Here is a 56,380-nt window from a genome sequence, read left to right on the forward strand (position 1 = left end):
TGCAACGCCGCCGCCCTCGCCCGGACCGAGAGCCGTGGCATGCATGTGCGTGAGGATTTTCCACGGACCGATCCGCGCCTGGCCTGTCGCCAGATCGTGGGCGGGCTCGATCGGATCCGGATCCGGCCCGATGGCGCGCGCCAGGAAAAAACCGGGGGGAAGACAATCGGATGATCGAAGACATTCTTTCGGAACGCTGCACCGGCTGCAACGCATGCGTCGTCGCCTGTCCCGACCATGTGCTGGATCCGGGCGTGGCCGATGGGCCGCCGGTCATCGCCCGTGTCGAGCAGTGCCAGACCTGCTTCCTCTGCGAACTCCATTGCGCGCATGACGCCATCTATGTCGCGGTGGAAGGTCCCGGGGCCGGGACCACGCTCCATCATCCTGAGGCGCTGATCGGGCGTCTTCGCCACGATTACGGCTGGGACGGCAGCACCAGCGACCCCTTGCGCGACTTCTGGCAACTGGGGCCGCTGTTGCGAGAGGGGCTGGAGATATCGGCTGCACGCCATGCTCGCCGGCAGACGCGCGCGCTGAAGGAGGCAGGAACAGGACAGGAGGGAGACGACGCCGCCGGTTATCCCCCAGCGAAGGCGGTGACGGACGACCCGACGGCATGATGCGCGCACCCGGATCAGGCTGGCACAGTCGACGGCAATGGCCCCCATCACCCTGGTCGTCGGTAACCGGCGCGGGCTGATCGATTCCCGCCTCAAGACGACCGGCCGGCAGCAGAGCCTTTCATACCGGATCCAACGGGCTTCTCGCGGCTGGCGCACCGCCGATCGGCACGTGACGATAAAGGCCATCGTTGAAGACGAGCCGAGAAGATGTCGCCAGACAAAGCAGACTCTTCGGCATACACGATTGTTCCAACCCGGTCGCGCCACGACAAGCACGACCGCTCACCAGGTGCAGCACGATCATCCTGACAGCGCGATCTTCGCCCCTGGCCGGCGATGCGTTCCGACATCTCCGGTAACTGCCATTTTCCGGCAGATGACAGTCATATATGGCGTTGTCCGTCGTAACGGCAGTTGCCGATCGCCTTCTTGATTCAACGGCTTGTTTCGCAATGCGGTACCATCGTCCGCGCGAGTGTCGTTGACATATTAATAACCACAAACATTCGTGTAATTTTTTCTCGCATGACATTTTCACTCATGCGCACGATATTTTCCCGACAACGCGCTTCACGCATGTTCACGTAAATCCAGACGGTACCCACCATCATGACGCCAGGTAACGCGGGGCAGTGTCCGATCAAGGCGCCGCTGAGGCCGTGTAACGCGGCCGCTACGAGCGTGCACAGCTTGATGTTGACGGGCGATGCGCCCGAGTATTTCGATCCGGGACACAATATTCGATGACAGAAGACACAAGACAGGCAACAATCAGGCGAGTGAACGGGGCGACGTCCGCGTTCGTGGCTGGCCTGATTGCGTCCGCGTCCGCCCATGCCGAAAATCTCCCCACCCGCAAGATACCGGCCCCTCATGCCGGCCAGTCAGCGCGTCCGGCACCGCATCCCGCCACCTCGCAACCGCCATCCGCCAGGTCTGCGGTGCCTGCGGCAAACGTCGTTCCAGCGCCTGAGACGATCAGCGTCCGCGCCAGCGCGCGCACGCCGCGCCTGGCCGCCGCGGTTCCATTGGGTGCCTTGGGTGCGCGCTCGGAACTCGACACGCCCTTTGCCATCAGTTCCGTCTCGGCGGCGAAGATGGAGCAGCTTCAGGCCGCCGATATCAACGACGTGTTTCGCTCGGAACCCGGCGTGCAGGAAAACTCCAATGGCGGATCCACCGCGTCGGGCGCCAGCTTCCGCGTGCGCGGCCTCAGCCTGGACTGGAGTAACGGGTACAAGATCGACGGCATGGCGATCCCATATTGGTATATCGACCTGCCGATGGCGAATTTCGAACGCCTGCAACTGACCAAGGGCGCGTCCGCCTTCATGTACGGGTTCGGTTCGCCCGGGGGCGTTCTGGATTTCCAGCTCAAGAAACCGGTCGAGGAACGCAAGCTGACGCTCGAGGCGGGCTATCGTACCGATGCGGTGTTCCGCCAGATGCTCGACACCGGCGGGTCTTTTGATCGCGCGCATCGCTTCACCTATCGCCTCGTATTCGGCAACGAGGTGGGCAATCAGTATAACAGCAGCTTCATGCGCAACACATCGGTATCGTTTTCGACGCGCGCGCAGATTACCGATAATTTCTCCTGGCATTTCGACGCATTCTACGATGCCAGCCTGCAGAAGGACATGGTCAACGGCGTCGCCGTCAGTTCAAGCGCCATCGGCCCGAACTTCAATTATCTTGCGCCGATCAGCGGACGAGCACCATTCGGCGCACCCGGCTCCTGGAAAACGAACGACGTCAAGGTGTTCCGCACCGGATTTGACTGGAATTTCGCGCCTGGCTGGCGCGCCGGCATCGCCTATGGCTATACCCACCTCGACGAACGCTTTCCATCGAACCAGGTGACGTTCACGAGTACGAATGGCGACTATTTCTCCCGCGCGTTCGAACAGGATCGCGTTCTGGGTTATCATCAGGTCGACGCCTCGACCGAGGGACATTTCCAGACTGGCCCGCTCAAACATGACGTGCTGATCGGGATCACATGGGAACGGCAGGATTTCGCCGCCGATGCGACAGCCGGCCTGCTGGGTCCGACCGAATACGGAAACATCCATTCCGATCGGCCATCCATCACGGATGCGACGAATTTCACTCCGCATCTGTATCATTATCTCGACAATGTGCAGGTGGCGCCTTTCTGGACAGACACGATCAGCTGGCGCAAATGGTCGCTGCTCGCCGGCGCTCGCTATACGGACTACCAGGAAAACGATTTTTCGACCTCAGGCGCACAGACCGCTGCCCGCCGGAATAATCCCGTAACCCCGATCGTCTCGTTGTCCTACAAGGTCGATCCCGGCATCAACGCCTATTTCTCCTATGTCGAGGCAATGCAGACCGGCGGCATCGGCGGTCCCACCAACGTCAACTACATGCAGGTCTTCGGCCCGATCCGCAGCCAGGAGTACGAGCTCGGGCTGAAGGTGCAAAGACGGATATGGAGCGGCACCGTGGCGTTGTACCGGCTCGACACCGGGTCCGCCTATACCAACGCGCAGAATTACTACACGCAGGACGGCATTTCCCGTTATCAGGGCGTGGAGGCCGCCGGCGGGGTGCGCGTGACGCGCGACCTCACGCTCAACGGCAGCATCACCTACCTCAATGCCTATTATGTATCGGGGCCGGCATCGGTCGTGGACCACAAGCTCGAGGCGGTCGCGCCGTTCCAGGCTTCGTTCGGCGCGGATTACGCGATCCCGCTGGTGCATGGGCTGAGCGTGAACGGCGGATTCAACTATGTCGGGCCAAGCTGGCTCGACGCCGCGAATACATTCCACCTGCAATCCTATCTGGTGGGTGATCTGGGCGCATCCTATGTCACGCAGGTCGACAGGCATAAGCTGACCTTCCGCGCGACAGTCAAGAATATCGGCAATGAACGCTACTGGGTCAGCCGGGGCAGCTACAACCTGTTCCCCGGCGCGCCACGGACCGTCGTTCTGTCGATGCGTTTCGACCTCTGACTTCAACAGCGAGGAAAAAACCAATGTCCGTCAATTTCATCGGCTATATCGGCTTCAACAACACGTCTGAAATCCATGGCGTCCGCAAGCGGGTGCTCGATCGAACCTATGTCGTGGACGCCCTGCGCGCGCAGGAGGAGGGCGGCTTCGACCGCGTGCTCATCCCGTTCGGCTCCAATTCGCCGGAAAGCCAGATCGTCGCGGCCTATGGCGCGGCGCTGACGACGCGGCTCGGATTTCTTGTTGCCCACCGGCCGGGCTTCACGCAGCCGACATTGGCCGCGCGCCAGCTTGCGACGCTCGACCAGCTTTCCCAGGGGCGGGTCGCGGTGCATATCATCACCGGCGGCGCGGACGAGGAAATGGCGCGCGACGGCGATATCGGCACCACCAAGGCCGAACGCTACGCGCGATCCGACGAATATCTGGCCATCCTGCGCCAGGAATGGTCCGCGAAGACGCCCTTCGATCATGATGGAAAATTCTATCATATCCGCCAGGCCAGCAGCGCGATCCATCCCGAGAACCTGCCGGTCTTCTTCGGCGGCACCTCGGCGGAAGCCATCGACGTCGCCGGCCGCCATGCCGACGTCTACGCGACCTGGGGCGAGACGCTCGATGCGACGCGAGAGATCGTGGCGCGCGTCCGCGCATCGGCGGCCCGCCATGGCCGGCAGATCGGATTTTCGCTTTCGCTGCGCCCGGTGATCGCGGATACCGAAGAAGCGGCCTGGAAACGTGCCGACGAGATCGTGGAGCGCGTGCGCGCCAGGCGCGAGGACGCCGGCCTGCCGACCAGCGGTCACCGCCCGCCCAACGACGGATCGCGACGCCTGCTGGAAACCGCATCGTCCACGCGTCGCGACGCCAGGCTGTGGACCGGCGTCGCCCAACTGACGGGTGCCGCCGGCAACTCGACCGGCCTGGTGGGCACGCCGGAACAGGTCGCCGATGCCCTTCTGGAATATCACAGGATCGGCATAGGAAATTTCCTTATCCGTGGATTCGATCCCCTGGCCGATGCCATCGCCTATGGCCGCGACCTGATCCCCCTGGTGCGCGAGAAGGTGGCCGCATCGGGCGACCTGGCCGCCGCCAGCTGATCACATCGCCACGCACCAGCCGGCCGGCCGCCGGCGTCGGATTCAATGACGGTACGGACGATCGGGTCCGGCCGCACCAAGAGGAACTGTCATCATGAATGCGATTACCAGACTGGGAAGCTTCACGATAACGCCGCTGCAGCCAACCATCGGGGCCGAGATCGGCGGGCTCGACCTGCGCGCGCCGATCACGGACGAGGTCCGGGACGCGCTGAAACAGGCGCTTCTGCGCCACAAGGTCCTGTTTTTCCGTGACCAGATCATCGACACCCATCAGCAGGCCGCGTTCGCGAACCGGTTCGGACCGCTCTATACCCATCCCAGCACGCATCGCTCGCCCGCAATTCCTTCGGCACATGCGATTTCAGCCGAGGAATTCAAAACCTACGCCGCCGATTACGACACGCGGCGTCAGGGCTGGGACGCCTATCATACCGATACGAGCTGGCGCCTGGTGCCGACCTGGGGCGCGGTCCTGCGCGCGGTCAATTTGCCGGAACAGGGGGGCGACACGATCTGGGTCGACGGCGCACGCGCGCTTGAAACATTGCCCGACGACGCCCGGGCACGACTGGAAGGCCTTCACGTCACGCATGATTTCGGCAGTTCGCTGAAGCGGGCAGGCCACGAATACCCGATCGTGGCGCACCCCGCGATCCGCACCCATCGCGAGACGGGGCAGAAGATCCTGTGGGTGAATTTCTCGCTGCGCCCGACGCTGATCGGTCTCGATATCGCGGAAAGCCGCGAATTGCTGACGATCGTCAGCGACCAGTATCGCCGGCCGGAAAACCAGGTGCGCTTCTCGTGGCGCCCCGGCTCGCTCGCCTTCTGGGACAATCGTGCCGCCGTCCATTACGCCGTACGCAATTACGGGGATTTTCCGCGCCTGCTCGAACGGATCCTGATCGCGGACGAACCGCTTTACGCGGATCTCTGACGCCATGGCGGGGACGTGACCATGATACGCGGACACGTCGCCTGCCATTTTCCACTTCAGGGATGATGCTCTCAAGTCTTGAGCAATCCCAAACCATCATATGAATTATATTTTCGCGACATGCGCCCTGTCTCCATAGTTAGGTTCCACGCCAGGACGTCAGGGTGGAGAAACGCAACATGCCCGTGGAATTCATCGGCTATCTGACTGGCCGCAACCAGTCCGAAACCATTCCCGGCACCGGGCCGGTGGTCGATCCCGACTATATCGCGACGACCGCCAGGGTGCATGAGGATGCCGGCTTCGACCGCGTACTGACGGCCTTTCATTCCAATTCCCCCGACAGCATCCTGATCGCCCAGCACGCGGCGTCGGTGACGCGGCGGCTCGGCCTGCTGGTGGCCCATCGGCCCGGCTTCGTGGCGCCGACCCTCGCCGCGCGGCAGTTCGCCACACTCGATCAGATCACGCGCGGACGCGTCGCCATCCACATCATCACCGGGGGGAACGATATCGAGCTCCAGGCCGACGGCGATCACACGACCAAGGTCGAGCGTTATGCCCGAACCGACGAATATCTCGATATCGTCCGCAAGGAGTGGGTCAGCCAGAGGCCGTTCGACCATCAGGGACAATTCTACCGCGTCCATGGCGCGCAATCGCAAATCCATCCCTATCGGCCGACCGGGATTCCGATCTATTTCGGCGGCGTCTCCGACGAGGCCATCCGCGTCGCGGGACGCCATGCGGACGCCTATGCGCTGTGGGGCGAGACTTATGACGAGGTCGCGAAGCTGATCGCCCGCGTCAGTGCCGCCGCAGCCGGAAATGGGCGCCCGGCGCCGCGCTTCTCGCTCTCGCTGCGGCCGATCCTTGCCGACACCGAAGACGCGGCGTGGGACCGGGCCCGGCAGATCCGCGCGCGCATCGTCGCCTTGCAGGGCGACGCGGTCCAGCCCGATGCGTCGGCCGCGCTCGATACGGCAGGCGCGCGTCCCTCCGCCCGGACCCTGCCGACGAACGAGGGCTCGCGCCGGCTGCAAAGACTGGTCGCGCGCGGCGAACGGCTGGACACGCGCCTCTGGACCGGCGTTGCCGCCGTGACCGGAGGCCGCTGGAACTCCACCTCCCTGGTGGGCACGCCGGACCAGGTGGCCCAGGCGATGGACGCATATTATCGGCTCGGCATCACGACGTTCCTGATTCGCGGATTCGACCCGATCAGCGACGCCGTGGCCTACGGCCGGGACCTGATCCCGCGCGTGCGCGCCCTCGCCGCCGCCGGGGACGCGGCCCGGGGCGCGACCACGATCAATCCGCACGCCGCATGATCCCTGTCGGCCGGCGACGGCTCATCCAGGCCCTGGCGGCCGTCGCCTCGCCGATCCCGTCACGGGCATGGGCGGCAGGCGGCGTGCAGCCCGTTGCCATCAGCTACCAGCGCTCGTCGGCGGTGATGCTGGCGCTTCAGGCCAATCCCGACCTTGCCACGAAATTCGGCGCGTCGATGGCCCGCGTCGGCCTCGTGCCGCACTGGTATCAGTTTACGCATTTCCAGGATGCGATGATCAGCGACAGCATCCAGATCCAGGGCGATTCCGCCGACGCCGTCCCGATCTTCGCCCAGGCGGCGCATGCGCCCCTGACCTATCTCGCGCAGGAAAGTCCTTCCCCCACGGCCGAGGCGCTGATCGTCCACGCGACGGACGGGATCGATACGATTGCAGGCCTGCGCGGAAAGCGCATCGCCGTCGCGCGCGGGTCGGGATGCCATTACCTGCTCGTGCGTGTGCTGCGCGATGCCGGGCTGACGCCGGGCGACGTGCATATCTCCTTCCTGGAACCACCCCAGGCCGCTGCGGCGTTCGCGCAGAAATCCGTCGACGGCTGGGCCATCTGGGATCCGTTCCTCGCGGTGACGCAGGCCCGTATTCCCGTGCGCGTGCTCTGCGACGGGCGCGGCGTGACCGAGTACTATCGGTTCTACATGATCGACAACGCCTTCGCGCTCGCCCATCCTGAAGCCGCCGACATCATGTACACAGCCCTGCGCGAGGCGTCGGACTGGCTCCGCGCCCATCCCGATGACGGCGCCCGCCTGCTTTCGCCCGCGTGGGGCAATATGCCGCAGGACATCGTCCGCACCATCACCAGCCGCCGCAGCCTGCATGTCGAGGCGATTACGCCGGCCGCACTCGCCGCTCAGCAGCGCATCGCCGATGCATTCACGACGCTGGGGCTGGTTCCCGGGCGGGTGGATATCAGCGCGATGCCGGTATGGCGCGCACCATGACGCACCCGCAGAACTTTCGTGCGGGCGATCCGGAACCGGCCGCCGCCCACGTCGCTCTGACCGACGCGGCGCTGGCCGAACTGCGCGATCTTGCCCGCCGCCCGCACGCACGACCCGACCTGCCGGCCTGCCGGGCGACCATGGCACGGATACGGCGCCTTCTGCACGAAGGCCCCGGATTTGCCGTCCTCGGCACGCTCCCCCTCGACGGGATGACGCAGGACGCGGCCCGCGGACTGTTCCAGCGTCTCGCCACCATGGTGGCCCGGCCCGTCGCGCAGAAATTCACCGGCACCGCGATCTATGACGTGCACGACACCGGGCGCCATGCCCTGCCCGGCAGCGGCGTGCGGCCGGACCAGACCAACATCGAACTCAGCATCCATAACGACAACGCCTACAACACGACACTGCCCGAGATCGTTGTTCTGCTGTGCCTGCGTCCCGCCGCCCGGGAAGAGGAAGGCTGGAACCGAGTCCTGAGCTTCGCGGCCCTGCACGAAGTTCTGGCCGCGCGGTTCCCCGCGTTGCTGCCGCGCCTGTATCGCCCCTTTCCCTTCGACCGGCAGCGCGAACATGCGCCGGACGAGTCCCCGATCCTGCACGCGCCGATTTTCGCACGCGAGGACGGGCGCCTGGTCACCCGGATGGGCCTGCATCAGATACGCTCGGGCTACGTGATGACCGGCGAGACCATGAGCACGGAGACGCAGGCGGCACTCTCGGCGGTCACGCAAACACTCGCTGACCCATCGCTGGCCGTCGATCTGCGCCTGCGGGCGGGCGAGATGCTGTTCATCGCCAATCGCGCGATCGGGCACAGCCGCACCGGCTTCATCGACCCGCCGGACCGGGACCGAAAACGGCTGATGGTCCGCCTCTGGCTGCGCGACAGCGGATCGATAGCCTACGCGGGATAGAGCCCTGCCAGGCGGGAGCGCCCGCTTCCGGGGCAGGATGGCATTTCGCGCCGCGATCGCCAGTCCTCGCTGCGCCGCGGCCGGGGCCTCCCATCGACACCCGGAGGCACGCCCTTGCTGGCCGAGACCGGACTGAACGACTTTCCCTGTCGGGTGACGTTCGGCGCATTCAGTTCCGGCAACCTGATCGTCCAGGCAGGCGCCGGCTGGGGTGCCGGGGGTATGTATGGGACGCAGTTTCACCTGATTCCCTCTCTCCTGTCAGGTGAACATTATTCACACCATTATTTTTCGTGATTTAATTGTATCCCACGATCTTCACGGGCAAAGTTCCTGTCACCGACCGACAAAGAGTGTACTTGCCATGACCCCTGCCGCCCGCACCCCGTTCCGTCGCATCCTGGGCACTCTTGCCCTTCTGTGCCTCCCGCTTCTTTCGACGAGCGGCGCATCAGCCGCCCGGGCGGATGACGAACTGGTGGTCGCGGACCAGAAGGGGCAGCAGAAGGCGTTGCTGGAGGCCGCCGGGGCCGACCGGGACCTGCCCTATCGCATTCGCTGGGTCGAGTTCGAGGCCGCCGCTCCGCTGCTGCAGGCGCTGGGGGCCGGGGCGGTCGATACCGGCATCGCGGGCGACGGGCCATTCCTGTTCGCCTGGGGCGCGGGCCTGCCGGTCAAGGCCGCCCAGCTGATCCCGCCGCGCGGGGGCGGCCGGGCCACGGCGGTGGTGGTGTCGGCGGGATCGGCGATCCGCGGCCTGTCCGACCTGTCGGGCAGGCGGGTCGCGACCGGGCGCGGGTCCATCGGCCACCTGCTCCTGCTGCGCCTGATCCAGACGGGGGCGATCCCGGCGCCGGCACCGCGAATCGTATTCCTGGCCCCGGCCCAGGCCAAGGCGGCGCTGGATAGCGGCGGCATCGACGCCTGGTCGACGTGGGAACCCTATGTCTCGCTGGAAACGGTGCAGAATCACGGACACGTCCTGGCCGATGGCGCGGGCCTCATGCCGAACAACAGCTTCTTCGTCGCGACCGACGCCGCGCTGGCGCACAAGCACGCCGAACTGGCCGATTTCTATCGCCGCGTCGCCCGGGCCTATGCGTGGGGCGGCGGGCACCAGCAGGATTATGCCGCGCTTCTGGCGCGCCAGACCGGCCTGCCGCAGGCAGTCGCACAGGCGGTGGCGCAGAAGCTGATCGCCACCCCCGCCGCCATCGACGACACGGTCGTGCAGGCCGAGCGGACCACGCTGCAGACATACCGCTCGGCCGGCTTCCTGTCCTCGGCCGGCCCGTTCGAGACGGCGTTCGACCGAAGCTTCACCCAGCCATGAGGGGGCGCTCCCCGTCATGCCGCCGGCGTGCGGCCCCGGATTGAATTCATGAATTGCCTGTCGTTCGAACCCGCTCCACAATCCACGACCGTTCGCAGGTCAAAGGCAAATGAAAGAGCCGATCATGAGCGGTCTTCCCTTGCAGGCCGGGCGCACGGCATTCGGTGGCAATCCGGACAGCTATGAGGCCGCACGCCCGCCCTACCCGGACGCCGTGTACGCGGCCCTGCGGGAACGATGCGTGATCGACGGCTCGCGCGTGTTCGAAATCGGGGCCGGGACGGGAAAAGCGACGTTTCCGATTCTGGTCGATCGGCCGGCACGGTTGACAGCCATCGAACCCGATCCGCGCCTCGCCACGCATCTCGGCAATCTGGCCGACCGGAACTGGCCGATGCTGGAAATCGTGGCACATCCCTGGGAAGACGCGGTCCTGCCCGATAATGGCTATGATTTCGGCTTCGCGGCGACGGCCTTTCACTGGCTGCCTCAGGCACAAGCCTTGCGGAAGGTCTTTCAGACCCTCAGGTCCGGCGGCTGGTGGGCCGCCTGGTGGAACGTCTTCGGGGATCCGGACACGCCCGATGCATTCCATCAGCGCGTGGCCCCCCTGTTTCGAGGCCTGCGGAATTCGCCGGCATGGGAACCGGGACGGCGACCGTTCGCGCTCGATATCGATGCTCGGGTCGCCGATCTGAAACTGGCCGGCTTCGAACAGCCTGTCGTGGATATTCTGCGCTGGACAATCAGCATGGACGCCGGCCAGGTCCGGGCGCTGGCGGCAACATTTTCGGAAGTGGTGAACGCGGAGGCGCCCGCACGGCAGAAGCTGCTGAACGCACTGGCCTCGGCGGTCGACGACGAGTTCGGCGGCCGGGTCGACAGAAACTTCGTCACGCCTTTGTACATGGCCCGCAGACCCGGCGGCTGATGCCGCCGGGTCGATGACGGCATCCGGGCAGCCTGCGCCTTTCCCTCATCATGTTTCCCCGGCAGGCCCGTGCCTCACTCCAGCACGGAAAATCCGTGCGTTCCGTCGCGTTCCAGCTGCGCAACCAGGCCGAACTCCCAGTCCAGATACGCCTGCATGGCAGCGGCGGCATTGTCCGTACCCTCGTACGGACGCTTGTAGACATCCTCAGGACGCGAGAGCGCGCGCCCCGCGTCCAGGCCGGTTTCCAGCGCCTGGCCGGCCGCCTGCCATGCCGCCGTGCCGCCCTCCAGCACCCGCACGGACAGCCCCGCGCGCGCAAGCTCCGGCGCCGCCAGGCGGGCGGCGAGCCCGTCGGGCGAGGTCAGCACGATATCCGCCCCCTCCAGGCGCGGATGCCCGGGCAGGTCGGGACGTATGGCGAACACGGCCCCCGGCACATGCCCCTTGCGGAAAGCCGGGCTGGCGGCAAGGTCGATCACCAGCGGCCCGCCCCCCGCCGCGCGTTCCGCAAGCAGCCCGGCCACGGACACAGGCTCGGACTCCGGCAGCGGGCCGGCCAGCAGCAGGGGCTCCGGACCGGTCGCACGCGGCAGGTCCGCCCAGTCGTCCAGCACATAGACCTCCCGCCAGCCGAGCTGCCGCAGCCAGTGGCCGGTCATGCGGGCACGCACGCCGTCATCGTCGGTCAGCACGATGGTGCCGTGGCGCACGCCGATCCACTCGTCGGTCGCCTGCACCAGCTGGCCGCCCGGCGCCGAACGGAAGTCCGCGAGATGCCCGGCCGCGTATTCCTCGGGCGCGCGGACGTCGAGCCGATAGACCGTCCGGCCCGGATCGGCCTGGAACGCCGACAGCGCCGCCGGTCCGATCAACCGCACGCCGGTGCGCCGCGCCAGCGTCGCCGCCGCGTCGCGGGCCCGCGCCACGTTCGCGTGGGTGGGCGCCTCCCCGACCCGCGTCGCGCCATGGTCCAGTTCCAGTCCCGCCAGGGTCCAGCCGATGGTGCCGTTGCGCAGCGCGAAGACGGGGTTGGGAATGCCGGCATTGACCAGCGACTGCGCGCCGATGATCGATCGGGTGCGGCCGGCGCAGTTCACCACCACGGTGGTGGCGGCCGACGGCACGATGTCGCGCACCCGCAGGGCCAGCTCCCCGCCCGGCACGGACTGCCCGCCGGGGATGGACATGACGTGGTATTCGCTGAAGCGCCGCGCGTCGAGAATCACCAGGTCGTCGCCGCGCGCGATCCGCGCCTGCAGCTCCGGCGCCGGCAGCGACGGCGTGCGGCGGACATGCTCGACCAGTTCGCCGAACGCCTTGGACGGCACGTTGACGTCGATGAAGATCTCGCCGCCCGACGCGCGCCAGCCGGCCAACCCGCCTTCCAGCACGCTGACATTGCCGTAGCCGAGTGCCGCGAAGACCGGCAGCGCACGCGCAACCCGGCCCTCCCCGTCGTCATAGAGCACGACCGGCGCGTCGCGGCGCGGGACCAGGCCCGCGATCCGTTCCTCGATCCGTCCCAGGGGCAGGTTGACGGCGAACAGCGGATGGGCCGCCGCGAACGGCCCCTCCTCGCGCAGGTCCAGCAGCGCGATCTCATCCCCCGCGCGCAGAAGGCGCCGCACGTCCTCGGAGGATGTGAGTGCGACGGGCCGCTCCGTCATGGCGTTCATACTGCCTCCGCCCGCTTCGAGCGGTCCCAGAGATTCGGCACATCCTCGCTGGAATAGCCGGAAATGAAGGATTTCTCGATCCCCGTGACCGGATCGTAGGTGGCGCGCGACACGCCGCCGATATTGTCGCCATAGACATGGATCGAAATCGACGTCTCGTCGGCCAGCGCGTTGGCGACCAGGTGATAATCGTTCACGCCCGGGGCCAGGAACGCGACATCGCCGGGATCCAGCACGCTGGTCTCGCCGGCATGGAAGCTGCCGTCGGCCGCCCGCGTGAACTGGGTCTCGCTCTCGCGCCCGCGCAGCATGCCGATCAGGCCCCAGACGCGATGGTCGTGCAGCGGCGTCTTCTGCCCCGGCCCCCAGACGAAACTGACGACCGAGAAGCGCTCCAGCGGATCGCAATGCAGCAGGTACTGGCTGTATCGTTCCGGGTTCGGGCGGGTAAGGGGCTCGGGCAGCCATCCGTCGTGCGCGACCAGGTCCCGCAGCAGCACGGCCCCTTCCCGCTGGATGGCGTCCGGCGGCAGGCCGCGTTCGTGCAGGCGGGTGAAGCGGACGACGAAATCCCGCAGCGGTGCAATCGATGTCATGTCATTCAATCCAGAAGGTCGGGTTCCAGGGCCACGATCGAATCCCACAGCGGCTGGAACGAGAAATAGCCGCCCTGGTGGGTGCCCACCTGGCCGGCGGTCAGGCGCGCCACGTCGGGCGCGATCAGTTTCAGCGGGCCGGCCGCCTGCGCCAGCAGCTGGGCATGCGCCGCATTGTCCATGCTGATGAACCACCAGGCGGCGGCCTCGATCGTCGGCCCGACCGTCAGCAACCCGTGATTCTGCAGGATCAGCGCCTTGCGCTGCCCCAGCGTCGCGGCCAGGCGCTCGCCCTCGCTCTCATCCAGCACGACGCCGCCATACGGGTCGAACACCACATGGTCCTCGTAGAAGGCGCAGGAATCCTGCGTGATCGGCAGCAGTCCGGTTCCCAGTGCCGAGAACGCCTTGCCGTAGGTCGAATGGGTATGGGCCGCGGCAACGACATCGGGGCGCGCCCGGTGCAGGGCCGAATGGATCGTGAAGCCGGCCGTGTTGATCGGCCGATCCCCGACCAGGATCGTGCCGTCATGATCGACGAGTTGAAGGTCGGAGACCCTGATTCGCGAGAAATGAACGGCCAGGGGATTGATCCAGTACCGATCCGGAAATTCGGGATCACGCACGGTGACGTGCCCGGCCAGGCCCTGGTCGAAACCATAGCGCGCGAACAGCCGGAACGTCGCAGCCAGGCGCTGCTTGCGATGCAGCCGCTCCTCTTCGAACGATGCGGCCGGCGGCCGGGGTTCCAGGCAGCGCTCCCGCGCCCGTGTCGAATCCCCTGCCGGCGCAACGGACGGCGCAATGGCATTCATGCCGACAGTCCCCTTTCCTCGAAATCAGCAGCCGCATGCGGCATCCAGCGCGGCCCCGCTCCGCAGTCCGGCGGTGGCCGGTCCGGGGCGTCCGTCCGGCTGCGCGACGGGCAGGTCAGCAGGATATCGGCGCCATCGACGGCCCGGGGCGCCCCCGCCTTCCGGGCGCCGAACGGCGCCGGCACGGGGCGAGGCCAGGCGCCGGGCCGGTTGACGGCGACAAGGGCGCGCGACGCAACGTCCGGCATGGCCCGGCCCTCAGGCCGCCGCGGTTCGCACGCGGGCCTCCTCCGCCGCGACCAGGGCGCGCACGCGGGGGATCAGGTCGCGCCCATAGACATGGGCGTCGAGCAGCGGGTCGAAGCCCCGGATCAGGAAGGTGGTGATGCCGATGCGATAATAATCCAGCAGCGCCTCCGCCACCTGGTCCGGCGTGCCGACCAGCGAGGTCGAATTGCCCCGGGCCCCGGTCAGCGCCGCAAGGCCCGTCCACAGCCGCTTGTCCAGACGTGCCCCCCGGTCGGCCGCTTCCAGCAGCCGGCGCGATCCCTCGTTGGGGATCTCGGCGGGGCGGGCGAAGCCGGTCTTTTCCTGCAGCGCCCGGGCGGTGTCCAGGATCGCGTCGGCCCTGGCCCAGGCCGCGTCCTCGGTCTCGGCCAGGATCGGGCGCAGCGACAGCGAGAAGCGCGGCGTGCGGCCGTGCCGCGCGGCGGCCGCGCGCACCCGCGCCACCGTCTCGCCGACCTGCTCATAGGTTTCGCCCCACAGCGCATACACGTCGGCATGCTTGCCCGCGACCGCGATCGCTTCCTCGGACGATCCGCCGAAATAGACCGGAATCCCCGCCTCGCGGTACGGATGGACCAGCGAATGGGCGCCCCGGGCGTCATAGAACCGTCCCGTGTAATCGAAGGGAGCCCGGCTGCTCCATTCGGCCCGGACGATATCCAGGTACTCGCTGGTCCGCGCATAGCGCTCGGCCTTGGTGGTATGGTCGCCATCGGCCTGCAGCTCGACGTCGCTGCCGCCGGTAATCACATGCAGGGCGACCCGCCCGCGCGTCAGGTGATCCAGCGTCGCGAACTGGCGCGCCGCGATGGTGGGGGCGTTGAAGCCGGGCCGATGGGCGATCAGCAGCCCCAGGTCCCGCGTGACCGACGCCGCATGCTGGGCCAGCAGGATGCTTTCGGGTGAATTCGAATGAAAGGCGATCAGCGTCCGGTCGAAACCGCCATTCTCATGGATCTTCGCCGAGGCCTCAACATGGTTCAGGTCGATGACCGGGCCGGTGGGCGGGATGGTCTCCGACTGGTTGCGGCTGCCGATAAAGCCGATGAATTCCACGGGCATCCCTGGGTCTCCGAACGCTTATTTCACTATTTATTGTGGTATATATCACAATTTAACACTTGCGGTTCCGGGGAAAACAAGACAAAAATAATCATATAACGATTTAGGTTCGTTAATATAAATGTTTCCAGTTCTCATTGGCCGGAGCTCCGCCGTCGTGTCCCAATCGTCCTCCCCCGGCCTGCCGCAGAGAATGGCCCGGAACGTGCCGACGGAGCTGCTGCGCTCGTTCGTGGCCATCGTCGAGGCCGGGTCCATGGCCCAGGCCACGGAAACGATCTTCCTGACCCAGTCGGCCCTCAGCCTGCAGATGAAGCGGCTGGAGGACGTGCTGCAGCAAAAGCTGTTCCGCCGCGACGGCCGGCGGCTCCTGCTCAGCGCGGCGGGCGAGGAACTGGTCGCCTATGCCCGCCAGCTGCTCGCCCTGAACGACCGGATCGTCCAGAGCCTGGGCCAGGACCAGGATCACGACCCCATCACCGTCGGCATGGTCCAGGACTTCGCGGACACGATCCTGCCCGACGTCCTGGGGCGTTTCCGGCTGGAACATCCGCGCGCCCGGCTGATCGTGCGCGTCGGCGGCTCGGCGGAACTGCTCGAGATGTTCGACCGCGCGCGCCTGGACCTGGTCCTGTGCCTGGGCCAGCACGGCGACAGGCCCGACGCGACATGGAAGACTGTCGGCGCCGACCGGATGGTCTGGCTGGGCGACCCGGCGAACACCGAGCGCAGCGAACTCCCGCTGGTCCTCCTGGAACCGCCCTGCCGCTTTCGCGACGCCGCCCTGCGGGTGCTGGCGCAGGAACGGCGGGACTATCGCATCGTGCTGGAAACCCCGAACCTGCCCGCCATGCGCGCGGGCGTCCGGGGGGGACTGGGCGTCAGCTGCCGCACCCGGCGCTTCGCCATGGCGGAGGGCCTGCCGATCATCGCCCAGGACGCGCTGCCCGAGGTACCGGAAATCGAGACCATTCTGGTACGCCGCAACGGATTGCCCGACATCGCGCAGGACCTCGGCGACCTGCTGGCCCAGGCCGCCGAAGGTCATTGAGGAACGCCAAGGTGATGCTTGAGTGAAACTCCTTGGTCGAAACAGGGACTTCTCTTTCATACTTCGGGCCTCGACCTTCTTCGGGAACGCCCAGCATGAGCAACGAACACACGACGACCGGCCCGTCCCTGCGCGCGCGCTTCCAGGCGCTGGACGACGAACGCAGGCGGTCATGGGCGCCGGAGGCTCTGGCCATCAACGTCGGCCAGCGCGCCCTCCTGGTGCGCGAGCACGGCCGGCAGCCGCATGTCGGCGTGGGCGACGTGCTGCCCGCGGCCACGCTGGCCGGCCTGGACGGGCGACCGGTGGCCCTCGACGCGCTGGTCGCGGACGGACCGGCCGTCCTGGTCTTCTTCCGCTTCGCGACCTGTCCCGCCTGCAACATCGCGCTGCCCTACTATCGCGATACCCTGTGGCCCCGGCTGGCGGAGGCAGGAATTCCGCTGGCCGCCATCTCGCCGCAGCCCGCGGCGTCCCTGTCCGAAATCGCGACGCGCCACGACCTGCCCTTCCCCGTTCTGTCCGACACCAACCTGGCGCTGTCGCGCGCGCTGGGCCTGACCTACGTCTTCGACACGCCGTCGCGCCAGGCGGCCGAGGCGAAGGGCGGCACGAGCCAGGCCCTGAACGGCACCGCCGCGTGGGAACTGCCCAAGCCGGCGGTCATCGTGATCGCGCCGGGCCGCGTGGTGCGGTTCGCCGATATCTCCCCCGACTGGATGGACCGGACCGACACATCGGCGATCCTGGCCGCCCTCGGCCTGTCCCGCGAGGAGACGGCCCCCCATGTTCCGGAAAAGGAACGGCACCATGCCGCCTGACGCCCTGCCGGACCTGCGGCCGCCGCAGGTCGCGCCCGACCTGTTCCGCGACGCGATGAGCCGCCTGGGCGCCCCCGTCACCCTGGTCACCACCGACGGCCCGGCGGGGCGGCACGGCCTGACGGCCTCGGCCGTGACCAGCGTCAGCGACGCGCCGCCGACGGTGCTGGTCTGCCTGAACCGGACCAACCGGTCCCACGAGGCCTTTCTCGGCAACGGCGTGCTGGGTATCAGCCTGCTCGCCGGCGGCCACCAGGACGTCGCGACCAGCTTCGCCAGCAGCCGGCGCAGCAGCCAGGAGAAATTCGCGACGGGCACATGGCGCACGGACATCACCGGCGCGCCCCTGTTCGATGACGCACTCGCCACGCTCGACTGCACCATCGCCGCCATCCATGCCGCCGGCAGCCACGACGTCGTGTTCTGCACGGTCGCCGCCATCCGCATCCATCAGGCGGGCGGCCCAGGGCTGGCATGGTTCGACCGCCGCTTTCACCAGCTTCCGGCGGGGGCATAGATGACGGAAGGCGTTCCTCCCTGAAGAAGGACAAAGAAAACTCCTGATAAATTCAATGAATATCATGCCGAACGCATTCGATCCCCCTGAACGGATCAAAGTCTTTTTGCTTCTTTTCCTTCAGAAAAAGAAGCGGCCTTCCCCTCCCCCCAATCACTCTCCAGGCCTGTCAGGGTAACACGATGTCCCACGCTCCCCGCCTCTCCCGCCGCACGGCGCTCGCCTCCGCCGCGGGCCTCGCCCTTCCGCTGATCGGCGCGCGGCGCGGCGCCGAAGCGGCCGACGACATGGCCGGGATGAACTGCGCGAGCGCGGCCACCGGCGCGATCACGCCGCTGCCCGGCCCGCCCCGCAAGCTGACCATCGCATGGAACCAGAATGCGGTCTGCACGGCGGCGGTGCCGGTCGCGAAGGCCAAGGGATTCTTCGCGCAGCACAATCTCGACATCGATTATGTGAATTTCGCCGGCGCCACCGACCAGCTGCTCGAAGCCATCTCGACCGGCAGGGCCGACGGCGCGCCCGGCATGGCGCTGCGCTGGCTCAAGCCGCTGCAGCAGGGATTCGACGTGAAGCTGGTGGCCGGCCTGCATGCGGGCTGCATGTATATGCTCGCCCCGCCCGGGGGCGCCGTCACGCAGCTCTCCGACGTGCGCGGCAAGACGGTGGGCGTGACCGACATGGGCGGTCCCGACCGGAATTTCTTCGCCATCCGCCTGAAGGAAATCGGCATCGACCCGGAATCCGACGTGCAATGGCGGCAATATCCCGCCGACCTGCTGCCGCTGGCCCTGCAGCGCGGCGAGGTCCAGGCGATCACCGATGGCGATCCGTACGCCTATCTGCAGAAACGCCAGTTCGGCCTGGTCGAGATCGACAGCAACATGCGCGGCGACTGGGCACATGTCGCCTGCTGCGTGATCGGACTCCGCGGCGCCCTGATCCGGAACGAGCCCCCGGTCGCCGTCGCGGTCACGCGCGCCATCCTGGATGCCGGCGCGTGGCTGGCCTGCAACCCCGACGAGGCCGGCCGCATCTTCCAGCCCTACGCGCCCAGGGCGACGGCCGGGGACATCGCCGCCATGATCCGCGTCGAGGGCCACCACCACCAGACGCGGGCCGGAAATTTCCGTGACGAGATCGCGCTGTACGCGAACGCCCTGAAGGATATCGGCGTATTCCGTCCCTCCTTCGACACCGCCCGCTATGCCACGCGCGTCACGCAGGACCTGTTCGCGGCATGAGCGGCGCCGAGACGACACAGGCGATCGGACCTGCCGAGGCAGGGCGGACGCACGCGCCGGCCACGCCGCGTCGCGCGACGCGCGCGCTCCGGCATATTGTCCTGCCATGGGCCGCCGGTCCGGCATGGTTCGTCGCGTCCCTGCTCACCTGGCGCGTGCCGGACGCCGACGATTTTCCGGACACGAACGAACTGGCCGCCCTGTTCGCCGGTATCGGCGTGGCGCTGCTGGCGGCGGCGGCCCTGCGCCGGCTGTCGGCGCGCGCACCGTGGATGATCGCGCTGGGCCTGGGCCTCGCGACCTGGGAAGTCGCGCAGGCCAAGCTGCTGCTGCTGCCGCGCCCGTTCTTCGGAACGCCGCAGGACCTGCTGGACGTTTTTCTGACCGACTGGAAACGGCTGGGCGACAGCCTGCTGCATTCGCTGGGCCTGCTGGCGGTGGGCTACACGGTCGGTTCCACGCTGGGCATCGCCACCGGCGTCGGGCTCGGCCGGTCGCGGCACTTCCGCTACTGGGTGCTGCCCGTCGTCCGCCTGGTCGGCCCGCTGCCGCCGGTGGCCCTGCTGCCGCTGGCCTTCGTGCTGTTCCCCTCCAACTGGCTGGCCAGCGAGGCCCTGATGGCGCTTGCCTCCGGCTTTCCCGTCACCATCCTGACCTGGTCGGGCGTGGCGGCGGTCGATCCCGCCTATTACGACGTCGCCCGCACCATGGGCGCGCGAAACCGCTTCCTGGTCCTGCGCGTGGCCCTGCCGGCGGCGTCGCCGCAGATCTTCGTCGGGCTGTTCATGGGGCTGGGCATGTCGTTCGCGATGCTGGTGATCGCCGAGATGCTGGGCGTGAAATCCGGCCTGGGCTTCTACATGCAATGGGCCCAGGGCTGGGCGGCCTATCCCGACATGTATGCCGCGCTGCTGGTCATGTCGGCAATGTGCACCGGCCTGATCACCATCCTGTTCCGGGTGCGCGACCGGCTTCTCGGCTGGCAGAAGGACGGGCTGAAATGGTGATCGCCCCGACCGCCCCTGCGGAACGCGCGGCGCCGCTCGGCATCCGGCTGTGCGGCATCCACCACGGCTATCGGATCGGCGGCGTCTTCACGCCGGTGATCGGGGATGTCAGCCTGGACATCGCCCCGGGCGAGTTCGTGGCGTTGCTGGGCCCCTCGGGCTGCGGCAAATCGACCCTGCTGCGCCTGGTCGCGGGGCTGGAACCACCGCATGCCGGCCAGGTCCTGGCCGACGGCGCGCCCGTCACCGGCCCCGGTCCCGACCGGATCGTGATGTTCCAGGACCCGACGCTGTACCCCTGGCGCACCGTGCGCGCCAACGTGGCACTCAGCCGGGACATCGCGGGCCGGCGCGACGACGCGGCCGTCGACGCGGCGATCGGAATGGTGGGGCTGAAGGGTTTCGAACGCGCCTGGCCGCACCAGCTTTCCGGCGGAATGGCGCAACGCGCGGCCCTGGCCCGGGCGCTGGTCAACGACCCGAGGCTGCTGATCCTGGACGAACCACTGGGCAAGCTGGACAGCCTGACGCGGCTGACGATGCAGACGGAATTGCTGCGCCTGTGGCAGAAGCGCGGCTTCACCGTCATCATGGTCACGCATGACGTCGAGGAAGCGCTGCTGCTGGCCACCCGCGTGGTGACGTTCAGGCCGCGCCCGGCCGGCGTGATCTCGGACATGTCGATCGACCTGCCCTACCCCCGCCATCGCGACAATCCGCGCCTGCTCGCCCTGCGCCGGGAAATCCTGGTTCGCCTGGGCCATAGCGAGGACTGGTAATCGCACCGCCGCCGGTGCGAGAGAAGGACCGGATCACGGCAGGATCGCCCGACGCAGGCATGCCGCGCCGATCCGCGCTGTGCACGGCCGGGAAATTCCGATGGCCTGTCGTTGGGGGAACCATCAACCTTCATTCGCCGCCGGTCGGCGATCCCCCGCAAGCCGGTCGGATAACCAAGGCCGGTCAGATAATATAATCGGCGGAGGGCAGGCTCTGGTCCATGGTCAGCGACGGCAGTCCCTCGTGCCGGTCGCCGACCGGGCGCGCCGGGTTGCCCGCGACCGTGGTGAACGGAGCAACCGGCCGGAGCACGATGGAACCGGCCCCGACCCTGGCCCCTTCGCCGATTTCGATATTGCCCAGGACCTTGGCGCCGGTGCCGATCAGGGCCCCCCGCCGAACCTTCGGATGCCGGTCGCCCGCTTCCCGGCCCGTACCGCCCAGGGTCACGTTCTGCAGCAGGGCCACGTCATCCTCGATCACCGCGGTTTCACCCACGACGATGCCCGTGCCATGACCGAACAGAATCCGCTGCCCCAGCCGCGCCGCGGGATGGATGTCCACCGCGAACAGCTCCGACGCACGGCTCTGGATATAGTGCGCCAGCGGCCGGCGGTTCTCCTGCCACAGCCAGTGCGCCACGCGATAGGACTGGATGGCCTGGAATCCCTTGAAGAACAGGAACGGCGTCACATGGTCCGTCGCGGCAGGATCGCGCTCGCGAAGGGCGCGCAGATCGGCCGCCGCCGCATCGACGGCCCGGGGCCGCGCCCGCTGGAAATCGCGAACGAGCCCAAGGATGGCGGCTTTGCGGATCAGGTCGCCGCCGAGCTTGCGCGACAGCAGGAACCCCAGCGCCGTCGCGAAATCCGGCTGATCGAGAATGGAGGGGCGGAGAAGATCCTTCAGGATCTCGTCGCGATGTGAAAGCGCCTGCGCACGCATCGTCTCCCACAGGGTCACCGTCGGGGAGGACGCATGCCGCCCCGCCCGCACGCCTGGCGGCTCCGGTTGCGCCTGATCGAGATAGGCGCGCAAACTCGTGACCTGTCCAGCCATGTCTCTTTCCAGCTTCGGTCTCCGACGATGCCGGGGGGATGCGCCGGACAGGCCGTCCCCCCTTCCCCTCGCTCAGTATCCGAGGTCGGCGCCCGCCGGTGCCGCGGCCGGCTTCGGCTCCGGCTTTTCGGTGACCAGCACCTCGGTCGTGATCAGCAGGCTGGCGACCGAGGCCGCATCCTGCAGGGCCGTGCGCACGACCTTGGTCGGGTCGATGATTCCCGCCGCCACCAGGTCCTTGTATTCGCCGATCTGCGCGTCGAAGCCGAAATTGTAGTCGGCGTTCTCCAGCACCTTCCCGGCGACGACGGCGCCGTCTTCCCCGGCATTCTCCGCAATCTGCCGCAGCGGCGCCTGCAACGCCTTGCGCACGATGTCGCCACCGATGCGCTGGTCCTCATTATGGAAATGCAGCCGCGTCACGATCTCCGTCGCGCGCGCCAGCGCGGTGCCGCCGCCGGGGACGATGCCTTCCTCGACGGCCGCCCGCGTGGCGTTCAGCGCATCGTCGACGCGATCCTTGCGCTCCTTCACCTCGATTTCGGTGGAACCGCCGACCCGGATGATGGCCACACCGCCCGCCAGCTTCGCCAGGCGCTCCTGCAGCTTCTCGCGATCGTAGTCCGACGTGGTTTCCTCGATCTGCGCGCGGATCTGCGCGACGCGACCCTTGATGGAACCGGCATCGCCTTCGCCGTCGACGACGGTCGTGTTGTCCTTGTCGATGACGACGCGCCGCGCCTGGCCAAGCTGCGACAGGGTCACGCTTTCCAGCTTGATGCCCAGGTCGTCGCTGATGACCTCGCCCCCGGTCAGGATCGCGATATCCTCCAGGATGGCCTTGCGCCGGTCGCCGAAGCCCGGCGCCTTGACGGCGGCGATCTTCAGGCCGCCGCGCAGCTTGTTCACCACCAGGGTCGCCAGGGCCTCGCCCTCGACATCCTCGGCAATGATCAGCAGCGGGCGCCCGGATTTGACGATCCCCTCCAGCAGCGGCAGAAGCGGCTGCAGCGACGACAGCTTCTTCTCATGGATCAGGATGTAGGGATTTTCCAGATCCGCGATCAGCTTCTCGCTGTTCGTCACGAAATAGGGCGAGATATAGCCCCGGTCGAACTGCAGGCCCTCGACCACGTCCAGTTCGGTCTCGAAGCCCTTGGCTTCCTCGACCGTGATCACGCCGTCCTTGCCGACCTTCTGCACGGCATCGGAAATTATGCGGCCGATTTCCGCCTCGCCGTTGGCGGAGATGGTCGCCACCTGGGCGGTCTCTTCCTTGGTCGCGATCGAGCGCGTGCGTGCCCGCAATTCCTCGATCACCGCTGTCGTCGCATGGTCGATTCCACGCTTGACGTCCTGCGGATTGAACCCGGCGGCGACGGCCTTCAGCCCCTCGCGCACGATGGACTGCGCCAGGACGGTCGCGGTCGTCGTCCCGTCGCCCGCCAGATCGTTGGTCTTGCTCGCAACCTCACGCAGAAGCTGCGCCCCCAGATTCTCGAATTTGTCCGACAGCTCGATTTCCTTGGCGACCGAGACACCATCCTTGGTGATCCGCGGCGCGCCGAAGCTCTTGTCGATGACGACATTGCGGCCCTTCGGACCCAGCGTCACCTTGACCGCGTCGGCAAGCGTATCGATCCCCGAAAGCAGGCGTGCCCGCGCATCGCCCGCGAATTTGACGTCCTTGCTGGCCATTGAAATCTACCCCGATCCTGACGTGAGCCGATCGTGCGACGATGCTCACGAAAACGACAAAAGAAGGAATGCGCGATCGGACCTGCCCGATCGCAGCGCTAGCGTGCGCCGACGATACCGAACAGGTCGGCTTCCTTGGCGATCAGCAGGTCCTCGCCACCGATCCTGACTTCGGTACCGGACCATTTTCCGAACAGGACATGGTCGCCCTCGCGCACCTCCAGCGGCACGACCTGCCCACGCTCGTCCCGCGCGCCGGGCCCGACCGCCACGACCACGGCCTCGACCGGCTTTTCCTGGGCGGTGTCGGGAATGATGATGCCGCCGGCCGTCTTCTCGGCCGGGGTGATGCGCCGCAGGACCACACGGTCATGCAGGGGACGAAAATTGCTCATGTCATATGACCTTCTGGAATAATCGAATGTCCGGAACGGCAGATCATCGGAGCGGCCGGCCGCCCCCGCCCGACGCGCCGGCACCGGCGCGGGCGGTCCGAAACAGCCGCGCGACCTGACGCGTCAGGTCGTCACGCTCTCTCAAGATCCGGTTATGGAAAGCGCGAACGCTGTCATGCGTGGCATAGAAGCGCCGCGTCTCGTGGTCATCCTCCAGGATGACGGTTCCGACAAACGTGCCGTCGATTTCGACGATATGGGATTCAAGCATGGGTTTCCGCCTTTCCGATCCCGCGTCCGCAGGGTTCGGCCGGCAGTCGCCCCGCCGACATCTTATCCGCTATGCGCCGGCGCCCTGTGGCCGGCATGCGCCCTACATCGATCAACGCGGCACATTCGCGCGGTCGCCTGCCTCATGTGAACCACTCCGTCGGTCTCGCCCACTCATGGCGATCGAGTGGGATGATACAGGCCGGCCGCCACCGGTCAACACATAAACACCATTAAAACGTGTTATATTGCATATAACTATTAATTGAGTGCATTGAGACACCCCCTCCGTCACCCTGGCTTGGGGAGCACATTAAATAATTTATTTACAGTCACTTGATCAGGTTCCGGCCGATCTCTGGACCCAAGATGACGCCCCGGCCGAACGGATCGCCCCATGCCATACGGACCGCCCGACCCGCCTCGCACGTGCCGGACGCCTTCCATATAGACGATTTTTGTTAGTTATATGTTGAAAAGAACGATTATATGTCGTTATCCATAGGCCATGCGTGATCCGCGGGCATCACAGACAACAGGGAAATGCAGTCCGATGACCATCCATCTGGGGGAGACCGCTCCCGACTTCGAGCAGGAGACGACCTTCGGGCCGATCCGCTTTCATGACTGGCTGGGCGAGTCCTGGGGCATCCTGTTCAGCCACCCCAAGGATTTCACGCCGGTCTGCACGACGGAACTCGGCGCCGTCGCACGGCTGGCGCCCGAATGGGCGAAACGAAACACCAAGGTGATCGGCCTGTCCGTCGATCCGGTCGGCAGGCACAATGAATGGGAGGCCGATATCGCCGAGACCCAGGGTGCCGCGGTCAATTTCCCGATCATCGCGGATGCGGACGGAAAGGTTGCCGCCCTGTACGACATGATCCATCCGGCCGCCGACCCGAAGGTCACGGTCCGCACTGTCTTCATCATCGACCCCGGCAAGAAGGTCCGGCTGACGCTGACCTATCCGCCCTCGGCCGGACGGAATTTCGACGAGGTGCTCCGTGTCCTCGACAGTCTGCAACTGACCGACCGCCACAAGGTCACGACCCCGGCCGACTGGACGAACGGCGACGATGTCATCATCGCCCCGTCGGTCGGCGATGAACAGGCCCGCGCCCTGTTCCCGGAGGGGTGGAAAACCGTGCGGCCCTATCTGCGACTTGTCCGGCAACCCCGATAGCCCCTTCAGGACACAGGCAATGGCGCTCTTTCCTGGCTGGGCCGCGCCTGATTTCGCGGCCGAGACGACGGCGGGCCCGATCCGCTTCCGCGCGTGGCTCGATGGTGCCTGGGGCATCGTCATCACCCACCCGGACGACTACAGCCCGCAGACGCTCCGAAGCGGGATGGCCTGGGCCCGTTCGTGCACAAGACCGGTCAAGCTGCTTGGCCTCTCGTCCGCGGGGCGACACCTCGGGGCCGGGACCGCGAATCAGGCGGCCGCCCGGCCCGCCGAGGGCCCGGAATTTCCGACCATCCGGGGTGACGCCGGCGGCATCGCCGCCCTCTGGCGCGGCGTTCCCCCGGATGTCGGTCCGGCTGCCGCCCCCCTGGACGAACATGTGGTGTTCATCGTGGATCCGACAGGGATGATTCGGACGACCCTGTCCTATCCGCCTTCCGGCGATCGAAATTTCGCCGACATCATCCAGGTCGTGGAAGCCTTCGATACGGGCTGCCGCTCCGTGCGGCACAGGCACGCGGCTTAGGGACATAAACCGGAATGGATGGTCTCGCCTCCGCCCCCCTGCCCTCCGAAACCGGCATGCGCGACCAGGTTGACCGGGATATCGACGGCCTCTCGCCTTACGAGTTTCTATCGCCCTGGATCATCTACGGCCCTCTGGTGATCGTCTGGATCCTGCTCGGCCTGCGCTATCGGGATTTCGCCGTCGCGACGCTTGCCAATCCCCATATCCCGGCCGGCGGCCTCTGCGGGGAAAGCAAGGGGGACATTCTCGATCAGGTGGGCCGGGACGCCCGTGCCTGGATCGCGCCATGGCATGTCTTCACCAGCGGCAACGGCAGCGACATCCGCGCGCGCGAGGCGATGGATCGGCTGGGCCTGACCTTCCCCGTCGTGGTGAAGCCGGATATCGGCTGCAAGGGCGCGGGCGTGCGCCGTCTCGACGGGCCCGAGTCCCTGCGGGAAACCCTCGGCCTGTATCCCGACAATGTCGCCGTGATGATCCAGCATTTCATCCCCCATGTGGGGGAAGCCGGCATCTTCTACTCCCGCATCCCCGGGGAGGCGACCGGCCGTATCCTGTCCATGACGTTCAAGACGTCGCCTTCCGTCGTCGGCGACGGACTCTCGACCCTCCGCGAGCTGGTGCTGGCGCATCCCCGGACCGGCAGGGTGCCGCATGTCTATCTTCCCCGGCTGGCCGCGCAGCTGGATCATGTTCCAGAGGCCGGCCGGAGGATCCCGCTGGTGTTTACCGGAAACCATTCCAAGGGGTCCGCGTTCCGCGATGCCTCGCATCTCGTGACCCCGGAACTCACGCGCCGCATCGACGCAATCCTGCGCAGCATGCCCGACTTCCATCACGGTCGCGTGGACCTGCGCTTCGCGTCCGTCGCCGCCCTGCGGGAGGGACACGGATTCCAGATCATCGAGATCAACGGCATCGGTTCGGAACCGATCCATATGTGGGCCCCCGGCACCGCTCTCGCGGACATCTACCGCATACAGTTCCGCTTCTACGGCCGGGCATTCCGGATCGGCGACCTGATGCGACGGCGCGGCCATCGCAGCAGCGGCGCCTTCCACATGCTGCGGCTGTGGCGGCGGCAGTCCGCGCTGATCGCCAGCTACCCGCCAGGCCACTGACCACCATGAACGCTCTCGATACCGGAGGCACGCCGATGTCGACCGTCAATCACACGAACCGGATTTCGCCATGGCGCGGGGACAGGCCGGCCGGCCAGTCTTCCACCGGGACAGCGGACGCCGCCCCGGTCGTCGCCCCTTCGCTGATGACGCTCTCGGCTTTCGAGATCGTCATCGTGCCCGGCCTCTACGGCTCGGGTCCCGATCACTGGCAATCCCGCTGGGAGGCGTTCTTGCACCGGCAGGGGGTCACGGTGCGCAGGGTGGTCCAGCGCAACTGGGCGAATCCCACCTATCGGGCATGGGGCAACGGCTTGCGCCACGCCATGCGCGCCTGCCGGCGTCCGGCCATCCTCGTGGCGCACAGCCTCGGCGCCGTCCTGGTGGCGCGACGGGCCAGCGAACACCGTCTCGGGATCGCGGCCGGCGCCCTGCTGGTGGCCCCGGCCGATGTCGAACAACATGCCGGACCGGACGCGTGCCGTGTCGGCGGCTTTGCCCCGCTTCCCGTCACGCCGTTGCCATTTCCATCCCTCCTGATCGCCAGCCGGAACGACGAATGGCTGTCACCGGCCCGCGCCGATGCCCTGGCCGCGCGATGGGGGTCGACATTGGTCGATGCCGGTCGGATCGGACATATCGGCAGCGCATCGGACATCGGGCTCTGGCCCGACGGTCTGTCCGCCCTCCTGCAACTGGCCCGCTCCCTCCCGATACCCCGCGACGGCCCCTTCACCCCCATGGCTTCGCAATGACCGCCCTCCCGTCCCTGCGGCGACGCCCCTCCCGCATGCCGTCCACCCTGCCCAGCCAAGGATATCAACGACCCGGCTGAGGCGCGGACGGCTTCAGCCGTCGGGCGGCCACGCGCGCGGCGGTCCGGCAGACGCACAGCGCGGTTCTTCCCCCGACCCGCCTTGGCCCCGGCAGCCGTCCGGACTTCGACGGCAAAAATATGGAAACGAACAGTTTCATTCCTTTTCATTTTTTTCGCCGCCTCAGCCGGTCTAACAATTCTCCACCGGCAACGGTCCGGAGACGGTCGGCAAAGACCTTCTGCCGGCGCCCGAGCCTTGCGATGCGGTCCCGACATGGATTGCAGCGACCATCACAAGGCCCGGCCGGTGTTCCGATCCGCCTGGACAGGAGAGCAGCAGTGACCAAGGTTCTCGTTCTTTACTATTCCACCTACGGACACATCGAAACGATGGCCGAAGCCGTGGCGGACGGCGTGCGCGCCGCCGGTGCGCAGGCCGACATCAAGCGCGTGCCGGAAACCGTGCCGGAAGACATTGCCCGCGCCAATCATTTCAAGCTGGACCAGAACGCGCCGATCGCGACGCCGGCCGACCTCGAAGCCTATGACGCGATCATCGTCGGCACGCCCACGCGCTTCGGCCGCATGGCGTCGCAGATGGCCAGCTTCTGGGACCAGACCGGCGGATTGTGGTTCAGGGGCGCGCTGGTCGGCAAGGTGGGCGCGGCCTTCACCTCGACCGCGGTGCAGCATGGCGGCCAGGAAACGACGCTGTTCTCCGTCATCACCAACCTGCTGCATCATGGCCTGGTCATCTCCGGCCTGCCCTACAGCTACCAGGGGCAGATGCGCATGGACGAGATCACCGGCGGTGCGCCCTATGGCGCGACGACACTCGCCGGCACCGACGGATCGCGCGCCGTCAGCGCCAGCGAACAGGAGGGCGCCCGCTTCCTGGGCCAGCATGTGGCGCAGATCGCCGCCAGGCTTTCCACCTCCTCCGTGTGACCTCATCGTTCCAAGGATCATCGACATGTTTCGTTCGTTTCTGACCACGTCCGCCGCGGCGTCCGTCCTGCTCGCCGTCACCGCCGGCGCGGTCTCGGCCCAGGCCCCCACGCAGCCCGCCGATGTGCAGGGCGGCGCCTATCAGGTCGAACCCGGCCACACGCAGGTCGGCTTCTCGCTGCTGCATCTCGGCTTCAGCTATTACTCGGGCCTGTTCTCGAACGTATCCGGCTCGCTGACGCTGGATCCCAAAACCCCGTCCGCCTCGACCCTGAACGTCACGATCCCCATCGCATCCGTGCAGACCACCAGCGACAAGCTGACCGGTGAATTGAAGGGCGAGCAATGGTTCGACGCGGCCCGGTTCCCGAACGCCACCTTCACCTCGACGAAGGTCACCCCCATCGGCAAGGATCGCGCGACCGTCACGGGCAACCTGACGATCCACGGCGTCACCAGGCCTGAAACGCTGAAGGTGCGCTTCGTCGGTGCCGGCGTGAACCCGCTGGACAAGAAATACACCGTCGGCTTCGAGGCGAAGGCCACCATCAACCGCAGCGATTTCGGCGTGAAGATGTATGTCCCGTATGTCAGCGACGCCGTCGAGCTGCGCATCGCCGGCGCGTTCGAGCGTCAGGACTGAACCCGCCATGCCGGCCCGTCCCGACATGGCCGGCACGACCGGCCGCTACGATCCGGTCGCGATCGCCCTGCATTGGGTGATCGCCGCCGGGATCCTGACCCTGATCGGCATGGGCCTGGCCATGGACCATCTGTCCCTGCCGCCGATGCAGGTGTTCAGGCTCTACCAGCTGCACAAATCGATCGGCATCACGCTCATGCTGGCCATCGTGCTGCGCATCGGCTGGCGGCTGTGCCACAGGGCGCCCGCCCTGCCGGCCGCGATGCCCGACATCGAACGCAGGGCCGCGCACGGCACGCATGGGCTGCTGTACGGGTTGCAGGTGCTGCTGCCGCTCAGCGGATGGGCGCTGGTCTCGGCGTCGGTCTTCAACATCCCGACCGTTCTCTACGGCATCGTGCCGTGGCCGCATCTGCCGGTCCTGCCCACCCTGCATGACAAGGCCCCGGTCGAGGCCGCGCTGAAGACCCTGCACCACTGGGGCGCCTGGATCCTGACGGCAGTCATCGCCCTGCACGCCGCCGCCGCCCTGCGCCACCATTTCGTCCTGAAGGACGGCGTCCTGCGGCAGATGCTGCCCGCCCGCCGCCGCGCCGCCAAATCATCGCAACCTGCCTGACAGGATCTCCCTTCATGTCTCTCTCCACGCATCTGAAGGCCGCGATGCTCGGTGCGGTCCTGCTCGCCCCTGCCGCCCCGGCCCTTGCCGCCGACTGGACGATCGACCCGGCCCACAGCACCGTCGCCTTCACCGGCACGCAGACCGGCGCCAGGTTCACCGGCCATTTCAAAAGCTTCGGCGGCACGATCCGGTTCGACCCCGCCCATCCCGACGCGGGGCATGCCCTGGTCACGATCGACGTCGCCAGTGCCGCGACCGGCGACACGCAGCGCGACGAGGCCATGCCCGGCGTCGACTGGTTCAATGTCGCGGCCTTTCCCAGGGCGACATTCGAGGCCAAGGGATTCCAGTCGAAGGGCGGCAATGCCTACGAGGCCCACGGGACACTTACGATCCGCGGCGTCGGCCTGCCCGAAACCCTCCCCTTCACGCTCGATATCACCGGCACGACAGCCCATGCCCGGGGCCATCTCGACCTGGTCCGCTCGCCGTTCGGCATCGGCCAGGGCCCGTGGGCGAGCGGACAGTGGGTGGCGCTGGAGGTCGGCGTCGATATCGACATCACCGCGCATGCGGCCCCGTAGCATCCGCCGCGGGACACCCACCCGCCCCCATTTCCCCATCGCCGACAGCCGCGTGCGCCTTCGGGCCGCGCGGTTTTTTTGTGCCTGCGGCCCGCCGCCGGCGTCCGGGCGCCCGGCCAGATACAATTATTGGAACCAATAGGTTTCCTTCATTTCCATTTAATCCCGAATGGCGAAGGCGTATCTCTGGTTTTGCAAAAGGCCAATGCAGGCCGGGAGGTATCAGATGATAGACGTCAGATCATTCGCAAGCCTGGGCGGGGCCGATCATGGCTGGCTGAAGGCGAAACATCATTTCTCGTTCGCGGGATATCACGACCCCGAGCGCGTGCATTGGGGCGACCTGCGGGTATGGAACGACGACACCATCGCGCCGGGCACCGGTTTTCCCGCCCATCCGCATCGCGACATGGAAATCATCACCTATGTCCGCAAGGGCGCGATCACCCACCAGGACAATCTGGGCAACAAGGGCCGTACCGAGGCGGGCGACGTGCAGGTGATGTCCGCCGGCACCGGCATCACGCACAGCGAGTACAACCTGGAGCCAGGCGAGACCCAGATTTTCCAGATCTGGATCATCCCGACCACACAGGGCAAGGCGCCAGGCTGGGGTGCGCGTCCGTTCCCGAAGCAGAACCGGGCCGGCCATTTCGTCACCCTGGCATCGGGCCATGACGACGATGCCGATGCGCTGCCGATCCGCGCCGATGCCCGCGTCCTGGGCGCGACGCTGAAGGCCGGGCAGGTTGCGGAATATGCGCTCGGCACCGGACGCCGGGCCTACCTGGTGCCCTCGACCGGCGCTGTCGAGATCGAAGGCGTGCGGGTGAACACCCGTGACGGCGCCGCGATTTCGGAAACGGAAACGCTGCGGGTCAAGGCGCTGGAAGATTCCGAGATCGTCCTGGTGGACGCCGCCTGATCCGCTCGACCGGACCATCGCCCGCAGACGCCGTGCCAGGGGCACCGGGCACGCGGGCGATGGCCTGTCGACCGTCCCTCAGGCCATCGATGCGCCTGGCTTTCGACCGTATGCGGCAATCCTCCACCCTGCCGCGCGGCGTTCGCGTTCGTGGCAGGCCAGGACATCCTCCGGCGGCGGCAATCGGCCCCGCATCAGTCCCGATATCCCGAAACCGAAGATGGCCCGGACGAAGGGCATCGGCTCCGCCAGCATGGCCCCGAGAAATTGCGGCCGGAACTGCTGCCGGCCGAGACGAGCCCCCAGCGGGCCGCCGACGATCGCCACCCGCGCGGTCAGCCGCCGCGCCTGAGACTCGCGAGCTGGAGGACCACGGCGACCGCCGCCACCCCGCCGCCCAGCAGGGAAACCGCGGTCCATCCCGCCATGGTCCACGCCGCGGTCCCCGCGGCCGAGCCCACGGCCCCGCCCAGGAACATGGCCCCCATGAAGATGGTATTGAGCCGCGCCCGGGCCTCCGGCCGAAGGGCGTAGATCACATGCTGGTTCGACACCAGCGCGCTCTGCACGGCGAAGTCCAGCACGATGACGCCCGCCACCAGACCGGCGATCGAGGTCCACACCCCGAACACGACCCACGACAGCAGCGTCAGGACCGCGCCCAGCGCAATGACACGATGGGGGCCGTACCGGTCCGCCACCCGTCCCGCGACGGGTGCCGCAAGGATGCCGACCGCGCCCACGATACCGAAGAGGCCGGCGATATCCGCCCCCAGGCCGAAGCGCGGTTCCTGCAACCGGAAGGCCAGGATCGTCCAGAAGATCGTGAAGGCCGCAAACAGCAGCGCCTGCGTGACGGCCGCCAGGCGCAACGCGCCGAATTCACGCCAGATATGGACCAGCGAACGCATCAGCGCGCCATAGCCCAGCCCCGTCTGCGGATGGCTGCGCGGCAGGCTGGCCGCCATGAGGGCCCCCGCCCCGAGCGCCATCGGCGTGCCCAGCCAGAACATCTCGCGCCAGCCGAAATGGGTCGCGACGAAGCCGGCCAGCGTCCGGCTGAGCAGGATTCCGCCAAGGACGCCCGACATGACCGTGCCGACGGTGGCCCCGCGACGTTCGGGCGCCGCAAGATGCGCCGCGAACGGCACGATCTGCTGGGCAACCGTCGCCGAGACGCCGAGCAGCAGCGACGCGAGAATGAGCAGGCCGGCGTTCGGCGCCAGCGCCGCGGCAACCAGGGCCATCGCAAGGATGGTGAACTGGACGATGATCAGACGCCTGCGCTCGATCAGGTCGCCCAGCGGCACGAGCAGGAACAGGCCGACCGCGTAGCCGAACTGCGTGGCCGTCGGGATCATGCCCGCCACGTCGCCCGGAAACGCGCGCTCGATCACGCCGAGCATCGGCTGGTTGTAGTAGATGTTCGCGACCGCAATCCCTGCCGCGACCGACATCGCAAGGGTCGTCCCCAGGCCGAGCGTGCCGGTCGCGGGCGGATGGATCACGGGCGGATTCGGGGTGGTTGTTGCATGCGCCGACATGGCAGGTCTCCCGACGCTTCAGGCCGTGGTGGTCAGAAAGGGATAGTCGGTATATCCACGGGCATCGCCGCCGTAGAAACTCGCCCGATCGTAACGGTTCATGGGGTTCCCGTTCCGCAATCTCCGCGGAAGGTCGGGGTTGGCGATGAAGAGCCGTCCGAACGCGATCGCGTCGGCGCGCGACGCCGCCAATGCGTGCCGGGCGGTATCGCCGACATACCCGCCGGCCGAAATGACCCGGCCGCCGAATGCCCGTTTCAGCAGCGCCCCGGCATCCGGCGCGTCCGCGTCGATGGCATTGACGTCGCTCTGCTGGTCCGCGCGGGGCTCGACGACATGGAGGTAGGCCAGCGCGCGCCGCGCGAGTTCGCCGCCGACATGGGCATGGAGGCCGGCCGGATCGCGATCGGCCATTCCGTTGTAGCGGCCCCATGGCGACAGGCGCACCCCGATCCGATCGGCGGACCAGGCATCCACGGCGGCGTCCACGACGTCGAGCAGGAAGCGTGCCCGGTTGGCGATCGAACCGCCATGACGATCGGTGCGCAGGTTGCTGCTGTCCTGCAGGAACTGGTCGATCAGGTAGCCATTGGCGGCGTGGATCTCGACCCCGTCGAACCCCGCGTCGCGCGCATTGCGCACGGCCCGGGCGAAGGTCGCGACAATGGCAGGAATCTCCTCGGATTCCAGCGCGCGGGGAAGCACGAGCGCCGCATCGCCGCCATGGACGTCCAGGTGGCGCAGACCCGGCGGCAGGATGGCCGAGGGCGCGACGGGCGTCGCCCCGGCCGGTTGCATCGACGGGTGGGAGATCCGGCCCGTATGCCAGATCTGCAGGACGATGAGGCCGCCCCTGCCATGCACGGCATCGGTGATATGGCGCCAGCCATCGATCTGGTCGTCGCTGTAGATGCCGGGAACCCCCGGATAGCCCCGCGCCTGCGCGCTGATATCCGTGGCCTCGGTGATGATCAGGCCGCCGCGGCTGGCACGCTGCCGGTAATAGAGCTCATTGATCGCCTGCGGGACATCGCCCGGCTGGCCGGAGCGCATGCGGGTCAGCGGCGCCATGACGACACGGTGGGCAAGCGACAGCGCGCCGAGGCGAACCGGAGCAAAAAGCGGATCGGAGTCTGGATGATCATTCATGATCGGTGTCCCATCAATTCGGGACCCGACATCTAGGTGAATATCATATCGTGATGTAGTTATACGAACATATATGCCGCCATAACGATCGGGGATATAATGGAACTGGAGAGGCTCGCCGTCCTCGTCGAGGCCGCCCGAGCGGGCAGCCTCGCTGCCGCCGCCCGCCGGCTGGGCATCTCTCCGATGGTCGCCACGCGCCGCCTTGCCGCGCTGGAGGACGATCTCGGGGTCCGCCTCATGCATCGCACGACCCGGTCGATCGCCCTGACGCCGGAGGGCGAGGCATTCCTGCCCCATGCGCAGGCGCTGCTCGAGGACGCAGCCATCGCGCGGGCCAGCGTCAGGCCCGTCGGTGACGGTGTCTCCGGCGTGCTGCGGATCACGGCCTCCTTTCCCTTCGGGCGCAAGGTCCTCGGGCCGCTCATCGCGGACCTCATGCGCGCGAACCCGGACCTGCGGGTCGATCTTCTCCTGACCGACAGCATCGTCGATATCGTCGCGCAGGGAATCGACGTCGCGGTACGGATCGCGGCACTTCAGGAAAACGGCCTGATCGCCAGACGTGTCGGCGACAGCCCGCGCGGCCTCTTCGCCGCCCCCTCCTATCTCGCGGAACAGGGGGTGCCGCGCACGGTCGCCGACCTCGCGCGCCACCAGTGCCTGCTCATCACCGGCGCATCGCACTGGGATTTCTCACGCCCGGGCAGCACGCGCGTGAAGGCGGCGGGCCGTTTCACCGCCAGTTCGGTGGATGCCCTGCACCAGGCGTGCCTCAGCGGCCTTGGCATCGCCAATCTCTCGGAATGGTACGTCCACGACGACCTGCGTCGGGGCCTCCTTGTCCCGGTCGAACTCACCGACGGAGGACCGGAGCCACTGTCGGTCTGGGCCGTCTATCCGACCACACGCCTGGTCGCGCCCAAGGTCCGCGCCTTTGTCGCCGCGCTTGCCGCCCGCCTGCAGGAAGACCAGGCGCAGGCACGGATGCAATTTCGGCCCGCCCGTCCCCACCCCGGAACGGGAACCTGATGTCGTCAACAGGAGATTCCAGAGTGTATGACCAGGCCCGACTGGGAGGTCGGGCGTCGCGCCGGAGAGATGACGGTCCGACGCGGGGCACTTGCCGGACATCTCAGTATGCCGTCTGCCCCAGAACGATTCCGCCCAGCGCACTGATGCCGACCACGGCCAGCGGGGGCGCCCGCCAGATTGTCAGCAGCACGAAGCCGACGAGCACGATTCCGAAATCCCCCGCCGACTTGACCGAACCCGTCCAGACCGGCGTGTAGAGCGCGGCCCCCAGCAAGCCAACGACCGCCGCGTTGACGCCAAGCATGATCGCCTGGGCGATGGGCCGGCTGCGGAATGCATCCCAGAAAGGAACCGCACCGATCAGGATCAGGACACCAGGCAGAAAGATGCCCAGCAGCCCCAGGACAGCACCGGGCACACCATGGGGCGATTGCTTGACGATGGCCCCGAGATAGGCCGCGAACGTGAAGAGCGGCCCCGGAACCGCCTGTGCCGCGCCATAACCGGCGAGAAAGGAATCGTCGCTCACCCAACCCGGGGTCACGAAGGCCTCGCGCAGCAACGGCAGCACCACATGGCCACCGCCGAACACGAGCGCCCCCGCCCGGTAGAACGCGTCGAACAGGGCAATGCCCTCTGGCGCGCCATGGCGAGCGAGGATGGGAAGGCCGACGAGCAATGCCAGAAAAAGTGCAAGCGCGATCGTCCCTGCGCGGCGCGACACGGGCACTTTGACCTGTCCACCATCCGACGCCCGTATCGTGCGACAAAGCCACAGGCCCGAAACGCCCCCCACGGCAATGGCTCCGACCTGGGCAAGCGGTGAGGGGGAAAACAGCATGATGAGCGCGGTCATGACCGCGATTGAAGCCCGCGGCCGGTCGGGGCACAGCGTTCGTGCCATGCCCCATACCGCTTGTGCTACGATCGCGACGGCGACAAGTCTCAATCCATGCAGAAGGCCGACACCACTCTGGCCGCCGAGCGCGCTCGCGCTATAGGCAAAGAGAACGAGCGCGACGGCCGAGGGCAGAGTGAACCCGGTCCACGCGGCGAGGCCACCGAGATAGCCAGCCCGCATGAGGCCAATGGAAAATCCCACCTGGCTGCTCGCCGGCCCGGGCAGAAACTGGCACAGCCCGACGAGATCCGCATAGGCATGCTCGTCGAGCCATTGTCGCCGGACGACGAATTCGTCGCGAAAATACCCGATATGCGCGATCGGCCCACCGAAGCAGGTGACACCCAGCCTGAGGAAGATGAGGAGGACTTCGCGTGGCGAGCCTGTCCGCTGCCCTTCCGGTTCCATGCCACGCGGCACAATGGTCATCGGGTCGAGCCCTTTATCTTCCGGATAGATGCAAGACGGCCGTCATGCGTAGTCGAAGAGTGCCATGAACCCGAAATCCATGTGCAGTTGCTGATGACAATGAGAGAGCGTCGGTCCCGGATTGTCGGCGACGAAATCGCATTCGAGTTCCTGAAATCCCCCCAGCATCACGACGTCCTTGATCACCCCGCCAGTTGATTTGCCGCCGATCCGGGTCAATTCGAAACTGTGCCGGTGCAGGTGCAGCGGGTGGATGTCATCGCTGGCATTGCGGATCTTGAGCCGGTAGCGCCGTCCCTCATGCAGCGTATAGCGCGGCCGCATCGTCTCCATCGAGAAGGCTTTTCCATTGAGGGTCCATTCGTTGAAGCCATCGCGGGCGGCGTTGTGCTTGACGATCGTCATCTCGATCGTCTCATCGGGCGCCCTGGCGGCACGCGGCTTGCCGAACCGCACGTAATCCCAGCGCGCGGGTCCGGGCCTGGCCCAGAGCGGCATGCCGCCTTGCCCCGCATACGCGACGACGACACCCATCCCGCGCCGGCGGTCGTCGTCGGCCAGGTCCCCCATGATCCAGATGCCCGGGTGATCCATCCTGACGAAGGCCGAGACACGCTCTGCCGTGCCCAGCCACAGCACCGGAACCTCGGCCTGCGTCGGTACCGGATTGCCATCGAGGGCCACGACCCTGAAAACATGCCCGGGCAGGGCAAGACTGCGGATTTCGCCGGCGCTGCCGTTCAGGACGTGGAACAGGACGCGCTCGCCTTGCCTCACGCGGATGGGTTCGCCATGACCCAGCATCTTTCCGTTGATCCCGAACGATTCATAACCGACCTCGAATCCCCTGGCCTTCTCCCTGGCCGCCGCGTCGGCGGCCTTGCCCATCTGCACCAGTTCGGCGACCGGAGCGCCGGCCAGCACATCCATCGCCATGTCGCCGCCACGGCTGAAGGACGGTTCGAACTCCTTCAATACCAGGAATATCTCGCGATCATAGGCGCCGGGATTATCCTTTGGCTCGATATGGAGCGGCCCGACCTGACCGGTATATGTGCCGCGATTGAGATCGCCGCCCGCCGCGACATGCGTATGATAGAAGCGAAAGCCCGACGGCTTCGGCCAGAAGGCGATCCGGCGCATGCCGTGCGGCGGTATCGCGGGCGTGCCTTCCTCCGCCGCGCCATCGACGTCGCTGGGGATCATCTGCCCGTGCCAGTGCACCAGTTCCGGCGTGTCGGTATCGTTGAAGATATCGACGACGACCCGCCTGCCTTCCGTGAGGCGCAGCAGGGGGCCGGGAAACCGGCCATTATAGAGCGTGGTTGAGATGATGCGATCGGGCGCAAGCTCAACAAGGCCCGTGGCGATCCGCAGCGTGTGGTCGGCCTTCTCGCCGGGGGCGGAACCAGCGCCCGAGGCCCAGCCCGGGACCGTGGCCATCAGCGTCGCGGACCCGGCCAGCGTGAGGAGGGAGCGGCGATCCAGCGCCATGATGCTGCCCGATCATGAAGACACAGACTGGTCTCCAAACGCTTGTATCCTTTGGCGGGTTTCAGGGGGAAGGCGCACATCCACCCCGTCCGGACGACATCACGCCACGGGCGATCCCGACGAAAGATCCGGCCGAGACCGAGAGGCTGAAGAAAGCTGCCCGAAAGTCCGGATTCAAAAAGAAACGCGCCATCGCGGCCCTCTCCCGACCATCCCCACGTCTCTCCGAAGACGAACCGGAGAGAATCGTCGGCGTATCATGGCGCGCGGCATCCGCGACGCCCGATGGTGATTCAGCCATGCCCGTTCCCCGCGAAACGCCAGGCGCGACGGCCCACGATATCATGTTTTCCTGACAAGAACCTGAACGGAATAAAATGATCCTGAATTTAAATAATATTGAAAACAACTCGCAATATCAGAATAAAATACATGTTGTCGCGTGGCGCCGCGCGCCCTAATCCTGGAGGTATATTCCCCAAGGGCAACAGGCCATCCTATGTCGCGTCTCCATCCTCTGGCCGAACGCCATGCCGTCGAGAAACTGGGATGGCTGCGTGCGGCTGTCCTGGGTGCCAATGACGGGACTTTGTCCACCGGCAGCCTCATTGTCGGGGTTGCCAGCTCCCATGCGACACGCGGCAGCATTCTCGTCGCAGGCCTGTCCGCGCTTGTGGCCGGAGCCCTGTCGATGGCGGCCGGCGAATATGTTTCGGTCAGTTCCCAGGCGGATTCAGAGCAGGCCGATCTCGCCCGCGAAAAAGGGGAACTGGCCACCGACTGGGCTGGCGAGGTCACCGAATTGACCGGAATCTACCAGAAGAGAGGGCTGGATGAAGACCTCGCGCACCAGGTTGCGACCGCACTCATGAAGCATGATGCCCTGGGGGCGCATGCCAGGGATGAACTGGGACTATCCGATGCAACCGCGGCGAAACCCCTTCAGGCGGCATTCGCCTCAGCCACGGCCTTTTCCTCGGGGGCTGTGCTGCCCGTTCTGGCGGCTGTCCTGACCCCCGAGGCCTGGGTCTCGTGGGGCGTGTCCCTGACGTCCGTCGTGGTTCTCGCCGTCCTGGGCCTTGTCGGCGCAATCGCCGGTGGCGCATCGCCCCTGCGCCCCGCGCTGCGCGTAACGTTCTGGGGGATCGTGGCCATGGTTGTCACGGGTGGGATTGGTCGTCTGTTTGGTGTGTAACGCGGTATCCGGTATCGGATGAGGGCCGTTCCAGGCCATCTTGACGGCCCCGAATATATCCATAAATACGGATATATGGAAACGGAGTCCGCCCTGGCCGCCTTGAGTGCCCTGTCCCAGTCCACACGACTGGAAATCTTCCAACTGCTGGTGCGCCATGAACCGGAGGGCCTGCCCGCGGGTGAGGTCGCCCGCCAGCTCGACGCGCCGCAAAACACGATCTCGGTTCATCTCGCGACGCTGACGCGGGCCGGTCTGCTGACATCGACACGTCACAGCCGCCTGATCGTCTATCGCGCGTGCCTTTCCCGGCTGCGGGACCTGATGCTGTTTCTTGTCCGGGATTGCTGCGCGGGAAGTCCCGAACTCTGCGCGCCGCTGGTCACGGAACTGTCTTCCTGCCGCCCTGCATCGGAATGCTGTCCATGACTGTCACGATCTGGCACAATCCCGCCTGCGGAACGTCGCGCAACACGCTGGGCCTGATCCGCAATGCCGGGATCGAGCCGACGATCATCGAATATCTCAGGACGCCGCCGGACCGGAAGACGCTGGTCGACCTGATCGCGCGCATGGGCATTTCCGTTCGTGATCTCCTGCGGCGCAAGGACACGCCCTACGAGGAACTTGGCCTCGATAATCCGACGCTGAGCAACGATGATCTGATTGACGCGATGCTGGCGCATCCGATCCTGATCAACCGGCCGATCGTCGCAACGCCGCTGGGCGGTGCGCTCTGCCGCCCGTCCGAACGGGTTCTCGACATTCTGCCTGCCCCGCAGAAAGCGGCCTTTGCCAAGGAGGATGGCGAGAAGATCGTCGATGCGGCCGGAAAACGGATCGTCTGATGCTGGCTCTTGCCATTTTCGCCGCCACACTGGTCCTCGTCATCTGGCAGCCCGGGGGGCTGGGTATCGGCTGGAGCGCGCTGGCCGGCGCCGCCGCGGCACTCGCGACGGGTGTCATCCACTGGCATGACATTCCCGTCGTCTGGCACATCGTGTGGGACGCGACCTTCACCTTCATCGCCCTGATCGTCATCTCGCTTCTGCTGGACGAGGCCGGGTTCTTCCGTTGGGCGGCCCTGCATGTCGTGCGCTGGGGCAAGGGCCGGGGGCGGACGCTGTTTCCCCTGATCGTCCTGCTGGGTGCCGCGATTTCCGCCATTTTCGCCAATGACGGCGCCGCCCTGCTGCTCACGCCCATCGTCATCGCCATCCTGACGCAACTCCGCCTGAACCATGCAGCCGCCCTGGCTTTCATCATCGCGACCGGTTTCGTTGCGGATACCACCAGTCTTCCTCTGGTGATTTCCAATCTGGTGAACATCGTCAGCGCGAATTTCTTCGGCATCCCGTTCGATCGCTATGCCGCTGTCATGGTTCCGGTCGATCTCGTGGCGCTGGGTGCGACACTCGCCGTTCTGTGGGCCTGCTACCGGCAACGATTGCCGGAGACCTATCCCTTCTCCGAATTGCCGGAACCCGCCACCGCCATTCGTGACCCTCGCGTATTCCGCGCCGCCTTTCCGCTTCTGGCCCTGGTTCTGGCGGCTTATTTCCTGATCGCCCCGCTCCACATCCCGCTCTGTGTCGTGGCCTGTCTCGCGGCGGGCGCGCTGCTGGCCGTCGCCATGCGGGGCGGTGCAATTCCCGTTCGCAAGGTGCTTCACGGTGCGCCGTGGCAGATCGTGATCTTCTCGCTTGGCATGTATCTGGTGGTCTACGGGCTGCGAAATGCCGGACTGACGGATCACATCGCCACGGCTCTGGTCTGGCTGGGCCATCGGGGGCCGTTCACTGCCACTATTGGCACCGGCTTTCTGGCGGCCCTTCTGTCGTCGGTCATGAACAACATGCCCAGTGTGCTGGTCGGCGCGCTGGCCATCCAGCAGGCCCATGACATCACGCCGCTGACGCGCGATCTCATGGTATATGCCAACGTGATCGGCTGCGACCTCGGGCCGAAATTTACCCCGATCGGCAGCCTCGCCACGCTGCTGTGGCTGCATGTCCTGGCGTCCAAAAATCACGAAGTCACGTGGGGACAATACATGAAGGTCGGCCTGGCCATCACGCCTCCCGTGCTGCTGGCCACGCTCGCGGCGCTGGCCTTGTGGCTGCCCCTGATCAGCGCCTCCTGACACGATCAGAAGATCTGCCTGATGCACGTCCGCACCGGAAATGTCCGTCCCGCGCAGGGAGCATCGCGAGCGTATCTGTCTCACGAAGACGGAACCATGCCCACCGGCCGACACACGCCCGCGCAAGCCTGACCGCCGCGCCCTTCCCATCGCGCCCATCCGAACCGGTATCATGTCACGGCCTTGATCGGCGGACATCGTCAGATCCGGATCGCGAAGGACGCCCCCGCGTCGGCCGCGGGCGGTTCCAGGGTCAGGCTGCCGCCATGTTCCTGGACGATCTGCCGCGCCAGGCTCAGCCCGATGCCGGTGCCCCCGTCGCGCAGCGAGAAGAACGGGCGGAAGATCAGGGCCTCCTGCCCCGGGGGAATGCCGGCGCCGCTGTCACACACGCCGATCGTCACCTGGTCGGCATCGGCGCGGGCCGACAGCGCGACCCAGGCGGGGCGGCGGGGGCCGGCCAGCGCGGCCTGCGCGCCGTTGGTCATCAGCGCGATCAGGGCCTGGACCAGCAGGTCCGCATCCAGCCGCGCCACGATGTCGGGCGCCGGCAGCGCCAGGCGCAGCGCCACCTGCCGGTCGTCCCACCGCCCGGCGAACAGCCGCGCCGCGTCGCGCAGCATCGCGCCGACCGGCATCTGGCGGGGGGCGGCCGGCGGCAGGCGCGCCAGATGGCGATAGCCCTGGACGAAGCGGTCCAGCCCCCGGACGCGCCGCAGGATGGTGGCCAGCGCCTGCTCGACCTCCGGCGCCGCGGCCGGCGCGCCGGTGGCCAGCATCTCCTGCGCGCTTTCGGCCAGGGACGAAACCGGGGTCAGCGAATTCATGATCTCGTGGCTCAGCACCTGCAGGATCTCGCGCAGGGCGGTGGCCTCGCCGGCATTCAGCTCCGCCTCGATATCCGTCAGCGCCACCAGCCGCGCGAACGACCCGTGCCCGCTGCCCAGCGCGACCGACAGCGCGTAATGGCGCGCGCCCCCGCTCGACCCGCCGGCGCCGGTCCCGGGCCGGTCCAGGCACACGACGGCACGGCCCCCGGCCTCCAGCCGGCCCAGCGCCGCCATCAGCGCGGGCGGCGGGGCGATAACCCGGTCGTCGGTGCCGAACAGCCGCCGCGCCGCGCGGTTCGACGCCCGCAACGCCCCGTCGGTCATCAGGCCCAGCAGCGGCACGGGCGCGTGGTCCAGCATCGCGCGCAACGCCGCCGCCTGGTCGGGCCGGGGCGGCGGCGCGGCGGCACGCTCGGCGAGGCGCGCCGCCACGCGCTGCTCCAGCCGCGCCAGCCGTGCCAGCACGAACACCGCCGCCACCACGCCGCCGCCCGCCGCCACCAGCGCCACGGCATAGACCCCGCGATGCAGGCATTCCACCGCCAGCCCGGCGCCCAGCCCCACCCCGGCCAGCTGCGCCGCCACGCCCCCCACGCGGCCGGAAACCGGGTACGACCGCCCGCCCGTCACAACCCGTACCGCGCCATGCGGCGATACAGCGCCGGGCGGGTCAGGCCCAGTTCCCGCGCCGCGTGGCTGACATTGAAGCCATGGCGGCGCAGCGCGGCCTCGATCATCGCCTTTTCCGACCCGGCCAGGGTGCGGTCGTGCCCGGCCGGCGCATCGTCCGCCCCGGCCGGCATTCCGGCCGGGGCGAAATCGGCGTCGGTCAGCAGGTCGCCCGTCGCCATCACCGTCGCCCGCTCCAGGACATGGCGCAGCTCGCGCACGTTGTCCGGCCACGGCCGCGCCGCCAGCAGGCCCTCCGCCTCCGGCGCCAGCCACCGTTCCGGCAGGCCGTGGCGGCGGGCGAACAGGCGCAGGAAATGGCGGCACAGCACCGGGATTTCCTCGCCCCGCGCCCGCAGCGGCGCCAGCGCGATCTCGACCGTGCCCAGGCGATACAGCAGGCCCGGCGCCACATGGGCGCGCAGATGCTCCGGCCCGTCGCGCGACGTGGCCAGCAGCCGCGCCCGATGCCCGTCCTCCAGCCATGCCAGCAGCGCACGCTGCGCCGCCGGCGGCCAGGCCCCGATGTCCTCCGCCAGGATCGTGTCCTGCCCGCCCATCCCGTCCAGCCGGGCCGCCAGCGCGCGCGGATCGTCGCCGGCGCCATGGGCATCCAGGACCAGCAGGCAGCCGCCGCGCTGCGCCGACAGACGATGGATGCGGCGCGCCAGCGCGGTCTTGCCGGTCCCGGCCTCGCCCCGCAGCAGGACGCCGGCCTGCGTCGCCGCCACCCGGTCGGCGCGGTCCAGCGCGTCGCGCGTCGCGGCGCATCCCGCAACCATCACGTCGTCCTCGACCAGACCCGCCGCATCGGGCGCGGCCGCGCGCACGGCCATGCGGCGGCGATGGGTGGCCAGCGCATCCTCCAGCGTCGCGACCAGCCGGTCGTTCCGCCACGGCTTCATGACGAAATCGGCCGCCCCCGCCCGCATGGCGGCGACGGCGATCGCGACGCCGCTATGCCCCGTCACCACCACCACCGGCAGGCCCGGATCATGCGCCAGCAACGCGCGCAGGCACTCCAGCCCCTCGGCCCCCGTGGTGGCGCCGCGGGCATAGTTCAGGTCCAGCAGCACGGCGGCGACGGGCATCGCGGCCAGCACCGCCAGCGCCTGCGCCGGGTCGGCGGCGCCCACGACCTCGAACCCCCGCCGGCGCAGCAGCAGCGACGTCGCCTGCCGGATGTCGGAATCGTCGTCGACGAACAGGATGCAGGGGGGCGACGCGGACGGCGCAACAATGGGGCTTGACGGCTGGTCTGGCATGTTCGGATCCGGACAGTGCTGTTCGCCGGCGGACACACGCCGCGACCGCACCTGACAATATCCTTTTTATTCAACGAGATAAAAAGTTCTTCCCAAAGCCTTACACTGTTCGCGAGGCAAGGAAAGACGATTATGCCGCACAGCGCAGCCCCGATGACGGGCAACCCGGTACCCCCCACGGCCGGACGGACGGCGGACCCCGCCGCGGGCCGCCCTGCCGTCCCGACGCCCCCCGGCGCCCGCATGGATCGCCGGATCGCGCCGTCACGCGCCGCGCGGCTGAAACGCCTGGCCGGCCCGGCCGCCGCGATCCTGGCGCTGGCGGCCGGCGTGGCGGCGTGGCGCATGACGCCGTCGTCGGGCACCCTGGCGGTCGAGGCCGACAGCCTGACGGTCGAGGCCGTGCGCACCGCCCCCTTCCTGGATTACCTGCCGGTGCGCGCGACGGTGGCGCCGCTGCATGTCGTGCTGGTCGGCGCGGTGCAGGGCGGCCAGGTCTCCGGCGTGACGGCGCAGGACGGCGCGCTGGTCCGTCCGGGCGACGTGCTGGCCCGCCTGACCAACCCGCAGCTGGAACTGGACGTCACGGCGCGCGAGGCCAACATCGCCAGCCAGCTCGGCGCCCTCAGCGCCCAGCGCCTGACCCTGCAGCAGTCGCAGACCGCCGAGGACGGCCAGATCGCCGAGGCCGGCTACAACGTGCTGAAGGCCGCGCACGAGCTGGAAATCCGGCGGCAACTGCTGGCGCAGGGCTTCGAATCCGACGCCAACATCCGCAGCTTCGCCGACGAAGACGCCTATTACAGCCGCCGCCTGGCCCTGCTGCGGGCGGCACGCCAGCAGGACCGCGCCGTCGCCGAGGCCCAGGCCCGCGACATCGACCGCACCGCCGACCGCCTGCGCGCCAGCCTGGCGGTGGTCGAGGACAGCCTGTCGTCGCTGACCCTACGCGCGCCCGTCGCCGGCCGGCTGACCAATTTCACCCTCCAGCCCGGGCAGTCGCTGAAGGCCGGCGACCCGATCGGCCAGATCGACAGCGAGGGCGCGTGGCGACTGGACGCCGACATCGACGAATTCTACCTGGCGCGGATCGCGGTCGGCCAGCACGGCATCGCCCATGTCGACGGCGTCGACGCGCCCTTCACCGTCGCGCGCGTGCACCCGCAGATCACCGGCGGCCAGTTCCGCGCCGAACTGACCTTCGACCACGCGCCGCCGCCCGGCCTGCGCCGGGGCGAGGGCATCGACTGCCGCCTGACGCTGGGCCGGACCCGCCAGGCCCTGGTCGCGCCCAACGGCGCCTGGCTGGACGGCAGCGGCGGTACCACGATCTTCGTCGTCGCGCCCGACGGCCGCCATGCCGCCCGGCGCGACATCACGACGGGCGGCCGCAACCCCGAACAGGTCGAAATCACCTCCGGCCTGCAGGACGGCGAGCAGGTCGTCACGTCCGCCTACACGCGCTTTCACGATTTCAGCCGGCTGCTCATCCGCTGATCCCCCCACGCCCGCACCCAGCCCCAGGACCGCACAGATGCTGATCCAGCTTTCCGACATCCAGCGCCTCTATCGCTCGGACGAGGTCGAGACGACTGCCCTGCACGATATCCACCTGTCGATCGACCGGGGCGAGTTCGTGGCCATCATGGGGCCCAGCGGCTGCGGCAAATCGACCCTGCTGAACATCCTGGCCACGATCGACCGGCCCAGCGGCGGCGTCTACCGCTTCGGCGACCGCGACCTGGGCCGCCTGCCGGAATCCGAACTGGCGATCTTCCGCCGCACCCACCTGGGCTACATCTTCCAGAGCTTCAACCTGATCGACGAACTGACGATCGAGGAAAATGTCGAGCTGGCACTGATCTATCGCAAGCTGCCCCGTGCCGAACGCCGCATCCGCGTCGCCGCCGCGATGGACCGCGTCGGCATCGGCCACCGCGCGCGCCATTATCCCAGCCAGCTGTCGGGCGGCCAGCAGCAGCGCGCGGCCATCGCCCGCGCCATCGTCGGCGAACCCGACCTGATCCTGGCGGACGAACCCACCGGCAACCTGGATACGGAAAACGGCGCGCAGGTCATGGACATCCTGCAGACGCTGAATGACGAGGGCGCCACCATCGTCATGGTCACCCATTCCCCCAGCCACGCCGACCTGGCGAAGCGCCGCGTCGACATGCTGGACGGACAGATCGTCATTTCCGTCCGCAACGCGATCTGAAGGGGCGCACACGATGCCCAACCCCCGTCTGCCCGAAACGGATCTTCCGAACACCCGTCTTCCGCACAGCCGTCTTCCCAACGCCGGCCTGCTGGCGCACGGCGTGCTGACCTTCTGCCGCATGCTGTCGCGACACCGGCTGTACGCCGCCCTGAACATCGTGGGCCTGGGCCTGGGGATTGCGGTGTTCGTGGTGCTGTCGCTGGTGGTGCGCTTCGAATACGGATTCGACCGCCGGCTGCCGAACGCCGCCCTGATCGACCGGCTGGACGAAATCTGGACCCTGCCCGGCGAGGGCCGGACGCACAGCATGTTCTCGACCTTCGCCGCCTACGACCCGCTGCGCGCCGATTTCCCGCAGATCGCCGCCGCCACGCGGATCGACGACAACCGGTGCGCGGTCGATGACGGCCGCGGCCAGCCTGCGACGATGTCGGTCAGCTTCGTCGACCCGGCCTTCTTCGACGTGTTCGCCCTGCCGATGCGCGACGGCGACGCGCGCGACGCGCTGGCCGCCCCCGACCGCGTCGCGATCAGCGAATCCACCGCGCGCCGCCTGTTCGGCACGGTGGACGCGCGCGGGCGGCAGGTCGGCATCACCAATGACGACCGGCGGACGCTCTATACCGTCTCGGCGGTCTTTCGCGACGTGCCGCCCGACATGACGGTGCGCCCCGACATCCTGGCCGTCTTCCCGCAGGACATGAAGGACCGCACGCTGGCCTTCCGTCACTGGGGGTCCAGTTCGGGCGCGACCTGGCTGCGCTTCCGCGCGGCGGCCGACGCGCGGGCGGTCGACGCCGGCCTGCCCGATTTCGTCCACCGCCGGATGGCCGACCCGGAGGTCAAGCCGGGCTGGTTCAACATGACCCTCTCGCCACTGCTGGACACCCATTTCGGCGACCTGCACAATTTTGGCGGCGAGAGCGGCAGCGACCGCCGCGTCATCGACGCGCTGGGCCTGGTCGGCCTCCTGGCCCTGGTCGCGGCGGTGATCAATTACGTGAACCTCGCCACCGCCCGCGCCGGCCTGCGCGCGCGCGAGGTCGCGTTGCGCAAGGTCCTGGGCGCCACCCGCCCGCAGCTGGTCGCGCAGTTCCTGGCGGAATCGGTCGTCCTGCTGGTCCCGTGCGCGGTGCTGGGCGTCGCCCTGGCCGAACTCGCCCTTCCGTTCGTCAATGCCATGGGCGGCTGGGCGGTCGCCATCGACTATGCGTGGCTGCTGCCGCGCATGGCGCTGGTCGTGCTGCTGGTGGGGGTCGCCGCCGGCCTGTATCCGGCCCTGGTGCTGTCGGGCTACCGCCCGGCCGCCGTGCTGGCGGCGTCGCGCGCGCCCTCGGGCGGACGGATGGGCCAGCGCCTGCGCAACGTGCTGGTGGTGGCGCAGTTCGGCTTCGCCATCGCCTTCGCCATCTGCACCCTGGTCGTCAACGCGCAGGCCGCCTTCCTCCGCACCGCCGATCGCGGCTTCCGCCAGGATCACCTGTTCCTGGTGTCGCTGGAAACGTCGGACCGGATGCAGGGCCGCCAGCAGGCGGTCATGGACGCCATGCGCGCCGTGCCGGGGGTGGATGCGGTCACGCTGTCGGACCGCCAGCCCCGGTCGAACAACCAGAGCAATTCCGATTTCAGGCGCACCGACCGCCCGTCGGTCGACCCGATGCTGACGATCGAGAAGATCGGCCGGAACTATCGCCAGGCCTACGGGGTCACGCTGGTCGCCGGGCGCTGGTTCGACGCGGCGCACGGCCAGGACGTCGCCCCCACCGCGCAGATCGACGACAACAAGCCGACGACGACCAGCATCGTCATCAACGAACGCGCCGTGCAGGCACTTGATTTTCCCGATGCGGCATCGGCCCTGGGCCAGGTCCTGACGGAAAGGCAAGCGCGCTTCGTCATCATCGGCGTCGTGCGCGACGTCCGCTTCATGTCGGCGCGCGCACCCGTCACGCCGCAGCTCTACCTGCGGACCGACGCGGTCATCCCCTTTTCGGTCGTCGCCGTGCGCGCCGACGGCGTGGCCCCGGATGCGATGATGCGCCGCCTGCAGGCCGCCTGGCGCACGATCGCCCCCGACATGCCCTTCGTGGGCGAGGCCGCGGACGGCCGGCTGGCCAATTACTACCGGCCCGACCAGCAGCGCGGCCGGCTGTTCACCCTGGGCGCCGGGGTCGCGATCGTCATCGCCTGCCTGGGCCTGTACGGCCTGTCCTCGTTCAGCGCCGCGCGCCGGGTGCATGAAATCGGCATCCGCAAGACGCTGGGGGCCAGCACGCGCGACGTGCTGGGCCTGCTGGTCGGGCAATTCCTGCGGCCCGTCCTGCTGGCCAACCTGATCGCATGGCCGGTCGCCTGGATGGCGATGCGCGGCTGGCTGGCGGGCTTCGACCAGCGCATCGCGCTGTCGCCGTCGGCCTTCGTCGTCGTCAGCGTGGCGGCGGCCGCGCTCTCGCTGCTGACCATCCTGGGCCAGACCGTCCGCGTCGCCCGCGCCGAACCCGCGAAGGCCCTGCGCCATGAATAAGGCCCACCTGCTGCTGGCGGTCCCCCTGCTGGCCGCCACCGCCGGCCCGCTGCACGCCACCCCGCCGCACGCCGTCCCCGCGCCGCGTCCTTCCACGACGGGCCCCTCCACGGCGGGCCTCCCCTCGCCGGGCGCCCCGCCCCCCGGCGCGGCGCCGACGACGCTGACCCTGCAGCAGGCGCTGGCCCTGGCCTATCGCGGCAACCCGACCCTGCTGGGCCAGCAGGCGACCCAGCGCGCCACGACCGAGGATTCGGCCCAGGCCCGCAGCGGCTGGCGCCCGACCGTCACCGCCAACGTCAACGCCGCCTACCAGCAGGGCCCCTATACCGGCGAATACGCGCTGGGCTCGTTCCAGAGCAACGACGCCGAGGCCTACCTGGCGGTGCGGCAGCCGATCTATACCGGCGGCCAGGTCGCCAACAGGGTGCGCGCCGCCGACGCGCGGTCCCAGGCCGCCCGCCACGCCCTGCGCCTGACCGAGGCCCAGACCTTCCAGGCCGCCATCGGCGCCTACATGGACGTGCTGCGCGACGCCAACGTGCTGGCGGTGCGCCAGGCCGATTTGCAGACCCTGACCCGCCAGGCCGCGCTGACCGGCACGCGCTACACCCTGGGCGGCGACGCCGCGCGGCAGGTGACCCGCACCGACGTCGAGCAGGCCCAGGCCCAGCGCGACGCGGCCGAGGTCGCCTTGGCCGACGCCGAGGCCCAGCTGACCGCCAGCCGCGCCGCCTTCCGCGCCATCGTGGGTGTCGAGGCCGGGGCCGGCGGGGCGACCGCCCTGGTCCAGCCCGACGGCCTGCCCGCCCAGCCCCCCAGCCTGGACGCCGCCCTGGCCCAGGCCGGCCAGGCCAATCCCGCCCTGGCCCGCGACCTGGCGGCCGAGGACGCCGGCGCCGCCGACATCGACACCGCCCGGTCGGCCTGGAACCCGACGATCGGGGTCACCGCGACCCTGGGCGCGATCGGCGCGGCATCGCCCTTCCACGGCTCGGCCTACGACCAGGAGGTCACGGGCATGGTGACGCTGACCCAGCCGATCGAAAGCGGCGGGCTGTACAGCTCGCAGATCCGCCAGGCCCGCGACCGGTACGAGACCGCGCGCCAGGCGGCCGAGGCCTCGCGCCGCACGGCGATCCAGGCCGTGGTGACGGCATGGCAGCAGGTCCAGTCCGGCCTGCGCGCCATCCGCGCCGGCAGCGCCCAGGTGGCGTCGGCAACCACGGCGCTGCGCGGCTACCAGCTGGAATACGGCTACGGCATGCGCAGCACGATCGACGTGCTGATCGCCGACCAGAACCTCCGCGCGGCCGAGATCTCGCTGGCCCAGAGCCGGCACGACACCATCATCGCCGAGGCCGCCCTGCTGGCCGCCACCGGCCGCCTGTCGGCCGCCACCCTGCTGCCGGACGAACGCCACTACGACCCCGACGCCCCCCTCCGCCGCGCCCGCGCCCCCGGCTGGGCCCCCTGGGAAGGCGCCGTCTCCGCCCTGGACCGGGTCGGGCAGCGGAAGACCTGCGCCGCCGCCCCCTGTCCATGAAGACCGGGCCGGCGCACCGCGCTGTCAGGCACGGGTGCGGGCGCCGCCCGGCGCGGCGTCGCCCTGCCGCCGGTCCCGCCACGCGGACGAGGTCAGGCAGGCATAGGCGATCGTGCCCAACGGCAGGGCCCCCGCCATGACATAGCCGGCGACCATGGGGCTTCCGGTCGCGGCGATCAGCCACGTCACCGCCGGCTGCGTCAGGCCGCCCAGGCTGGAGACGGCCAGCGCATAGACGATACCGAAAATGAAGCCGCGGCTTTCATGCGGCAGGGCGGCCAGCATTTCCTGCCACAGCGAGGTCGAGGTCAGTCCCGACAGCAGGAACAGCACCACGTTCAGGCCCGTCAGGGTCCAGAAACCGGGATAGTGGATGCAGATGTAATAAAGCGGCGCGGCAACAAGGGTGTTGACGATCCCGATACCGATCACGACCGGCCGCCACGCCGGCCCGCGCCGGGCGATCATCATCCCCCCCAGCAGCGCCGCGATCCCCACGCCCAGCCCCAGCATCATCGCGGCCATCCCCCTGGCGGGCGAGAGATGCAGCACCGTCACCGCGTAACTGACGCCGAAGGTGCGCAGCCAGTGGGCGATCGTCCCGCTGCCGACCCCCATGAAGATCACCATGACCGTGATCCACAGACGCCGCATGTCCGCGCGATCCCTGCTGGTCCGGACCGCGGGCGCACGCAGGTCGACGTTCAAGTCCGCCACCCCGCGCCGCAACCACATCCCCACGGGAAAGATGCCGATGCCCAGCAGGAACGGTATCCGCCAGCCCCAGTCATACAGCGCCGCATGATCCAGGCTGACCGACAGCGCGAACCCGAACGCCACCGCGAACAGCGACCCCACGAGCTGCGTGAAATACTGCAGCGACCCGAAGATGCCGCCCCACCCCGGCGGCGCGATCCGGTACAGCAGGGCCGTGACGGGACCGACCTCCCCGCCTTCGGAAAATCCCTGCAGGACACGGGCCAGAAGAATAAGAACGGGTCCCAGCGCACCGATCTGTTCGGTGCGCGGCGTGATCGCGATCAGGCCGGACCCCGCGGCCATCATCACGAACGTCGCCGTCAGGGTTCGCTGGTGCCCGTGACGCCGGGTGTACAGACCCATCGCCCACGCGCCGGCCGGCCTGACGAAGAATCCGATCGCGAACGTCACCAGGGAATAGAACAGCCCCATGATCGGGGTTGCCGAATGGTAGAAGCTTCGCGCGATCATCGGGGCGAAGAACGCATAGGCCATGAAATTGTAGAATTCCAGGAAATTGCCGATGCACAGCCCCAGCATGATGCGCGTCCGGCCGGCTTCGGCGCGCATCAGGGGCGCCGCCGGCACGGCATGTTCGACATGTGTCGTCATCGCAGCAATTCCCTGTCTCGTTTCTGTTTCGATACCATACCCCCGGTCCGGGGCGTCGGTACCCCCGTCAGTACCCCATCGCCATGCCGTCCTTGCGATGGTCGGATGCCCCCCACAGCGTTCCGGTGGCCCAGTCCACGCGCACGGCCTGCCCGCCCCCCAGCGGAATCGACGCGGGCACCAGCGTATGGCCCAGCGCGCGCAGCCCGTCGCGCGTCGCGGCCGGGAACGGGCGCTCGATTTCGACCACGTCCCGGCCCGGCAGCGGAAACAGGCGCGGCAGATCCAGTGCCGACTGGATGTCCAGCCCGTGATCGAGGACCGCGGACAGGAAATAGGCATGGCCCATCGCCTGGTAGTGCCCCCCCATGACGCCGAACGACAGTTCGATCCTGCCGTCCTTCATCAGCATCGCCGGAATGATCGTATGCATTGGCCGCTTCGCGGGTCCGATGCAGTTGGGATGGCCCGGCTCGACCACGAAGCTCTGGCCGCGATTGTGGAACAGCACGCCGGAACGCGGCGCGGTCATGCCGCTGCCGAAGGCGTGGAAGATCGAATTGATGAAACTGACGGCGTTGCGATCCTTGTCGACCACGGTGATATAGACCGTGTCCTTGTGTTCCGGCTGCTGCACCGGCGGGGCCGGCATGGCCCGGGCCGGATCGATCGACGCACGCAGGCGTCCCGCCAGCTGTTCCGACAGCATCCAGTCGACCGGCACCTCCGACAGGGCGGGATCGGCCACGACCGCGTCGCGCACCCCATAGCCCAGCCGCGTGGCCTCGGTCAGCAGGTGCAGCCGTTCGACCGACAGCACGTCCTCCCCCACCGGCAGGCCCTCCAGGATGTTGAGGATGATCTGCGCGATGATGCCCTGCCCGTTGGGCGGACATTCGAACAGGTCGTGGCCGCGATAACGGCTCTGCACCGGCGTGACGTACTCGCCGGCCGCCGTCGCGAAATCCTCCATCGTATGCAGCCCGCCCCCGGCCCGCAGCGTCCGGACCATGTCCTCGGCGACCGCGCCGCGATAGAAATGCGCGGGCCCATGGCGGCCTATTCCCTCCAGCGTGTCGGCCAGTTCGGTCTGGACATGGACGTCGCCCGCCCCCGGCGGCACGTCGCCGGGCAGGAAGATGCGTCGGCTGGCGGGATCCGCCATCAGCAGGTCGCGCTGCCGCGCCCAGTCGAACGCCATGCGCGGCGCCACCGCATACCCCTCGCGGGCATAGGTTACCGCCGGCCGCAGCACCTGCTCCAGCGACAGGCGCCCATGGTCGGCCAGCAGCCGGGCCCAGGCCTCGACGGCGCCGGGCACGGTGACGGCATGCGGCGATTGCCGGGGAATCTCCGCAAATCCCCGCTCGCGATACCATTCGACGCTGGCCGCCGCCGGCGTCCGTCCCGATCCGTTATAGGCGATGGGCGTGCCATGGCCGCCCGGGCAATACAGCGCAAAGCAATCGCCACCGATCCCGGTCGAGCCCGGCTCGACCGCGCTGTGAATCGCGCATGCCGCGATCGCCGCGTCCATGGCGTTCCCCCCCTGGCGGAGGATGTCGATCGCCCCCAGTGTCGCCAGCGGATGGGACGTCGCGGCCATGCCGTGGCGCGCCACGACCATGGAACGACCGGGTATCTGGAAATCCCTCATGACAGTCTGCGTACTCCATTGTCGCCGGTCCATGCACCGCCGCGGCCGAAAGGGGCGGGCCACGTCCCTGCCCCGGCGATCGCGCGTGTTCGGATCAACCTGGCCGTTCCCGTTCGACGATCAGTAATTGATCGAAAACCGTCCGCCTACGAAGCGCGGGGGACCGGGAATCCAGAAATAGTTCGTTGAATAATTACCGCTGGTCGATGCGTACTGGCGGTTCAATACGTTGGACGAATAGACCGTAACCGACCACCGGTCATTGGCGGGACGGAACGTCGTATGCAGGCCCAGCAGGAAATAGGACGGCAGGACATAGACGCCGCTGCCGGCAGGCAGCATGTTCTGCGCCCCGCGATACATCCAGTCCACCCCGGCCTCCAGGTCGTAATGGCCAAAAACCGTGTAGCGATAGTCCGCCTCGCCATTCAGGGTCAGCTTGGGGATGCCCATGTCCATGTGCGAGAAGTCGCTGTAGAAATTCGACCATGCGCCGGTCGCCAGGTGGTGCGCATTGACCAGCGTGCGGTTGACGGACTGGAAATCGTCGTACGTACCGCGCTCCCAGCCGAAATTCTGCGTGATATAGACATGCCGCAGCGGATGAATGTCGGCCGAGAACTCGATCCCCCAGATATTCGATTTCGGCACGTTCACATACTGGCTGATGGGGCCTGAGATCGGCGAGACATACGTCCCCACGATCTGCTGGTCGTGGTAGTCATAATAGAACATCGCGCCGTTCAGGCGGAACCGGTTGGGGATGATGTCGCTCTTGAACCCGATCTCCTGCGCCAGAACCGTCTCGGGCTTGAAGGGCTTGAGCTGTGCGGGATCCAGCGTGAGGTTCGCGGTGAAGCCGCCCGGCCGGAACCCTTTCGAGATCTTGTAATAGAACATCAGGTTCGACAGCGGCTGCCACTGCACGCCCAGGTTTCCCGTGAACTGGTTGGACTGGGTGCCGGAATCGGGAAAATTCAGGTCGAACTTGCCCAGCCGAAGCGTCTCCATCCCCAGGATCCGCCGATCGTCGGCTTCATGCTCGATCCCGCCCAGCAGCGTGACATTGCGCGGCAGCTTGTAGGACAGGTTGGCAAACTGGGAAAATGCCTGCTGGTTCTCGCGATAGTGCGAAAACTGATAGGTCTGGATGATCGAATAATCCGTGGCGTCCTGGTTGAAGTTCTGCAGCACCCGCATGCGGTCGTAATACATGCCGACCACCCACTGCAGCGGCGACGATTTTTGCGATTCCAGCCGCAGCTCCTGCGAAAACACGTTGGAAACGATGTTGCGATAGACATCGCCCGTGGCCAGCGCGGTCGCATCCTCGTCGGTATATTCGCCCTCGCGCTGGGTCTCGTACGCGCTGATCGATTTCAGCGTCGCGAAGCCCAGATCACGCGTGAATTTCACGTCCGCCCCCCAGAACGTGTCATGCTCGCTGGGCTTGAGGTCGCCGGGCCGGCCCACCATGCGCATGAAGGCGGGATCGCGGCCCCACTCGGCCTGCCGGTACCCCAGCGTGGGAATGGGCTGGTTGGCCACGAACCCCAGGACGGGACGCCCCGTCACCACTTCGGAATCGTCCTGCGTCCAATGCGCGCTCAGCATCAGGCTGGTGCGGGAATCGGGTGTCCACAGCAGCTTCGCACGCAACGCCCCTTCGTTGGCGTCGCCCAGCGTGGCACCGGTGCGCGGATCGTACTGCCAGCCCCCGCCATGCAGCGTCTGGCCGGCAATGCGAAAGGACAACGTGTCGGAAATCGGCCCCGACGCGAACAGCGTGGTGCGGCTCCGCGCGTAGCTCGCGATGTCCTGCATCACGCCGGCATGCCAGCTGCGCGTGGGGTCGGCCGTGTGCAGATGGATCTCACCGCCGGTATCGGCGATGCCGTGCGTGGTTCCCACGGGGCCGGGGGTCACGTCCACCCCCGCCATGTCGAACATCATGCCGTCCGTCATGGTCGCGAGCGGGAACGCCACGTCATCCACATAGGTCATGACGGAGGAAATATTGTTCTGTGTAAAATCGTTGAAACCCACCCCGCGGATATAGAAATTGTTGGTCGCCGTCCCGTTGACGGCCTGGATGGTCACGTTCGGCGCGACCTTTGCCAGGTCGTTGATGGTGAAGATATTCCGGTTGATCAGGGTCTGCGCGGTGATATGCGTCGTCGCATCGGGCACATGCTGGGCGGCGGCATGGGCGAAGGCAACGCGCTCGGCCCGCACATCGATCGATTCGTCCGTGACGGGCGCCCTTGCCGGCCGCGACGCGGCGCCGGGCCGCGGGCGCGCCGGCTTCTTGGCATGCGACACGCTCTGCACTGCCGGACCGGCCGCATGAACGCGCGCCACGGGGGACAGAACGGTGAACATGCCAAGCACGGACAGGCACGTACGCCAGCCCGTCGCCGGGCGCCGGCAGTCATTCACTGATTGCGGATTCATCAAGTCATCATCCCGGTGTTTGGTTGCAACAGCAGAATAAGGAAGGCGAATCAGGCACGACCGCAAAAACAAACCATGATGCGTGGGAATATATTATTAAAACAACCCCATAGTAACGGAGTTATTTATTTTCTATATTTATTAAATTCACGAAAATATT

General features: G+C 67.6%; 54 protein-coding genes (1 of these 54 cut by a window edge). 36 read left to right on the forward strand and 18 right to left on the reverse strand.

What is annotated here, in order from left to right; all coding sequences use genetic code 11:
* From HLH28_RS03120 to HLH28_RS03170, 11 genes are all read left to right on the forward strand, one after another.
* A protein-coding gene (locus HLH28_RS03120) for an FAD-dependent oxidoreductase (RefSeq protein ID WP_182954358.1) crosses the window boundary here: on the forward strand, nt 1-174 show its final stretch. Its footprint begins 1,422 nt before the window's first position; only the last 174 of its 1,596 coding nucleotides appear in the window; its start codon lies off the left edge, out of view; it ends in the stop codon at nt 172-174.
* Complete coding sequence (locus HLH28_RS03125; protein ID WP_182954362.1) at nt 171-623, forward strand: 4Fe-4S dicluster domain-containing protein; 453 nt, start codon at nt 171-173, stop codon at nt 621-623. The genes HLH28_RS03120 and HLH28_RS03125 overlap by 4 nt, the downstream gene beginning before the upstream one ends.
* 944 nt (nt 624-1,567) lie before the next feature.
* A complete protein-coding gene (locus tag HLH28_RS03130) occupies nt 1,568-3,613 on the forward strand; it encodes a TonB-dependent siderophore receptor (RefSeq protein ID WP_338029640.1) in 2,046 nt (681 codons plus the stop codon).
* A gap of 23 nt (nt 3,614-3,636) precedes the next feature.
* A complete protein-coding gene (locus HLH28_RS03135; protein ID WP_182954367.1) occupies nt 3,637-4,716 on the forward strand; it encodes an LLM class flavin-dependent oxidoreductase in 1,080 nt (359 codons plus the stop codon).
* 94 nt (nt 4,717-4,810) lie between these two features.
* The gene (locus tag HLH28_RS03140; RefSeq protein WP_182954369.1) at nt 4,811-5,656 is read left to right on the forward strand and encodes a TauD/TfdA dioxygenase family protein; all 846 of its coding nucleotides are present in this window, start codon (nt 4,811-4,813) and stop codon (nt 5,654-5,656) included.
* Between the two features lie 179 nt (nt 5,657-5,835).
* Nucleotides 5,836-6,987 carry an LLM class flavin-dependent oxidoreductase gene (locus HLH28_RS03145; RefSeq protein WP_182954372.1) on the forward strand — a complete coding sequence of 384 codons (1,152 nt, stop codon included), beginning with the start codon at nt 5,836-5,838 and terminating at the stop codon, nt 6,985-6,987.
* Nucleotides 6,984-7,949 (forward strand): ABC transporter substrate-binding protein, encoded by a 966-nt coding sequence (locus HLH28_RS03150; protein WP_182954374.1) that lies wholly within the window; start codon nt 6,984-6,986, stop codon nt 7,947-7,949. Before HLH28_RS03145 ends, HLH28_RS03150 begins: the two co-directional genes overlap by 4 nt.
* Nucleotides 7,946-8,869: a TauD/TfdA family dioxygenase gene (locus HLH28_RS03155; RefSeq protein WP_182954377.1), complete on the forward strand. Its 924-nt coding sequence runs from the start codon at nt 7,946-7,948 to the stop codon at nt 8,867-8,869. Before HLH28_RS03150 ends, HLH28_RS03155 begins: the two co-directional genes overlap by 4 nt.
* Nucleotides 8,870-8,983: 114 nt before the next feature.
* Nucleotides 8,984-9,166, forward strand: a complete 183-nt coding sequence (locus HLH28_RS03160; protein ID WP_182954379.1) for a hypothetical protein — start codon at nt 8,984-8,986, stop codon at nt 9,164-9,166.
* Nucleotides 9,167-9,233: 67 nt separating this feature from the next.
* Nucleotides 9,234-10,202, forward strand: coding sequence for an ABC transporter substrate-binding protein (locus tag HLH28_RS03165; protein WP_182954382.1), 969 nt, complete (start codon nt 9,234-9,236; stop codon nt 10,200-10,202).
* A gap of 124 nt (nt 10,203-10,326) precedes the next feature.
* Nucleotides 10,327-11,133, forward strand: a complete 807-nt coding sequence (locus HLH28_RS03170) for a class I SAM-dependent methyltransferase (protein WP_182954384.1) — start codon at nt 10,327-10,329, stop codon at nt 11,131-11,133.
* A gap of 74 nt (nt 11,134-11,207) precedes the next feature.
* On the opposite strand, the gene HLH28_RS03175 is transcribed toward HLH28_RS03170, so the two are convergent.
* From HLH28_RS03175 to HLH28_RS03195, 5 genes are read right to left on the reverse strand one after another with little or no spacing between them, the layout of a single operon-like run.
* Nucleotides 11,208-12,803, reverse strand: a complete 1,596-nt coding sequence (locus HLH28_RS03175) for a rhodanese-like domain-containing protein (protein WP_246395629.1) — start codon at nt 12,801-12,803, stop codon at nt 11,208-11,210.
* A 5-nt stretch (nt 12,804-12,808) separates the two neighbouring features.
* Nucleotides 12,809-13,408 carry a cysteine dioxygenase family protein gene (locus tag HLH28_RS03180; protein WP_182954391.1) on the reverse strand — a complete coding sequence of 200 codons (600 nt, stop codon included), beginning with the start codon at nt 13,406-13,408 and terminating at the stop codon, nt 12,809-12,811.
* 5 nt (nt 13,409-13,413) lie between these two features.
* A complete protein-coding gene (locus tag HLH28_RS03185; RefSeq protein ID WP_182954394.1) occupies nt 13,414-14,223 on the reverse strand; it encodes a class II aldolase/adducin family protein in 810 nt (269 codons plus the stop codon).
* Nucleotides 14,220-14,471, reverse strand: a complete 252-nt coding sequence (locus HLH28_RS03190) for a hypothetical protein (RefSeq protein WP_182954397.1) — start codon at nt 14,469-14,471, stop codon at nt 14,220-14,222. Before HLH28_RS03190 ends, HLH28_RS03185 begins: the two co-directional genes overlap by 4 nt.
* Before the next feature lie 10 nt (nt 14,472-14,481).
* Nucleotides 14,482-15,573: an LLM class flavin-dependent oxidoreductase gene (locus HLH28_RS03195; protein WP_182954400.1), complete on the reverse strand. Its 1,092-nt coding sequence runs from the start codon at nt 15,571-15,573 to the stop codon at nt 14,482-14,484.
* 157 nt (nt 15,574-15,730) lie between these two features.
* Between HLH28_RS03195 and HLH28_RS03200 the strand changes: the two genes are divergently transcribed.
* The 6 genes from HLH28_RS03200 to HLH28_RS03225 all read left to right on the forward strand — a co-directional run bounded on the left by HLH28_RS03200 (nt 15,731) and on the right by HLH28_RS03225 (nt 20,992).
* Entirely contained in the window at nt 15,731-16,624 is an 894-nt protein-coding gene (locus HLH28_RS03200; protein ID WP_338029641.1) for a LysR substrate-binding domain-containing protein, read from the forward strand.
* Nucleotides 16,625-16,719: 95 nt separating this feature from the next.
* The gene (locus tag HLH28_RS03205; protein WP_182954402.1) at nt 16,720-17,445 is read left to right on the forward strand and encodes a peroxiredoxin-like family protein; all 726 of its coding nucleotides are present in this window, start codon (nt 16,720-16,722) and stop codon (nt 17,443-17,445) included.
* Nucleotides 17,435-17,962 (forward strand): flavin reductase, encoded by a 528-nt coding sequence (locus HLH28_RS03210; RefSeq protein ID WP_182954405.1) that lies wholly within the window; start codon nt 17,435-17,437, stop codon nt 17,960-17,962. Before HLH28_RS03205 ends, HLH28_RS03210 begins: the two co-directional genes overlap by 11 nt.
* A gap of 182 nt (nt 17,963-18,144) precedes the next feature.
* Nucleotides 18,145-19,206 (forward strand): ABC transporter substrate-binding protein, encoded by a 1,062-nt coding sequence (locus HLH28_RS03215; RefSeq protein ID WP_182954409.1) that lies wholly within the window; start codon nt 18,145-18,147, stop codon nt 19,204-19,206.
* Nucleotides 19,203-20,213 carry an ABC transporter permease gene (locus HLH28_RS03220; RefSeq protein ID WP_182954412.1) on the forward strand — a complete coding sequence of 337 codons (1,011 nt, stop codon included), beginning with the start codon at nt 19,203-19,205 and terminating at the stop codon, nt 20,211-20,213. Before HLH28_RS03215 ends, HLH28_RS03220 begins: the two co-directional genes overlap by 4 nt.
* Nucleotides 20,207-20,992, forward strand: coding sequence for an ABC transporter ATP-binding protein (locus HLH28_RS03225; protein WP_182954414.1), 786 nt, complete (start codon nt 20,207-20,209; stop codon nt 20,990-20,992). The genes HLH28_RS03220 and HLH28_RS03225 overlap by 7 nt, the downstream gene beginning before the upstream one ends.
* A 184-nt stretch (nt 20,993-21,176) precedes the next feature.
* Here the strand turns inward: HLH28_RS03225 and cysE are convergent, their stop codons facing one another.
* From cysE to HLH28_RS03245, 4 genes are all read right to left on the reverse strand, one after another.
* On the reverse strand, nt 21,177-21,938 hold the full coding sequence (gene cysE / locus HLH28_RS03230) for a serine O-acetyltransferase (protein ID WP_182954909.1): 762 nt from the start codon (nt 21,936-21,938) through the stop codon (nt 21,177-21,179).
* Between the two features lie 186 nt (nt 21,939-22,124).
* A complete protein-coding gene (gene groL, locus HLH28_RS03235; RefSeq protein ID WP_182954417.1) occupies nt 22,125-23,750 on the reverse strand; it encodes a chaperonin GroEL in 1,626 nt (541 codons plus the stop codon).
* 98 nt (nt 23,751-23,848) lie between these two features.
* Nucleotides 23,849-24,145 carry a co-chaperone GroES gene (locus tag HLH28_RS03240; protein ID WP_182954419.1) on the reverse strand — a complete coding sequence of 99 codons (297 nt, stop codon included), beginning with the start codon at nt 24,143-24,145 and terminating at the stop codon, nt 23,849-23,851.
* A gap of 43 nt (nt 24,146-24,188) precedes the next feature.
* Complete coding sequence (locus HLH28_RS03245; protein ID WP_182954421.1) at nt 24,189-24,416, reverse strand: hypothetical protein; 228 nt, start codon at nt 24,414-24,416, stop codon at nt 24,189-24,191.
* 552 nt (nt 24,417-24,968) lie between these two features.
* On the opposite strand from HLH28_RS03245, the gene HLH28_RS03250 reads away from it, so the two are divergent.
* The 9 genes from HLH28_RS03250 to HLH28_RS03290 all read left to right on the forward strand — a co-directional run bounded on the left by HLH28_RS03250 (nt 24,969) and on the right by HLH28_RS03290 (nt 31,793).
* The gene (locus HLH28_RS03250) at nt 24,969-25,601 is read left to right on the forward strand and encodes a peroxiredoxin (protein WP_182954423.1); all 633 of its coding nucleotides are present in this window, start codon (nt 24,969-24,971) and stop codon (nt 25,599-25,601) included.
* 19 nt (nt 25,602-25,620) lie between these two features.
* Entirely contained in the window at nt 25,621-26,130 is a 510-nt protein-coding gene (locus tag HLH28_RS03255; protein ID WP_182954425.1) for a thioredoxin domain-containing protein, read from the forward strand.
* Nucleotides 26,131-26,144: 14 nt separating this feature from the next.
* A complete protein-coding gene (locus tag HLH28_RS03260; protein WP_246395630.1) occupies nt 26,145-27,254 on the forward strand; it encodes a D-alanine--D-alanine ligase in 1,110 nt (369 codons plus the stop codon).
* A 5-nt stretch (nt 27,255-27,259) separates the two neighbouring features.
* A complete protein-coding gene (locus HLH28_RS03265; protein WP_246395631.1) occupies nt 27,260-28,009 on the forward strand; it encodes an RBBP9/YdeN family alpha/beta hydrolase in 750 nt (249 codons plus the stop codon).
* 401 nt (nt 28,010-28,410) lie between these two features.
* Nucleotides 28,411-29,019, forward strand: coding sequence for an NAD(P)H:quinone oxidoreductase (gene wrbA, locus HLH28_RS03270; RefSeq protein ID WP_182954426.1), 609 nt, complete (start codon nt 28,411-28,413; stop codon nt 29,017-29,019).
* A 25-nt stretch (nt 29,020-29,044) separates the two neighbouring features.
* Nucleotides 29,045-29,662, forward strand: a complete 618-nt coding sequence (locus tag HLH28_RS03275) for a YceI family protein (protein WP_182954427.1) — start codon at nt 29,045-29,047, stop codon at nt 29,660-29,662.
* Between the two features lie 7 nt (nt 29,663-29,669).
* Nucleotides 29,670-30,281 carry a cytochrome b gene (locus HLH28_RS03280; RefSeq protein ID WP_182954428.1) on the forward strand — a complete coding sequence of 204 codons (612 nt, stop codon included), beginning with the start codon at nt 29,670-29,672 and terminating at the stop codon, nt 30,279-30,281.
* A gap of 14 nt (nt 30,282-30,295) precedes the next feature.
* Nucleotides 30,296-30,868 carry a YceI family protein gene (locus tag HLH28_RS03285; protein WP_182954429.1) on the forward strand — a complete coding sequence of 191 codons (573 nt, stop codon included), beginning with the start codon at nt 30,296-30,298 and terminating at the stop codon, nt 30,866-30,868.
* 226 nt (nt 30,869-31,094) lie between these two features.
* Nucleotides 31,095-31,793 (forward strand): pirin family protein, encoded by a 699-nt coding sequence (locus HLH28_RS03290; RefSeq protein WP_182954430.1) that lies wholly within the window; start codon nt 31,095-31,097, stop codon nt 31,791-31,793.
* Between the two features lie 335 nt (nt 31,794-32,128).
* Here HLH28_RS03290 and HLH28_RS03295 read toward each other — a convergent pair whose 3' ends face one another.
* Both HLH28_RS03295 and HLH28_RS03300 read right to left on the reverse strand, forming a co-directional pair.
* The gene (locus HLH28_RS03295; protein ID WP_182954431.1) at nt 32,129-33,337 is read right to left on the reverse strand and encodes an MFS transporter; all 1,209 of its coding nucleotides are present in this window, start codon (nt 33,335-33,337) and stop codon (nt 32,129-32,131) included.
* Between the two features lie 18 nt (nt 33,338-33,355).
* Entirely contained in the window at nt 33,356-34,486 is a 1,131-nt protein-coding gene (locus HLH28_RS03300) for an alkene reductase (RefSeq protein ID WP_182954432.1), read from the reverse strand.
* A 99-nt stretch (nt 34,487-34,585) separates the two neighbouring features.
* On the opposite strand from HLH28_RS03300, the gene HLH28_RS03305 reads away from it, so the two are divergent.
* Nucleotides 34,586-35,518, forward strand: coding sequence for a LysR family transcriptional regulator (locus tag HLH28_RS03305; RefSeq protein ID WP_182954433.1), 933 nt, complete (start codon nt 34,586-34,588; stop codon nt 35,516-35,518).
* 103 nt (nt 35,519-35,621) lie between these two features.
* Here the strand turns inward: HLH28_RS03305 and chrA are convergent, their stop codons facing one another.
* Nucleotides 35,622-36,851, reverse strand: a complete 1,230-nt coding sequence (gene chrA / locus HLH28_RS03310) for a chromate efflux transporter (RefSeq protein ID WP_182954435.1) — start codon at nt 36,849-36,851, stop codon at nt 35,622-35,624.
* Between the two features lie 42 nt (nt 36,852-36,893).
* Entirely contained in the window at nt 36,894-38,345 is a 1,452-nt protein-coding gene (locus HLH28_RS03315) for a multicopper oxidase family protein (protein WP_182954437.1), read from the reverse strand.
* 14 nt (nt 38,346-38,359) lie between these two features.
* Here HLH28_RS03315 and HLH28_RS03320 point away from each other — a divergent pair, with 14 nt between their 5' ends.
* The 5 genes from HLH28_RS03320 to HLH28_RS03340 all read left to right on the forward strand — a co-directional run bounded on the left by HLH28_RS03320 (nt 38,360) and on the right by HLH28_RS03340 (nt 41,683).
* The gene (locus tag HLH28_RS03320; protein WP_182954439.1) at nt 38,360-38,701 is read left to right on the forward strand and encodes a hypothetical protein; all 342 of its coding nucleotides are present in this window, start codon (nt 38,360-38,362) and stop codon (nt 38,699-38,701) included.
* A 143-nt stretch (nt 38,702-38,844) separates the two neighbouring features.
* On the forward strand, nt 38,845-39,540 hold the full coding sequence (locus tag HLH28_RS03325) for a VIT1/CCC1 transporter family protein (RefSeq protein WP_182954441.1): 696 nt from the start codon (nt 38,845-38,847) through the stop codon (nt 39,538-39,540).
* A 75-nt stretch (nt 39,541-39,615) separates the two neighbouring features.
* A complete protein-coding gene (locus HLH28_RS03330) occupies nt 39,616-39,969 on the forward strand; it encodes an ArsR/SmtB family transcription factor (protein ID WP_182954444.1) in 354 nt (117 codons plus the stop codon).
* Entirely contained in the window at nt 39,966-40,388 is a 423-nt protein-coding gene (gene arsC / locus HLH28_RS03335) for an arsenate reductase (glutaredoxin) (protein WP_182954447.1), read from the forward strand. The genes HLH28_RS03330 and arsC overlap by 4 nt, the downstream gene beginning before the upstream one ends.
* Complete coding sequence (locus HLH28_RS03340) at nt 40,388-41,683, forward strand: arsenic transporter (RefSeq protein ID WP_275943704.1); 1,296 nt, start codon at nt 40,388-40,390, stop codon at nt 41,681-41,683. The genes arsC and HLH28_RS03340 overlap by 1 nt, the downstream gene beginning before the upstream one ends.
* A gap of 200 nt (nt 41,684-41,883) precedes the next feature.
* Here the strand turns inward: HLH28_RS03340 and HLH28_RS03345 are convergent, their stop codons facing one another.
* Both HLH28_RS03345 and HLH28_RS03350 read right to left on the reverse strand, forming a co-directional pair.
* The gene (locus tag HLH28_RS03345) at nt 41,884-43,143 is read right to left on the reverse strand and encodes an ATP-binding protein (RefSeq protein ID WP_182954449.1); all 1,260 of its coding nucleotides are present in this window, start codon (nt 43,141-43,143) and stop codon (nt 41,884-41,886) included.
* Entirely contained in the window at nt 43,140-44,447 is a 1,308-nt protein-coding gene (locus HLH28_RS03350; protein ID WP_182954451.1) for a sigma-54-dependent transcriptional regulator, read from the reverse strand. Before HLH28_RS03350 ends, HLH28_RS03345 begins: the two co-directional genes overlap by 4 nt.
* A gap of 132 nt (nt 44,448-44,579) precedes the next feature.
* Here HLH28_RS03350 and HLH28_RS03355 point away from each other — a divergent pair, with 132 nt between their 5' ends.
* Genes HLH28_RS03355 through HLH28_RS03370 form a run of 4 tightly spaced genes read left to right on the forward strand, consistent with a single transcriptional unit; the run spans nt 44,580 to nt 50,738 of the window.
* Nucleotides 44,580-45,944, forward strand: a complete 1,365-nt coding sequence (locus tag HLH28_RS03355; RefSeq protein ID WP_246395632.1) for an efflux RND transporter periplasmic adaptor subunit — start codon at nt 44,580-44,582, stop codon at nt 45,942-45,944.
* A gap of 37 nt (nt 45,945-45,981) precedes the next feature.
* On the forward strand, nt 45,982-46,665 hold the full coding sequence (locus HLH28_RS03360; protein WP_182954454.1) for an ABC transporter ATP-binding protein: 684 nt from the start codon (nt 45,982-45,984) through the stop codon (nt 46,663-46,665).
* A gap of 13 nt (nt 46,666-46,678) precedes the next feature.
* Nucleotides 46,679-49,192, forward strand: a complete 2,514-nt coding sequence (locus HLH28_RS03365; protein WP_246395633.1) for an ABC transporter permease — start codon at nt 46,679-46,681, stop codon at nt 49,190-49,192.
* Nucleotides 49,185-50,738 carry a TolC family outer membrane protein gene (locus HLH28_RS03370; protein ID WP_182954456.1) on the forward strand — a complete coding sequence of 518 codons (1,554 nt, stop codon included), beginning with the start codon at nt 49,185-49,187 and terminating at the stop codon, nt 50,736-50,738. Before HLH28_RS03365 ends, HLH28_RS03370 begins: the two co-directional genes overlap by 8 nt.
* Nucleotides 50,739-50,762: 24 nt before the next feature.
* Here the strand turns inward: HLH28_RS03370 and HLH28_RS03375 are convergent, their stop codons facing one another.
* From HLH28_RS03375 to HLH28_RS03385, 3 genes are all read right to left on the reverse strand, one after another.
* Nucleotides 50,763-52,109 (reverse strand): MFS transporter, encoded by a 1,347-nt coding sequence (locus HLH28_RS03375; RefSeq protein ID WP_182954458.1) that lies wholly within the window; start codon nt 52,107-52,109, stop codon nt 50,763-50,765.
* 67 nt (nt 52,110-52,176) lie between these two features.
* Nucleotides 52,177-53,766, reverse strand: coding sequence for a gamma-glutamyltransferase family protein (locus HLH28_RS03380; protein ID WP_182954459.1), 1,590 nt, complete (start codon nt 53,764-53,766; stop codon nt 52,177-52,179).
* A gap of 120 nt (nt 53,767-53,886) precedes the next feature.
* Nucleotides 53,887-56,220 (reverse strand): TonB-dependent receptor, encoded by a 2,334-nt coding sequence (locus HLH28_RS03385; protein ID WP_246395634.1) that lies wholly within the window; start codon nt 56,218-56,220, stop codon nt 53,887-53,889.
* Between the last annotated feature and the right edge of the window lie 160 nt (nt 56,221-56,380).

Origin of the sequence: Gluconacetobacter tumulisoli (assembly GCF_014174155.1) — a bacterium.
Lineage (GTDB): Bacteria > Pseudomonadota > Alphaproteobacteria > Acetobacterales > Acetobacteraceae > Gluconacetobacter > Gluconacetobacter tumulisoli.

What these genes read in the sequence shown, in the direction of transcription:
- HLH28_RS03300 (WP_182954432.1), bottom strand. Translation starts at nt 34,486, where the DNA reads ATGAATGATCATCCAGACTCCGATCCGCTTTTTGCTCCGGTTCGCCTC.
- HLH28_RS03280 (WP_182954428.1), top strand. Translation starts at nt 29,670, where the DNA reads ATGCCGGCCCGTCCCGACATGGCCGGCACGACCGGCCGCTACGATCCG.
- HLH28_RS03125 (WP_182954362.1), top strand. Translation starts at nt 171, where the DNA reads ATGATCGAAGACATTCTTTCGGAACGCTGCACCGGCTGCAACGCATGC.
- HLH28_RS03140 (WP_182954369.1), top strand. Translation starts at nt 4,811, where the DNA reads ATGAATGCGATTACCAGACTGGGAAGCTTCACGATAACGCCGCTGCAG.
- HLH28_RS03355 (WP_246395632.1), top strand. Translation starts at nt 44,580, where the DNA reads ATGCCGCACAGCGCAGCCCCGATGACGGGCAACCCGGTACCCCCCACG.
- HLH28_RS03190 (WP_182954397.1), bottom strand. Translation starts at nt 14,471, where the DNA reads ATGCCGGACGTTGCGTCGCGCGCCCTTGTCGCCGTCAACCGGCCCGGC.
- HLH28_RS03265 (WP_246395631.1), top strand. Translation starts at nt 27,260, where the DNA reads ATGAACGCTCTCGATACCGGAGGCACGCCGATGTCGACCGTCAATCAC.
- HLH28_RS03380 (WP_182954459.1), bottom strand. Translation starts at nt 53,766, where the DNA reads ATGAGGGATTTCCAGATACCCGGTCGTTCCATGGTCGTGGCGCGCCAC.
- HLH28_RS03375 (WP_182954458.1), bottom strand. Translation starts at nt 52,109, where the DNA reads ATGACGACACATGTCGAACATGCCGTGCCGGCGGCGCCCCTGATGCGC.
- HLH28_RS03350 (WP_182954451.1), bottom strand. Translation starts at nt 44,447, where the DNA reads ATGCCAGACCAGCCGTCAAGCCCCATTGTTGCGCCGTCCGCGTCGCCC.
- HLH28_RS03165 (WP_182954382.1), top strand. Translation starts at nt 9,234, where the DNA reads ATGACCCCTGCCGCCCGCACCCCGTTCCGTCGCATCCTGGGCACTCTT.
- HLH28_RS03365 (WP_246395633.1), top strand. Translation starts at nt 46,679, where the DNA reads ATGCCCAACCCCCGTCTGCCCGAAACGGATCTTCCGAACACCCGTCTT.
- HLH28_RS03215 (WP_182954409.1), top strand. Translation starts at nt 18,145, where the DNA reads ATGTCCCACGCTCCCCGCCTCTCCCGCCGCACGGCGCTCGCCTCCGCC.
- HLH28_RS03180 (WP_182954391.1), bottom strand. Translation starts at nt 13,408, where the DNA reads ATGACATCGATTGCACCGCTGCGGGATTTCGTCGTCCGCTTCACCCGC.
- HLH28_RS03285 (WP_182954429.1), top strand. Translation starts at nt 30,296, where the DNA reads ATGTCTCTCTCCACGCATCTGAAGGCCGCGATGCTCGGTGCGGTCCTG.
- HLH28_RS03250 (WP_182954423.1), top strand. Translation starts at nt 24,969, where the DNA reads ATGACCATCCATCTGGGGGAGACCGCTCCCGACTTCGAGCAGGAGACG.
- cysE (WP_182954909.1), bottom strand. Translation starts at nt 21,938, where the DNA reads ATGCGTGCGCAGGCGCTTTCACATCGCGACGAGATCCTGAAGGATCTT.
- HLH28_RS03370 (WP_182954456.1), top strand. Translation starts at nt 49,185, where the DNA reads ATGAATAAGGCCCACCTGCTGCTGGCGGTCCCCCTGCTGGCCGCCACC.
- HLH28_RS03185 (WP_182954394.1), bottom strand. Translation starts at nt 14,223, where the DNA reads ATGAATGCCATTGCGCCGTCCGTTGCGCCGGCAGGGGATTCGACACGG.
- HLH28_RS03220 (WP_182954412.1), top strand. Translation starts at nt 19,203, where the DNA reads ATGAGCGGCGCCGAGACGACACAGGCGATCGGACCTGCCGAGGCAGGG.
- HLH28_RS03320 (WP_182954439.1), top strand. Translation starts at nt 38,360, where the DNA reads ATGAAGACACAGACTGGTCTCCAAACGCTTGTATCCTTTGGCGGGTTT.
- HLH28_RS03225 (WP_182954414.1), top strand. Translation starts at nt 20,207, where the DNA reads ATGGTGATCGCCCCGACCGCCCCTGCGGAACGCGCGGCGCCGCTCGGC.
- HLH28_RS03205 (WP_182954402.1), top strand. Translation starts at nt 16,720, where the DNA reads ATGAGCAACGAACACACGACGACCGGCCCGTCCCTGCGCGCGCGCTTC.
- HLH28_RS03275 (WP_182954427.1), top strand. Translation starts at nt 29,045, where the DNA reads ATGTTTCGTTCGTTTCTGACCACGTCCGCCGCGGCGTCCGTCCTGCTC.
- HLH28_RS03175 (WP_246395629.1), bottom strand. Translation starts at nt 12,803, where the DNA reads ATGACGGAGCGGCCCGTCGCACTCACATCCTCCGAGGACGTGCGGCGC.
- HLH28_RS03360 (WP_182954454.1), top strand. Translation starts at nt 45,982, where the DNA reads ATGCTGATCCAGCTTTCCGACATCCAGCGCCTCTATCGCTCGGACGAG.
- HLH28_RS03195 (WP_182954400.1), bottom strand. Translation starts at nt 15,573, where the DNA reads ATGCCCGTGGAATTCATCGGCTTTATCGGCAGCCGCAACCAGTCGGAG.
- HLH28_RS03330 (WP_182954444.1), top strand. Translation starts at nt 39,616, where the DNA reads ATGGAAACGGAGTCCGCCCTGGCCGCCTTGAGTGCCCTGTCCCAGTCC.
- HLH28_RS03315 (WP_182954437.1), bottom strand. Translation starts at nt 38,345, where the DNA reads ATGGCGCTGGATCGCCGCTCCCTCCTCACGCTGGCCGGGTCCGCGACG.
- HLH28_RS03260 (WP_246395630.1), top strand. Translation starts at nt 26,145, where the DNA reads ATGGATGGTCTCGCCTCCGCCCCCCTGCCCTCCGAAACCGGCATGCGC.
- HLH28_RS03325 (WP_182954441.1), top strand. Translation starts at nt 38,845, where the DNA reads ATGTCGCGTCTCCATCCTCTGGCCGAACGCCATGCCGTCGAGAAACTG.
- HLH28_RS03290 (WP_182954430.1), top strand. Translation starts at nt 31,095, where the DNA reads ATGATAGACGTCAGATCATTCGCAAGCCTGGGCGGGGCCGATCATGGC.
- HLH28_RS03385 (WP_246395634.1), bottom strand. Translation starts at nt 56,220, where the DNA reads ATGAATCCGCAATCAGTGAATGACTGCCGGCGCCCGGCGACGGGCTGG.
- HLH28_RS03135 (WP_182954367.1), top strand. Translation starts at nt 3,637, where the DNA reads ATGTCCGTCAATTTCATCGGCTATATCGGCTTCAACAACACGTCTGAA.
- HLH28_RS03295 (WP_182954431.1), bottom strand. Translation starts at nt 33,337, where the DNA reads ATGTCGGCGCATGCAACAACCACCCCGAATCCGCCCGTGATCCATCCG.
- HLH28_RS03145 (WP_182954372.1), top strand. Translation starts at nt 5,836, where the DNA reads ATGCCCGTGGAATTCATCGGCTATCTGACTGGCCGCAACCAGTCCGAA.
- arsC (WP_182954447.1), top strand. Translation starts at nt 39,966, where the DNA reads ATGACTGTCACGATCTGGCACAATCCCGCCTGCGGAACGTCGCGCAAC.
- HLH28_RS03170 (WP_182954384.1), top strand. Translation starts at nt 10,327, where the DNA reads ATGAGCGGTCTTCCCTTGCAGGCCGGGCGCACGGCATTCGGTGGCAAT.
- HLH28_RS03240 (WP_182954419.1), bottom strand. Translation starts at nt 24,145, where the DNA reads ATGAGCAATTTTCGTCCCCTGCATGACCGTGTGGTCCTGCGGCGCATC.
- HLH28_RS03150 (WP_182954374.1), top strand. Translation starts at nt 6,984, where the DNA reads ATGATCCCTGTCGGCCGGCGACGGCTCATCCAGGCCCTGGCGGCCGTC.
- HLH28_RS03255 (WP_182954425.1), top strand. Translation starts at nt 25,621, where the DNA reads ATGGCGCTCTTTCCTGGCTGGGCCGCGCCTGATTTCGCGGCCGAGACG.
- HLH28_RS03245 (WP_182954421.1), bottom strand. Translation starts at nt 24,416, where the DNA reads ATGCTTGAATCCCATATCGTCGAAATCGACGGCACGTTTGTCGGAACC.
- HLH28_RS03340 (WP_275943704.1), top strand. Translation starts at nt 40,388, where the DNA reads ATGCTGGCTCTTGCCATTTTCGCCGCCACACTGGTCCTCGTCATCTGG.
- HLH28_RS03210 (WP_182954405.1), top strand. Translation starts at nt 17,435, where the DNA reads ATGCCGCCTGACGCCCTGCCGGACCTGCGGCCGCCGCAGGTCGCGCCC.
- chrA (WP_182954435.1), bottom strand. Translation starts at nt 36,851, where the DNA reads ATGACCATTGTGCCGCGTGGCATGGAACCGGAAGGGCAGCGGACAGGC.
- HLH28_RS03155 (WP_182954377.1), top strand. Translation starts at nt 7,946, where the DNA reads ATGACGCACCCGCAGAACTTTCGTGCGGGCGATCCGGAACCGGCCGCC.
- HLH28_RS03305 (WP_182954433.1), top strand. Translation starts at nt 34,586, where the DNA reads ATGGAACTGGAGAGGCTCGCCGTCCTCGTCGAGGCCGCCCGAGCGGGC.
- groL (WP_182954417.1), bottom strand. Translation starts at nt 23,750, where the DNA reads ATGGCCAGCAAGGACGTCAAATTCGCGGGCGATGCGCGGGCACGCCTG.